This is a genomic window from Photobacterium proteolyticum (genome assembly GCF_001939735.1).
Lineage (GTDB): Bacteria > Pseudomonadota > Gammaproteobacteria > Enterobacterales > Vibrionaceae > Photobacterium > Photobacterium proteolyticum.
The window spans coordinates 115343-171589 of the sequence record NZ_MJIL01000069.1; the positions used below are offsets into that span (position 1 = coordinate 115343).

The following is a 56247-nucleotide window of genomic DNA, read 5'->3' on the forward strand; positions in this document are numbered from 1 at the left end:
GTTACCTGACTAGCGGATATTTAAAGTAAAAGCGGCTAGTTGTTTCGTGGCGGTTTAGTGGCTATCGCATGGCGATAAAGGTGAGAGTAATGATCCAGGAACGTATAGAAGAAAAACTGCAGCAAGTCTTTGAGCCTTTGCATCTCGAAGTGGTTAACGAGAGTAACATGCATAATGTTCCGCCAGGATCGGAAAGCCATTTTAAGGTGGTGGTCGTGAGCAAGCAGTTTGATGGTGTTCGCCTGATTGGCCGTCATCGTGCTGTCAATTCTGCGCTTGCCGAAGAGTTGGCCCACAGTATCCATGCCCTGGCGATTCACACCTATACCGAAAGTGAATGGCAGAGCCTGGTTGACGGCGCGCCTGCGTCACCGGCTTGCGGAGGCGGCTCAAAACTGGGAGACTGAGTGACCTGATTAGCTCCGAACTGATTGATAAACCGCACTTTGCTGCGGTTTTTTTAGTTATAAACTTTGAATCTGCAGGCATCATTATCTTGATTATTCGCGTATTATTGCATTTACCTTCATTGGAGATGCGGAGCCTGCCTTTTGGTGATTGCCGAGATAGGCAGCTGTCAGCGATGGTGAGCTGACTATACTGTTAAGAACTTGAACCTCTGTGACTTTTGCAGCGGCCGTTCAGATAGTAGAAGGGAATTCAATGATACAACGTAGTCGTAAAATCGTAATCGGATTAGTGCTTGCTATGGGGTTGGCCGGCTGTGGTGAGCAGGGCAGCGATAAGAAAGACCAACAGGTCAAGGCCGTGGAATGGAAACTGGTTACCTCGTGGCCAAAAGGGTTTCCGGGCCTGGGATTGGCTCCCGAGCGGTTTGCCGATAAAGTCAATGCGCTCAGTGGTGGCCGGCTGATCATAAAGGTATACGGCGCCGGTGAACTGGTTCCCAGTTTCGATGTGTTCAATGCGGTGTCGAAAGGAACGGCTCAGATGGGGCATTCGGCAGCCTTCTATTGGCAGGATAAAATTCCAGCAGCATCGTTTTTTTCTGCGACTCCTTTTGGTATGACGGCTCAGGAAATGAATGCCTGGCTGCACTATGGCGGTGGCCTTGAACTCTGGCAGGAGCTCTATGAGCCCTATGGCGTTATTCCTATGGCCGGAGGAAATACCGGGGCTCAAATGGGCGGCTGGTTTAATAAAGAAATTAATACCCTCGCTGATCTTAAAGGGCTGAAGATGCGACTGCCCGGGTTTGCGGCAGATGTGCTTAAGCGGGCGGGGGGTATTCCGGTCAGCTTGCCTGGCGGTGAGTTGTTTACGGCACTTGAGACCGGTGCGATAGATGCCACCGAGTGGGTTGGTCCCTATAATGATTTGGCATTTGGTTTACATAATGCTGCGAGGTACTACTATTATCCGGGGTGGCAAGAGCCGAGTACGACACTGGAGTTCTTGGTTAATAAAAATGCATACCAAGCCTTACCTGATGATTTAAAACAGATTATTGAAGTGGCTGCACGCGCCATTAACCAGGATATGCTTGATGAGTATATGGTAAAGAACGTGCAGGCGCTGGATGTGCTGGTCAATGAGCACGGTGTTGAGATCAGGCTTTTTCCCAAAGAGGTGCTGGCTGAGCTGAAATTATTGACACAGCAATTGATGAATGAAAATAGTGCCAGTGATCCGGACTTAGGTCGGATCTATGCGTCATATAGCCAGTTTCTAGCGGATATCCGTCAATATGGTCGGGTGTCAGATAATGCTGATGTGAATATTGATTAACAAAATATGACAAAAAATAAACAACTTAAATGGGGCTTTGTTGCCCCATTATTATGACTGTTTCATTGGCATTGATTTTTTGTTAACGCAGTATTTCAAGTGAGAATGTTTTGATAAATCAGCTTACTTCTCACATTTGTGCGTTGGCTCAAACTTATAACCGAATAACCCTATTGCGTTTGAAATGTTCACGGATTTTCACCTCGTTTAGCGTGGTTTGGCATAGTAAAAACACGTGGATTAATGCTAGAATCGCGGCCTCAAAATTACTCGGCACAAATTATGTGACAAGTAAGTTAATAGGATGTTGCGGTGTCGGTGTTGGTTTAAAACCGGCTTCGGACGAAGGAAAGTCGTGTCTTAATTGCGCAATAGAAAATTCTTTTTCCCGTTAATGTAGTGCAAGTGCGTATGATTACAATAAAAAAGGGCTTGGATATCCCAATTTCAGGGACTCCTGCCCAGGCGATAAATGATGGTAAGACCATCACACGAGTCGCCTTGCTTGGCGAAGAATATGTTGGTATGCGTCCTACAATGCATATCCGCGTAGGGGATGTAGTGAAAAAAGGCCAGGTTCTTTTTGAAGACAAGAAGAACCCTGGCGTTAAGTTCACTGCACCAGCCAGCGGCAAGGTTGCAGAAATTAACCGTGGTGCGAAGCGTGTTCTACAGTCTGTAGTGATCGATGTAGAAGGCGACGAGCAAGTAACATTCAACTGCTACGATGCAGCTCAGCTGGCTCAGCTAGAGCGCAGCAAAGTTGTCGAGCAGCTTGTTGAGTCAGGTATGTGGACGGCTCTGCGTACACGTCCTTTCAGCAAGGTGCCAGCGGTAGATGCAGAAACTCAGGCTATCTTTGTTACCGCTATTGATACCAATCCTCTGGCTGCCAGCCCGGAAGTTATCATCAATGAACAAAGCGATGCTTTTGTAGCCGGTCTGACGCTTCTGTCTCGTCTGACTAGCGACAAGGTGATGGTTTGTAAATCTGGTGCTAGCCTGCCTCGTTCGAATGAAGCCAATATCGAAGAGCATGTATTCAACGGTCCACACCCTGCTGGCCTTGTTGGTACCCATATCCACACGCTATTTGGTGCAAACCTGGAGAACGTGGCATGGCACATCAACTACCAGGATGTGATTGCATTCGGTAAGCTGTTCCTGACTGGTGAGCTATACACTGATCGCGTTGTTTCTCTTGCCGGTCCTGTTGTAAACAGCCCTCGTCTGGTCCGTACCCAAATTGGTGCGGCTATCGATCAGATCACCGACGCCGAGCTAATGCCAGGTGAGTTGCGTGTGCTTTCAGGCTCAGTACTGAATGGTCTGCATGCGATTGGTGCTCATGCCTACCTTGGCCGTTACCACCTGCAGGTCACTGCACTTCGTGAAGGTCGCGAGAAAGAGCTTCTTGGCTGGATTGCACCAGGTAAGAACAAGTTCTCTGTGACTCGCTCGTTCCTTAGCCAGTTCTTCCCTGGCCAGTTGTTCAATATGACAACGTCGACGAATGGTAGTGAGCGTTCAATGGTGCCAATCGGTAACTACGAGCGAGTAATGCCGCTTGATATTGAACCGACATTGCTACTTCGTGACCTGTGTGCAGGTGATGTTGACAGTGCACAGCAGCTAGGTGCACTAGAGCTTGACGAAGAAGATCTGGCTCTATGTACATTCGTATGCCCGGGTAAGTATGAGTTCGGCCCACTTCTACGTGAGTGCCTGGATACAATTGAGAAGGAAGGGTAATTCATGAGCCTCAAGAATTTCCTAGAGCAAATTGAACATCACTTCGAGCCGGGTGGTAAACATGAGAAGTGGTTTGCGCTTTATGAAGCGTTTGCCACTCTGATGTATACACCGGGTCAGGTGACGCGTTCTGGCTCACACGTTCGTGATAGCATCGATTTGAAGCGTATCATGATCATGGTGTGGTTTGCCGTTTTCCCAGCCATGTTCTGGGGTATGTACAACACCGGCCATCAGGCTGTTGTTGCACTTAACCACATGTACGCCGGTGAGCAGCTGGCTGCGATTATCGCAGGCGACTGGCACTACTGGCTGACAGAGATGCTAGGCGGCACCTTGTCGGCAGACGCTGGCTGGGGTAGCAAAATGCTACTGGGTGCGACTTTCTTCCTGCCTATCTACGCGGTTGTTTTTGCCGTAGGTGGTTTCTGGGAAGTGCTTTTCTGTATGGTGCGCAAGCACGAAGTTAACGAAGGCTTCTTTGTTACTTCTATCCTGTTCGCACTTATCGTTCCGCCAACACTACCACTTTGGCAGGCAGCACTGGGTATTACCTTCGGTGTTGTTGTGGCGAAAGAAATCTTCGGTGGTACAGGCCGTAACTTCCTGAACCCTGCACTTGCAGGTCGTGCCTTCCTATTCTTCGCCTACCCGGCTCAGATCTCTGGTGATCTGGTTTGGACTGCGGCAGATGGCTTCTCGGGTGCAACGGCACTGAGCCAGTGGGCGAACGGTGGCCAGGCTGGTGTGATCAACACGGTGACTGGCGAAGCAATCAGCTGGATGGATGCGTTTATCGGTAACATCCCGGGTTCAATCGGTGAAGTGTCGACGCTGGCTATCATCCTTGGTGGTGCAATGATCGTGTTCATGGGCATCGCTTCATGGCGCATCATCGCAGGTACCATGATTGGTATGATTGCGACGGCGACTCTGTTCAACATCATTGGTTCTGACACGAATGCAATGTTCAGCATGCCTTGGCACTGGCACCTGGTTCTGGGTGGTTTTGCATTCGGTATGATGTTCATGGCAACCGATCCTGTGTCTGCGGCATTTACCAACAAAGGTAAGTGGTGGTACGGCGCACTCATCGGTGTTATGGCGGTGCTGGTACGTGTAGTTAACCCGGCGTACCCAGAGGGTATGATGCTGGCGATTCTATTCGCTAACCTATTCGCACCTCTATTTGACAATCTAGTGGTTCAGGGCAACATCAAACGGAGACTAGCTCGTCATGTCAAGTAATAACGATAGCATTAAGAAAACGCTGATTGTTGTTATCGCATTGAGCTTAGTGTGCTCTATCGTGGTATCAACCGCAGCCGTTAGCCTGCGTCCGCTTCAGCAGAAAAATGCCGTACTGGATGTTCAGCGCAATATCCTTTCAGTTGCTGGCCTGCTTGAAGAAGGCACTAACGTAACCGAAGCTTACCATCAGTTCATCGAACCAAAGCTGGTTAACCTTGAAACCGGTGAGTTTGTCGAGCAATCTGAAGCTGGCGTCGCACCTGCTGAATACAAGCAGCGTGCCGCGGCTAAAGATCCTAGCCAGTCTATCAAGCTGTCTGGTGATCAGGACAAGGCAAAAATCATTCGCCGCGCGAATATTGCCACGATTTACCTGGTTAAAGATGCAAGCGACAACACTGAAAAACTGATCCTGCCTGTTCACGGTAACGGTCTGTGGTCAATGATGTACGCGTTTGTTGCAGTCGAGACAGACGGCAACACCGTATCGGGTATTACTTACTACGAGCAGGGAGAAACTCCTGGGCTGGGTGGTGAAGTAGAAAACCCGAACTGGCGTGCTCAGTTTGTTGGCAAGAAGCTGTTTGATGAGAACAACAAGCCAGCAATTCGTGTTGTCAAAGGTGGCGCTCCTGCCGGCGATCTATACGGTGTAGATGGTCTGTCTGGTGCAACCTTGACAGGTAATGGTGTACAGAACACCTTCGACTTCTGGCTGGGTGACATGGGCTTTGGTCCATTCCTGACTAAGGTTCGTGAGGGAGGCCTAAACAATGGCTGATGCTAAAGAAATGAAAAAGATTCTGTTAGCGCCGGTTGTTGACAACAACCCAATCGCGCTTCAGGTTCTTGGTGTTTGTTCTGCTCTGGCAGTAACAACCAAACTAGAAACAGCGTTTGTTATGACGCTGGCGGTAATTTTCGTTACGGCGTTTTCTAACTTTTTCGTATCACTGATCCGTAACCACATTCCTAACAGTGTGCGTATCATTGCCCAGATGGCAATCATCGCTTCACTGGTAATCGTGGTTGACCAGGTACTGAAAGCCTTTGTTTACGACATCTCCAAGCAGCTGTCTGTATTCGTTGGTCTGATCATTACCAACTGTATCGTAATGGGTCGTGCAGAAGCGTATGCGATGAAGTCTGCGCCGCTGCCATCTCTTATCGACGGTATTGGTAACGGCCTGGGTTACGGTTTCGTACTTATCACTGTTGGTTTCTTCCGTGAATTACTGGGTTCGGGCAAACTATTCGGTGTTCAGGTTCTACCGCTGATCTCTGAAGGTGGCTGGTACCAGCCAAACGGTATGATGCTGCTTGCACCATCAGCGTTCTTCCTGATCGGTTTCATGATCTGGGCTATTCGTATTTTCCGTCCAGAACAAGTAGAAGCGAAGGAGTAAGGGGACCATGGAACATTATCTAAGCCTTTTAGTTCGTTCGATCTTTATCGAGAACCTGGCACTTTCGTTCTTCCTGGGTATGTGTACATTCCTGGCCGTTTCCAAGAAGGTTAAAACGTCTTTCGGCCTGGGTGTTGCGGTTACCGTTGTACTGGCTATCGCCGTACCTGCGAACAACCTGATTTACAACCTGCTGTTGAAAGACGGTGCGATTGTTTCAGGCGTTGACCTGAGCTTCCTGAACTTTATTACCTTTATTGGTGTTATCGCGGCACTGGTACAGATCCTGGAAATGGTTCTGGACCGCTTCTTCCCGCCGCTATACAACGCACTGGGTATTTTCCTGCCGCTGATCACAGTTAACTGTGCCATCTTCGGTGGCGTATCTTTCATGGTACAGCGTGATTACAACTTTGCTGAATCTGTGGTTTACGGTGTTGGCTCCGGTATCGGCTGGTTGCTGGCAATCGTAGCTCTTGCGGGTATCCGCGAGAAGATGAAGTACTCTGACGTACCTCCTGGTCTGCGTGGCCTGGGTATTACATTCATCACCGTTGGTCTAATGGCGTTGGGCTTCATGTCCTTCTCCGGTGTTCAGCTGTAATCAGGAAAATAAGGAATAATCAATGGATATTATTCTTGGCGTAGTTATGTTCACCCTGATTATCCTGGCTCTAGTATTAGTGATCCTATTCGCTAAATCTAAGCTGGTACCATCAGGTGACATTACTATCTCAGTAAATGGTGATCCGGAAAAAGCAATTCAAACTGCTGCCGGTGACAAACTACTTAGCGCTCTTTCTGCAAATGGTATCTTTGTATCATCTGCCTGTGGTGGCGGTGGCTCATGTGGCCAGTGTCGTGTGAAAGTGAAATCGGGTGGCGGTGACATTCTGCCGACCGAACTTGACCACATCACTAAAGGTGAAGCACGTGAAGGCGAGCGTCTTGCTTGTCAGGTTAACGTGAAAACCGACATGGATATCGAGCTGCCAGAAGAGATCTTCGGTGTTAAGAAGTGGGAATGTACTGTTCTTTCTAACGACAACGAAGCGACCTTCATCAAAGAGCTTGTGCTGCAGATCCCAGAAGGCGAGGAAGTACCTTTCCGTGCTGGTGGTTATATTCAGATTGAAGCTGAACCGCATCACATTAAATACGCTGACTTCGATATTCCTGAGGAATACCGTGAAGATTGGGACAAGTTCAACCTGTTCCGCTACGAGTCAATCGTTAAAGAGCCATCAATCCGTGCTTACTCTATGGCGTCATACCCAGAAGAGAAAGGCCTGATTAAGCTTAACGTACGTATTGCAACGCCGCCGCCAAACAACCCTGACGTGCCACCGGGTGTGATGTCTTCATACATCTGGTCACTGAAAGCTGGCGACAAGTGTACTATTTCCGGTCCGTTCGGTGAGTTCTTCGCTAAAGAGACTGACAACGAGATGGTATTTATCGGTGGTGGTGCCGGTATGGCACCGATGCGTTCTCACATCTTTGACCAGCTGCTTCGTCTTAAGTCTAAGCGTAAGATGACATATTGGTACGGTGCCCGTTCTAAGCGTGAAATGTTCTACGTAGAAGATTTCGATACGCTGGCAGCGGACAACGAGAACTTCGAGTGGCATGTTGCCCTGTCTGATCCACTGCCAGAAGATAACTGGGATGGTTACACAGGCTTCATCCACAACGTGATCTACGAGAACTACCTGAAAGATCACGAAGCGCCTGAAGATTGTGAGTACTACATGTGTGGTCCACCAATGATGAATGCCGCCGTTATCGGCATGCTGAAAGATCTTGGTGTCGAAGACGAAAACATCCTGCTGGATGACTTCGGTGGCTAATAAGCTACACCGCTAGAAGAAATTGGCTGATCCGGTTTGGGTCAGCCTTTTTTCGTAAACAGTATAGAAAACGTTTTTTATTGTGGTCATAACAACGGCTGCGCCAGTCAGGTGAAGCGATGACCCTAATAAAAAGTGACCCGTTGAAATCGAGAGTTGTTGAATGAAGATGTTTCTACGCAAGGCAATAATGCTGTTTGTCTTTGCTGTCACCCTGTCGGCATGCAGTGATCAGCGTGAATTGATCCACTTAAATGGATCGACGATGGGAACCTATTACTCAATCAAATTGATCAAGCAAGAAGGGCTGCCAGATAGTAGCGTCATACAAGCAGAGATCGATCGCCGCCTCGAGCTGGTCAACGATCAAATGTCGACTTACCGCAAGCACTCTGAGCTTAGCCGGTTCAACCAGCATAAGAGCAATCAGCCGTTTGAAGTGTCTGCCGATACCGCCAAGGTTATTGCTGAGGCGATCCGTCTGGCCAACTTGACGGATGGTGCGCTTGATGTGACTGTCGGCCCGGTGGTTAATCTATGGAGCTTCGGGCCGGAAGCACGTCCGGAAAAAACGCCGACGGATGAAGAGTTGGCTGCACGCCGTGACATCGTTGGTATCGAGCATTTGTCGGTCGATGGCAATACGCTGACGAAAAAAATTCCTGAGCTGTATGTTGATCTGTCTTCGATTGCCAAAGGCTTTGGGGTGGACGTTGTTGCCGGTTACTTCGATGAGCTGAATGTTGTTGATTACATGGTTGAAATCGGCGGTGAGCTCACTATGCAGGGCAATAACGTTAAGGGCAAGCCTTGGCGTATTGCCATCGAGAAACCGACTGATGACGGTAGCCGAGCGGTACAGGAAATCATTGAACCGGGTGACATGGCTGTGGCAACATCGGGTGATTATCGCAATTACTTCGAGGAAGACGGCGTGCGTTATTCGCACCTGATCGATCCGAAGACTTGCAAGCCGATCACTAACCGGGTTGTATCGGTAACGGTTCTACACCCATCGAGCATGACTGCTGATGCGCTGGCAACAGCATTTTCTGTGATGGGAGAAGAAAAGTCACTGGAGCTGGCACAGCAAGAGAGTTTGCCGGTGTTGCTGGTTGTTAAAACCGAACAGGGCTACAAAGAGTATACCTCGGATGCCTTTGTTCCTTATTTGCAGAAGAAGTAGAGAGTTATCATGGTCGTATATTTAACCACGTTTGCCGTCTTCTTGCTGGTTATCGTAGCCATGGCTGTGGGCTACATTTTCCAGCGTAAAACGGTGAGCGGAAGCTGTGGTGGTCTTGATGGTATCGGGATTGCCAAAGAGTGTGATTGCCCGGAACCGTGTGACGCCCGTAAAAAGCGTGAAGCGCGTGAAGCAAGACATGCCGAATGGAAGAAAAATCAGATCATCTGATCAGCCTTCGTTCTGACGATTAGAAAAAGCCTGAGCATGCTCAGGTTTTTTTATGGCAGGCAAGACGGCAAACTAAATACTTTGGGCAACCTGTACTTGGTTCCGGCCACTTTGTTTTGCCCGGTAGAGATAGGCATCGGCAGCCTTGAGCAGATCGCTAAGGGACTGATTACCACTCACCGTGCCAATGCTGATTGTGACATTAAGTGATGAGCCCTGATAGATAATATTCAAGTCTTCGATGGTCTGCCGCAATGTCTCCAGCCGGCTGGTGAACAGCTCAAAGTTTCCGCAGCTCTGAATGCAGAATTCTTCGCCGCCAAAGCGCGCGACAATGTCATCGGGAAAATGTTGTTGCAGTTGCTGGCTGACCTGGACCAGCACTTCATCTCCGGCATCATGGCCGTATGTATCATTGACCTTTTTGAAAAAGTCGATATCCAGCATGGCGATATTGCGAAATTCGCAACGGTCTTGGCTGCAGCTTTGATTGAAGAAGTAACGCCGATTCCAAAGCCCGGTCAGTGCGTCCTGGTTCGCCATTCGGTATAGCTTGTCTGCGGTATCCTTCATACTCAGGATATGGTGAATGCGGCAGTAGAGTTCTTCCTGATTAAATGGTTTTTTAAGGAAATCATTGGCGCCTGCTTTGAGAAACAGGGCTGTCATCGCATCGTCGTTGCTGCCTGAAAGCCCGAGTATGGCAAGCTGGTTACGGCTATACTGCTGGCGGATTTCCCGGACCATAGTGATCCCGTCTTTTTCGGGCATGTCATGATCGGTGATGATCAGGCTGATATCAGGGTGTTGTTCCAGTTGCGCAATTGCCTCCTGGCCGTGACAGGCTTCTATGACCTCGAGGTTTTGTCGTCTTAGCAGGTTGACCAAATGGTGACGGACGGTGGCAGAATCTTCCACCACCATGGTTTTGTGCTGACTATTGGCCTCAAGTCGCTGCAATAGCGGAATGAGGTAAGCGACTGAAGCCGGACTGTCTTTCAGCAGGTAGTCGATAACCCCCTTGGACAGAACGGTATCGCGGATCTGCGTGCTGAATTGCGCTGTTAGCACAATGACCTTGAGGTTCTGGCTCAATACTAAATCAATGATTTCCCCGTCCTGACCATCCGGGAGGCAGTAGTCGAGTACAGTACAGAGAAAGTCCTTCTGCACTGAAAGGATCTCTCTGGCCTGAGCAATAGTTTCGGCAAATACGGGGTCAAAACCTGCCTGTGTTAGCTGGACGTTGAGGTAATTACGAAAGGCTCTGCTGTCTTCTACGACAAGGATTTTATATACCGACATTATTATTCCCTTACCCGATAGTGCAGGTCGTTACAGCTATCCTTGTGACTTTATTTATTGAGTAATAGCATTTTTACTCCCTCGGCGGCAACACAATATGCGCATAATTGTGCTGCGACGGGAGTAATCCGGACTGCTTGTCTCAGATTCTGGTAACTGTATAAAAAAACAGTGGTATAATGGATGTATCCAGCGTGAGAGATCTCAACACTGAAGCCGTTAATTTCAGAGAGCTATGCCGCAGCCAAGTGTCATACCCGCCCCCACTGCTACAGTGCAGCGTAAAATTATCCATGTCGACATGGATTGCTTTTTCGCAGCTGTTGAAATGCGTGATAACCCGGAGCTGAAGAACAAGCCGATAGCGATTGGCGGACGTTCAGAACAGCGTGGGGTGCTGAGTACCTGTAACTATCTTGCTCGCCAGTATGGGATCAGATCGGCTATGCCGACAGCTCAGGCGATGAAGCTGTGTCCGCACCTGACGCTTGTTGCCGGGCGGATGGGAGTATATCGCGAGGTATCAAAACAAATCCGGGCAATCTTTCAGCGCTACACTGATAAAATTGAGCCCCTTTCGTTGGATGAGGCTTACCTGGATGTTACCGACTGTGAGGTGATGCATGGTTCGGCGACACTGATTGCTCAGGACATCCGCCGGGCAATCCGGGAAGAGCTGGATCTGACGGCGTCGGCAGGCATCGCACCTGTTAAGTTCATTGCCAAGATAGCATCGGATCTGAACAAACCCGATGGCCAGTATGTAGTTACACCTGACGATATCCCCGGCTTTGTTGCCAACCTGAAGCTGGAGAAAATCCCGGGGGTCGGTAAGGTCACTATCCAGAAGCTACATGAAAAGGGGCTTTATATCGGCAGGGATGTCCAGGAGTATGATCGGCACTTGCTGCTTCAGCAGTTCGGCAAATTTGGCCAGTCTCTATGGTCCCGGGCGCACGGGGTCGATAATCGTGAAATTGTGGTTGAGCGCGAGCGCAAGTCGGTAGGTGTCGAACGGACCTTCTCGAAGAATATCATCAGCTATGAGCAGTGCTGGCAGGTTGTCGAGGCGTTGTATCCCGAGCTGGAAACACGTCTCAGGAAGGTGAGGCCGGAACTCAATATTGCCAAACAGGGGATTAAGGTCAAGTTTGCCGACTTTCAGCAAACGACGGTCGAGCACAGTCAGCCAAAGCTGGATAAGGCCCAGTTTGTCGGCCTGCTCAACGAAGCGTTGACCCGGCAGAAGGATAGGGAGATCAGGCTGATAGGGCTTAGTGTCGGGCTTGAACAAGGGCTCAGGGCACAGCAGCTCTCTTTTGAGGGGTTTTAGTGATAAAAAAGCGAGCCTCTATTGCTAGAGACTCGCCTTTTATTAAACGGGTTTTGTCATTACTTAACCGGAATTGCCTTCAGGATAGCAACCATCTGCTCCCAGAACAGACCAACCGTTTCAATGTTCACTTTCTCGTCTGGCGAGTGAGGGAACTTGATGGTTGGGCCGAAAGAGATCATATCCATGTTCGGGTACGGTTCTTTGAACAGACCGCACTCAAGGCCGGCGTGGATCACCATGATATTCGGTGTTCTGCCGTAGATGTTCTTGTACGTCTCGCGGAACAGGTGCATGACTTCAGAGTCTGCATCTGGTTTCCAGCCCGGGTAGGCGCCAGAGAATTCGCACTGGGCACCGGCCAGATCGGCAACGGCCTTAAGCATGCCTTCTACATTGCTACGGCCAGAGTCGATCAGTGAGCGGATCAGGCAAAGAATAGTGATTTTGTCAGCGTCGGTGGTAATAACACCAACGTTTAGCGAGGTCTCAACCACTCCTTCGATGTCATCACTCATGCGAAGTACACCGTTCGGGCAGGCATTCAGTACCGCATAGAAACGCTTCTGCGCTGTTTCGGTCAGTACGTCAGCAGGCAGTTCTGCTGGCTCGACAAACAGGTTGATGTCGGTTTCGACTTTGCCCAGTTCAGCACTCAGAATTGACTGGTAGTGGGTGAATAGCTCGTTTAGCTTGTCAACGTTGGCAGCCGGTAGTGTTGCCAGGGCAAAGGCTTCACGTGGGATTGCATTACGCAGGCTACCGCCGGTCAGGCTAGTCAGGCGTAGGCCTAGCTCTTCAGCGTGGGAAAACAGGAAGCGACCCAGCAGCTTGTTGGCATTGCCACGTCCGGTGTGAATGTCGCAGCCAGAGTGACCGCCTTTCAGGCCTTTGATCACCATTTTAACTGCTGCATGTTCAGCCGGTACTGCCTCACGCTCAATATCCAGAGTGATCGAACCGTCGACGCCGCCAGCACAGCCCATGTACACTTCACCCTCTTGCTCAGAGTCAGTGTTTAATAGGATGTCGCCTTCCAGCCAGCCTTCTTCCAGGCCAAACGCACCTGTCATACCAGCTTCTTCATCGATAGTCAGCAGGACTTCCAACGGACCGTGCTCAACATCTTTTGCTGCAAGCACAGCCAGACATGCGGCCATACCCATACCGTTGTCAGCACCTAGGGTCGTTCCCTTGGCTGTAACCCATTCGCCGTCGATATAAGGCAGAATCGGATCTTCTGTGAACTCGTGCTCAGTGTCTTCATTTTTCTGCGGTACCATATCAATGTGGGCTTGCAGAACAACACCTTTACGGTCTTCCATGCCCGGAGTAGCAGGCTTTTTGATAAAGACGTTACCGACCGCATCACGGCGTACATCTAGCCCTTCACCTTCGGCAAATTTGATGATGTGCTGAGCGAGTAGCTCTTCATGCTTTGAAGGGTGGGGAATGGAACAGATTTGATCGAAGAATTGCCACACAGGTTGCGGTGACAGTTGACTGATTTCAGACACAGCAGTCTCCCTTATAAACTATTGGGCTTGAGCGATTCACCAGCTGAATATTAGCCAATGAGCTAGTTTGACTAGCAGAATAAACTATCGCGATTGCTTCAAGGATACCACTGTGTCTGAAACGTGGACAGTTAAATCTTAAATTGCGAAATATGGGCGTTAAGATTGTGACCGCTCGCAAGAAGTTGCTCACTGGCGGCTGATATTTGCTCCCCTTGATGAACGGTCTTTTGGCTGTGCTCTGTCAGTTGGGCAAGGTTGCTATTAATCGCCTCGGCGGCATGGGTTTGTTGGGTACTTGCATCGGCAATATGCTGATTGAGTTCCCGAATTGTGGTGATCTGCTCGCCGATGGCGGTTAGCGTATGGGCAACATCATCGGCATGCCTGGCGGTACTGGCAGATTGTTCTCGGGTTTGCACGAGGGCTTCACTTACCTCTATGGCCCGGGCCTGGAGGCTATCAATAATTTCTTCGATTTCGTTGGTGCTGGCCTGGGTGCGGGTCGCCAGGGTACGTACCTCGTCGGCAACCACAGCAAAGCCCCGGCCCTGTTCACCGGCTCGGGCGGCTTCAATGGCCGCATTGAGTGCCAGCAGGTTGGTTTGGTCGGCAATGCCACGGATCACATCAAGCACCGAGCCAATAGTCTGTGAGTCTCTGGCCAGCGCCTGAGCGCTGGTATCGGTATTATCGAGCAGGTTGAGCAGAGCATGCATCTCAGCAGACGAGTTTGAGACAACAGAGATACTGGTTTCGCTCTGCTGGTGGGCATCCATGGCGGCTTCTGCTGCCTGACGTGCCGACTGCGATACCTGCTGGTTACTGGTATGAAGCTGAAGCATGGCGGCGGTCACGCTGTCGACGCCTTTATGCGACTCTGTTGCGCTGTTGACTGTGTGGGTCGCGACGGCATTGAGCTGGGTGGAAGTAGAGCTAATTTGTTCGCTGACGGGGGAGATCTCTTTCAGCATAATGCTGATCCTGCCGGCGAAGGTGTTGTAGGCTCGGGCAAGACGGCTTAGCTCGTCATTACCATGGCTGGGAAGGCGGAGTGTCAGATCGCCATCACCTTCGGCAATATCCTGCATGGCCGAGAGAGTCTCTTCACAGGGGGCGGTGATGGAGCGGCCAATCGACCATGCCATCACAAACATGATGGATAACGAGCCCAGCAGGATCAGCCCGAGCTGTTTCATTTCGGCATAGAACTGGGCCTGGACGTCGTCGACATAGATGCCCGAGCCGATAACCCATCCCCATGGCTGGAATCCTTTGACATAGGAAATTTTCTCTACCGGGACTTCTGATCCAGGTTTTTCCCAGTAGTAGTCAACAAAACCGGCATCCTGTTGCTTGACCACAGCGACCATGTTCAAAAACAGCGGGTTACCGTGCGGGTCTTTAAAACCTGAGAGGTTCTTGCCGTCCAATGCGGGCTTGAAGGGGTGCATGACCATGTTAGGTGTCATGTCGTTGATCCAGAAATAGTCTTTTTCTTCATACCGGAGAGAGGCGATTGCCTGCTTGGCTTGCTGTTGGGCATCGGCACGACTTAACACGCCTTGTTGTTCCTGTTGGTAATAATAGTGAAACAGACTGTGGGCAGACTCGACGAGGTGGCGGGTTTTAAGGCGTTTCTGCTCCAGCATGCTTGACTGGTAATTGGAAGCGAAAAGTAGCAGAGGGATGAGGGACAGTACCGTGATGGTGATCCCCAGTAGATAAAGTCGCCGGCTGATAGATAATGCTCTTAGCTTATGTATGATGCCCATAACCTGTCCCTGTTTTATTGTCGTTATTATTTCCCCAGAACCCTTAGGGTATTTTGCGGTGGCATAACAAATCAAGAACTCGGCCGTAACACTTTAGTCGCGAATTGCTAAAATTGTGCAGTTCGATTCTGTAATAAAATTACAGAAAAAAGAGGTGTCACGCACACAAAATAAAAAAGTGTGACGAAGTTAAAGAAAATGCTTGTAAGTTTATTACGTGAGGGGTATAGTTTACCCATCTTCTGGTGAAGACGAGATAACACAGTAAACCGCTCTAGGATGAGCCCGAGGTATCGCCTCCAAGGAACTGAGATTAAGTAAAGCCCTGATGGCTGAGCACTAAACGTTTTATGTGTTTTGATAACTTAATATTTAAGGTGATAAAGATGAAAGCATTCGATTCAATTGCAAACTTTTGGAATAACCGTTCTGTGTTCACTGGTAACTTCCAGTACCCGAGCTCTTTCGGCTATTAATTTATGATGTTGTGTCTGAGCCCTAATGGTTCAGGCATGGTGTCCCGAGCAAGTATTGTTCACCCCCCTTTATTGAGAATTTGGAATATCCGCTTTTCGGCTATTCAAGACATTCTTCCGCCACTCCTTATTGGAGTGGCGTTTTTTTATCTATCAAATCCCTTATCTTTTGCCGTCAAACCTTGCAGTTTTTAATGTTATAGCGGTGTATTCGATTACATGACGTCTGAGTTAATAAATTCATTGTTAACTTGATGCATATTATCGTTTGCGTGCCAGTGGAAAAATTTGAGCGATTAAAATATCAACATGATAATACAATGTTAAATCAATGAAATTTATTGATTTTTTACTTTTATGGTTTCGCCTGGGTTGGTTTTTTATTCGGTTAGACCCGTGTGCTACTGATAGTTGCGTTATTTTCTGGAAATTGCTTGCCAAGCAACATATAATCGCCCCCCAAAAATAGACCACGCAAACGTTTTCTATTTTAACTTTAACCTAGCGCATATTATCTCCAAGGAACCGAGAGCAATGCTTGAGAAACTATTCAAACTGACAGAGCACGGTACGGATGTTCGCACCGAACTGTTGGCGGGTCTGACGACCTTCCTGACAATGGCTTACATTATTTTTGTAAACCCGACAATGCTGGCCACCACGGGGATGGACCAGGGGGCTGTCTTTGTTGCTACTTGTCTGGCTGCAATGGTCGGCTGTTTCATTATGGGCTTTGTCGCCAACTATCCGGTTGCTCAGGCTCCGGGAATGGGCTTGAATGCATTCTTTACCTATGGCGTAGTTCTTGGCATGGGGCACACGTGGCAGGTTGCACTGGCGGCGGTATTCCTGTCGGGCTTGTGCTTTATTGCCCTGAGTGTGCTGCGTGTACGTGAGTGGATCATCAATGCGATCCCAATGTCTTTGCGGACCGGTATCTCGGCGGGTATAGGTTTGTTCCTGGCGTTCATTGCACTACAGAGCTCGGGCATTGTGGTCGACAACCCGGCGACGCTGGTTCATGTCGGCGATCTGACAAGCTTCCCGGCTGTAATGGCTTCTCTGGGCTTTTTCCTGACCATTGCGCTTGTACACCGTGGTTATAAAGCTGCCGTATTGATTGCCATTCTTTCGGTAACGGCCCTGGGCGTGCTGTTTGGTGATATTAGCTATGGCGGCGTTGTATCGGCTCCACCGAGCATTGCACCGACCTTTATGCAGATGGATTTTAGCGGTGCACTGGAAGTTGGCCTGATTTCTGTAGTGTTTGCATTCCTGTTTGTCGATCTGTTCGATACCGCCGGCACGCTGGTCGGTGTGGCGACCAAAGCAGAGCTGATGGACAAAGACGGCAAGCTGCCGCGCCTGAACCGCGCGTTGCTGGCCGACAGTACGGCGACATCAGTGGGCGCGGTATTGGGTACCTCAAATACGACATCGTTTGTCGAGAGCGTGTCAGGGGTGGCTGTTGGTGGCCGTACCGGGTTGACCGCAGTGACAGTCGGTGTATTGTTCTTCCTGGCGTTGTTCTTCTCGCCATTGGCAGGTATGGTTCCAGCCTATGCGACTGCCGGTGCGTTGTTCTATGTAGCCATTCTGATGATGTCAGGTTTGGTAAGCGTAGATTGGCGCGACTTAACAGAAGCGGCACCTGTGGTTGTCGTTTGCCTGTTAATGCCGTTAACATACTCCATCGCTGAAGGTATCGGCCTTGGCTTTATCACTTATGCTGCTGTTAAGGTTATGAGTGGCAAGGGAAGAGATGTAAATATTAGCGTATGGGTTATTGCTGCCCTGTTTCTTGCTAAAATTATCTTCTTATAACAGTTTATAAATATATCCAGCGACAATATCGCTGATTCAGAGGTTCATCGGATATGAGTAATAAGTTCATCATCACCTGGGACAACATGCAAATGTACACTCGTCAGCTGGCAGAAAAACTGCTTCCGGCTGATCAGTGGAAAGGTATCATTGCTGTTAGCCGCGGTGGTTTGGTTCCTTCAGCGATTTTGGCTCGTGAGCTTGGCATCCGTCACGTTGATACGGTATGTATCTCGAGCTACGACCACGATCACCAGCGTGAAATGAAAGTGTTGAAGCAGGCCGAAGGTGATGGTGAGGGTTTCATTGTCGTTGATGATCTGGTTGATACTGGCGGTACTGCCGAGATGATTCGTGCAATGTACCCGAAGGCCAAATTTGTCACTGTTTGTGCCAAGCCTGCCGGTAAGCACCTGGTTGATGACTACGTGGTGGACATTGCTCAGGACACATGGATTGAGCAGCCATGGGACATGGCCGTTACGTTTGTAGACCCTATTGCCAAACAATAATTGATGGTCGATGAATGACTAAAAGGAGCCGCAAAGGCTCCTTTTTTGTTTGCAAATCGTAACCGTGAGCATTCAAGCCCTTATGAAAAGACGGTTAACGCATGGCTCTTATGTCAGAAAGAGACTCGCCGTTGGGCTTGTTGCGATAGAAATTATTGTAGTTGATAAGGTCGATCATATCGTGACCGGTCAACTTACACTTTCTGTCTAGTTTGGTTTGGTAGGATCCTGGGATTTGCTCGCCTGAGCCATTGAGGCAGACGGCTATTTTGGCATTGACGGCACCGGATGCAGCACCTGGGTTACCGCCTAAAGACCCGCCGTTACCACCACCGTTTGAAGCAAGTACTGAGCTAGAAAGAAGTAACAGACTTATACCGAGTATTTTTTTCATACATCAACCACCGTATAAAATACTAACAGTATTATCAGCATAGCCCAGGATAGAAAATCAGCTGGAGATCTGGCACAAAGTGGCACTTCAACCTTATTTATTCTCAATATTGCGTCAAAGTGAGCGAATTAATTCAGTGTTGCATTCATGATTTTGTCATCCGAGCCAAATACTTGCAGATAAATGGTTGGAAGAGGTTTTGCCATCTTTTTGTTTTTGCGCGCACACTGCAATTGACTGTTGGATGGTATACTTTGGGTATCAATGTCATTGCGTATGCCGATGATTGCTTCCAGGTGACGGCGTTTTCTCCTGAGGAAAAGGAGCGCCAAATGAGTCGTTGCGCATAGAAAGAATTCGAACAATGGAGCTTACCGTGTCTGAACCCTCTAAAACTAACTTATCCGAAAAGCTGTTTGCACCGCGGCAAACCTCGAAAGAGACTTCCAGCCTGGTTAAGCTGGCTCATGTGGCTTCCAAGCCTATGCATAACGCGATTGATGGTGACAGTGAGGCAGGGTGGTACCGTGTATTGAGACGCCCGCAGTGGGCATGGCAGGGAATCGACCCGATTGAGATGGAGGCGATTCTTGCCCGGATGGCTAACTCCGAGGCTCAGCGAACCGATGACGAGTTGCTCGATACCGTGGTTGGCTACAAGCCTGGTAACTGGATTTATGAGTGGAGCCAGTCTGGCGCCATGTACCATAAAACAGCCCGGGAGCTGGTTAAGGCGGATAAGAAAGACAAGGCGGGACAGGTGCTGCTGACGGCCAGTATGTACTACAGTATCGCGGCTTACCCTCATCTAAAAGGGGATACACTGGCGGCACAGGCAGAGCTCCAGGCGAACCAGACCTATCGTGAAGCCATGGAGTATATGCCCCATAAAATGAAAACGATAGATGTCAAATACGAAGGTAAGACGTTCCAGGCATTCATTCATTTGCCTTGCACCGATAAATTGCTGCCAACCGTGATTGTCAGCGGCGGGCTCGACACCCTTCAGTCAGACTTGTGGCGCCTGTACCATGATTACCTCGGACCAGCCGGTTTTGCCATGGTTACTCTGGACATGCCGTCTGTCGGCCACAGTGCCCCCTGGGCTTTGACGGAGGATACCAGTCGGTTGCATCAGGCGTTGTTACAGCAAATTCGCGACGTGCCCTGGGTCGACCATCACCGTGTTGCCATGCTGGGGTTGCGCTTCGGGGGCAATGCCGCTATCCGCCTTGGGTTTCTTGAACCAACCCGACTGAAAACCTGTATCAGCCTTGGCGGGGCTATCCACAGTGTCCTGGCTGATTCCAAGCGGCTAGATGCGATGCCGCGGATGTACCTCGATATGATTGCCTCGCGAATGGGCAAAAAGGGAGTATCCCGGACCAGCCTGACTTCTCACCTTCCTGCCTGGTCGCTCAAGCAGCAGGGTTTGCTGGGGCGCCGTAAGACCGAAGTGCCGATGCTGGGGATCAGCTTGAAAAATGATCCTGTTTGTACCGACTTTGATAACCAGCTTATTGCGATGTCCAGCCGTGGTGGTAAGGCGATAACGCTTCCGGAAAAACCCCTTCACGACGGCTATCACCGAGCCTTGGAAACCGTGGTGGACTGGTTGAAAGAGAAACTCGCCTGAGGACTGCGTTCTCAGTCGTGCTATTGTAAATAAAATGTTGCTATCTCTTGGCTTTATGGCTTAAATGGAATAACGAGTGGCAGAAGCTGGGTCGTGATGAGCTTCTGGCTTCTGTCTGGCACCCGATGGATGCTGTTATTGTGTTATTGACTATGGATGGAGATACGCTATGACGACTACAACAACATTTCCGCCACATGGGCGCTTGATGACGAAGCTTACTGCACTGGGCCCCTATCTGCGCCAGAAACAGTCTTCTGAGGGCCATTTCTTTTTTGACTGCCTTGCTAGTTGTATCAGTGCCAAGAAAGAGCCGGAAGAGCGCGAGTTCTGGGGCTGGTGGTTGATCCTGACGGCCACTGAGACAGGTTTTGAATACCACTATTTCTTTGGCCGCTATGACAGTCGCGGTGAATGGCAGAAAGAAAACGTACCTGCCAAGCATGAGCAGGCCGTGCTCCAGACACTCGACGACTTTTATCCGAAATTAACAGGTTTGCTTCAAGATGAGTTCAAACTGACAGTAACTGCAGCTAGCGAGCTTGAAGAAGCAGAGCTGGGCACGGTTGCCTGATTGTGCATCAAACAGATTATCTGTAGCCAGAAGAAAGAATAATGCGCTTTTATAGCGCATTTTTCTTGTGATCTAGCAAGGGGATTGATAAAACATCTGAATATAAATTTATTCATCACAATTGTTTAATCCCAATGGCAGATACTAAACATTCGAACGCTACAGAGCAGGACCTTGCGGGTGCTCACTCTTCTACAGAGACCCCGGCGGTTAGACAATCTCAGACCATCGTCGTCAAGCTGGGCACCAGCGTACTGACCGGCGGCACGCTACAGTTGGATCGGGCCCATATGGTGGAACTGGTTCGACAGTGCGCATCGCTGCGTCGTCAGGGACACAAGGTCATCATGGTGACGTCTGGTGCAATTGCAGCAGGGCGTGAGCACCTGGGATATCCCGAGCTCCCCAAAACAATGGCGAGCAAGCAGTTGCTGGCAGCGGTCGGTCAGAGCCGCTTGATTCAGGAGTGGGAGAGTTTGTTTGGTATCTATGGCCTGCATGTCGGACAGATGCTGCTGACACGGGCCGATCTTGACGATCGGGAGCGCTATCTCAATGCCCGAGATATGATTGTTGCGCTGCTGGATAACGGTATTATTCCTGTCGTCAACGAAAATGATGCGGTTGCTACCACTGAAATCAAAGTCGGTGATAACGACAACCTGTCGGCATTGGTCGGCATTCTGGCCAGTGCAGACAAGTTGCTTCTGCTGACCGATCAGCCGGGGCTGTTTACCGCCGATCCGCGCAATAACCCGGATGCGGAGCTGATCCGTGAAGTCCATACTATCGATGAAACACTGCACAAGTTAGCTGGTGGTAGTGTGGGTGGCCTGGGTACCGGTGGAATGGCGACCAAGCTGCAGGCGGCCGACGTTGCCCGCCGGGCTGGTATCGAAGTGATTATTGCTGCAGGTAGCCGGCCTGATGTGATCGCTGATCTGGTCAGGGGGGAATCGGTAGGAACCCGTTTTCTGCCGCTGGAATCACCGTTGGAGAGCCGGAAGCGCTGGATCCTGGCTGGGCCTCCGCCGGCCGGGGACATTGTAATTGATGACGGTGCAGCCATTGCAGTACAACAGCGTGGCAGTAGCTTGCTGTCTAAGGGTATCACGGAAGTCAAAGGGCAGTTTGAGCGCGGGGAAGTCACTCGGATTTTTAATACCAAGGGTGTGTTGTTGGCACGTGGTATCTGTCGTTACTCAAGCAAAGATATGGCAAAAATTGCCGGAAAGCACAGTCAGGATATTTATCAGGTCCTGGGCTACGAATACGGTCCGGTTGCCGTACATCGCGATGATCTGGTGGTGATCTGACCGCGTATGGCGACGTACTGACAATATTTTGATGATAGGGGAAGAGTGTGGATCTTGAGATTATGGGTAAAGCTGCCCAACAGGCAGCTTTCGAACTTGCTACTGCAGCTACAAAGCAGAAAAATCAGGCGCTGGCGATCATTGCCGATGAGCTGGAAGCCAATAGTAATGCAATACTGGCAGCAAATGCCAAGGATATTGAAGCGGCACGCGAAGCGGGCATGTCTGATGCCTTGGTTGATCGCCTGCTGCTAAACACAGATCGCCTGGCCGGTATTGCCGGTGATGTGCGCAATGTGATCAGCCTAGATGATCCGGTGGGTGCAGAGCTTGATAGCAGGGTGCTGGAAAATGGCATGCGCCTGAGCCGTCGCCGTGTTCCGCTGGGCGTGGTGGGTGTCATTTACGAAGCGCGCCCGAACGTGACGATTGATATTGCGGCGCTGTGCCTGAAAACCGGTAATGCCAGTATTTTGCGTGGTGGCCGCGAAACCTTCCATTCCAATATGGAGCTGGTGAAGGTGATCCAGGTAGCTCTCGAGAAAGCAGGCCTGCCGGCGGCATCGGTACAGTATATCGAGAAGCCGGATCGTGAGCTGGTTTCCCAACTGCTTAAATTGGATCAGTTCGTTGATATGATTATTCCGCGCGGTGGCGCTGGCCTGCACAAGATGTGCAAGGAAAACAGCACTATCCCTGTGATTATCGGCGGCTTCGGGATCAGCCATGTCTTTGTCGACAAGACAGCAGACTTGGCCCGGGCACTGGATGTGGTGGAAAACTCAAAAGTACAGCGTCCTTCAGCCTGTAATGCGCTGGATACGCTGCTGGTCAGCGAAGACATTGCCGAGGCGTTTTTACCTCGTCTTGCCGAGCGTATGAACCACAAGAAGGTCGCTTTGGTGGCGGACGAAGCCAGCTTTGCATTACTGGAAGGCAAGGCATCAGAGCTGCGTAAAGTGGCGGACGGTGACTTTGATACCGAGTGGTTGAGCTTTACCCTCGGGGTGAAAGTGGTCAAAGACGTTGATGAGGCCATTGCTCATATGCGCAAGCATAATGCCAGCCACTCAGATGCGATCCTGACTAATGACATCAATGCGGCAGAACGATTCGTTAATGCGGCGGGCTCGGCGGCGGTATATGTTAATGCCTCGACGCGCTTTACCGACGGTGCCCAGTTTGGCCTGGGAGCCGAGGTGGCTGTGTCGACCCAGAAGCTGCACGCTCGTGGCCCGATGGGGCTGGAAGAGCTGACCAGCTATAAGTGGGTGGGTGTAGCCGACTACCTCGTTCGCTCTTAGCAATTCGTTCCCTCCCTTTTTTTAGGGGAGGGTTAGGGTGGGGTTACACACCCCTCCCGGCCTCCCTCTATAAAAGTGGGAGGAACTTTCTTTGCTCCGCTCAGGCTTTTTCATTCCGAACCTGCCTAGCTTTACGATTGTTCGTCCTTTTTCTCTTCGTCTTTCTGCGCCTCTTCGCGCTTTTGCTTCTCGTGCAGATATTTGATTTTGTCGCGGTAGCCAAACTTCATGTTCGCGGTGTATTTTAAGGCCGCAATGTTACTGACCACAACGCTGACGACTATGATGCTGATAACCCAGGGGTTGAGTAGCCATTCCACCATTTAGACCTCGCAGATATTCTCTATATACCTACTATAAAGACTATCAAGGTTTGACAAAATCTGCGACTTTCCAGCAATTTGGCTCGCGTTAAGTGTGTGGTAGAGCAGCTCTGGCGTAAGTTGCGTCAGCAGTGGCTGACTGACAGGGTAGTAGCTGATGTGCCAGGGCTCGATGGCTACCCCGTTACGGTCTTCGGCATAGGGCAGATAGAAGCCGAACTGGGCGATGTGTTCATTAAGCCAGGTACTGAATGCCGCCTGGTGTCCGCCCTGGCTGTATTCCCACGGCTCAAGCTGAAGCCGGGTTCCCTCTGGCAGGCAGTTCGCCGCATAGATATCGATGTCTGTGCCCCAATGATGACGGCTGGCACCGGGAAGGGCCGACCAGCGCATGATGGCATGGATTTTCTCCAGCTCCGAAAGCTGGCCGGCATCAAGGGGCTGGCTGTTGCTATCCAACAGAGGGCGGGAGCCTTTGAATTTGTTGTTCCAAATCAGCAGTTGACGCTCAAAGGAGCGAAAGGCACTGGCAATCTGCAAGTCAAAGCCCGCCTGATTAGCCGCCTGCTGGAGTCGGAGGAATGCTGGCAGCATATCCCGGTGCAGCAAGTGCTGCTGGTGGTCGACAAGGTGCGAGTCGGCCTGTCCGGTAAGTTGCCCGGCGCTGAGCGGCCGGGCTGGGGTTGGGTTAGTCATTAAAGTACTTTTTCCAACACTTTTTGGTACATATCGGTGAGCTTTTCGAGATCGGCCACTTTGACACACTCATTCACTTTATGGATGGTGGCATTGCACGGCCCAAGCTCGATAACCTGCGCGCCTGTCCGGGCGATAAATCGTCCGTCTGAGGTGCCGCCGGTGGTAAGCAGTTCTGGTTTCTTGTGATTAACTTCTTCGATGGCGTCGACAACAGCCTCCAGCAACGTACCGTGATCAGTCAGGAACGGGTGGCCGCTGAAAGTCCATTTCAGATCATAGTCCAATCCGTGGGCATCGAGCACTGAGTGCACTTTGCGCTTGATGTCGTCTGCCGTCAGCTCGGTACTGAAGCGGAAGTTGAACTGAACATGAAACTCACCAGGAATAACATTTGAGGCACCGGTACCCGCATGCAGGTTGGCAATCTGGAAGCTGGTCGGCGGGAAATAGGCATTGCCGTTGTCCCAGGTTGTGGCCGCCAGTTCCGCCAGCGCCGGCATCGCACGGTGAACGGGGTTGTCGGCAAGGTGCGGATAGGCCACATGGCCCTGGGTACCTTTCAGCGTCACATCGCCGGTGATCGAGCCTCGGCGGCCGTTTTTGACCACATCGCCCACGGCATGGGTACTGGACGGCTCGCCGACGATGCACATGTCGATTTTCTCGTTGCGGGCTTCCAGTGTATCGATCACCCGGGTGGTACCGTTGATAAATGGCCCTTCCTCATCGGAGGTGATCAGCAGGGCAATTGACCCTTTGTGGTCCGGGTTGTCGGCAAGAAAACGCTCGATCGCAACGACGATGCATGCCAGTGAGCCCTTCATATCGGCGGCACCGCGGCCGTGAAGGTAGCCATCAATAATTGTCGGCTCGAAAGGCGGGGTATGCCAGAGATCCGACGGCCCGGCAGGTACAACATCAGTATGACCGGCAAAGACGAACAGTGGCGCTTCCGTGCCTCGACGTGCCCACAGGTTGGTGGTGTCTTCGAAGACCATGGTTTCGATCTTGAAGCCGAGTTTTTCAAGACGTGCAATCATCACGTCCTGACAGCCTGCATCTTCCGGGGTGACCGAAATTCGGCTGATAAAGTCTTTCGCCAGGGCGATAACCGGGCTATCTGACATCCTTGTATCCTTAACTATTTTTCTGCAAGTGAAGATTGGAAAATTTCCTGATACTGCGCAGGCTTGAACCCCAGGTGGTAGGATTCATTGTGAACAAGCAGTGGGCGCTTGATCATCGCCGGGTACTCCAGCATCAGGGTAAGAGCGCTTTCACGGTTCAATCCGGACTTTTGCTCGTCAGTGAGCTGACGGTAAGTTGTACCGCGTTTGTTCACCATCGCTTCCCAGCCAAGCTGAGCTTCAAATGTTTCCAGCATCGCTTGATCCAGGCCGTCTGTGCGGTAGTCGTGAAAGCGGTATTCGATGTTTTCTGCCTCTAACCATTTTTTCATTTTTTTGATGGTATCGCAGTTCTTAATGCCGTATGTAACTGTACTCATAGTATTGCTGACTTACTTTTGTTTTGAATTAGCTTTCCTTTATAACCAGATTACCCAGCCTGCGCAACGGAATTAGCCATAGGCGACAGCCATTTTGATCAGCCAGATACAGGCTGCCAACCCGACAGCAAATACGATGGTTCGCCACGGGCTGAGCTTGCAGGCATAGCAAACCATGTAAAGGGCACGGGATAAGACAAACAGGTAGGCGGGGAGGGCGGCTTGCTCCTCGGGGACACCGGCAAAGTGGGCAATAAACACACAGCAGGCAAAGACCGGGGTGATCTCCCAGCCGTTGGCCTGCGCGGCCTTAACCCTGGCAGCAGCACCAGTCAATTCTCTTTCCTGGATACGAGGCTGGTTAATATCAAACTTTCCTGTCTGACGAAGCGTTAACCAGCCGCCGACGCCTGCGAGAAAGTAATTAAACAGGATTGAGATTATGATGCACCAAAATGCCGGGGTCATAACAAATACCTATAAGTTAAGGCGGCAATTACCAAATGCGCTGATGGTATTGAGTGTAGAACGGATGAGCCGGATAAGCCGAGAAGACTGAACTGGTCTGGTTATTTGTCATTGAAAAATAAGTGTTTTATTGGTGCTGTGAATTCTTGTGAACACATTAATTCATTGGTAGTTTTGCGAGGCATGATGCATATAACGTGTCACAAAAGTAACATTTTGCGGAGAAAAACGTGTTAGGAAAAACCCCTCTTTGGGGTTATTGATCTGTATCAAAAGTTAATTGTTGTTGTTAATTTTTGTAAATTGATTTCAGTCAATAACCCATTGTTTCAAAGTGGTTACATTTTGCTCCGTTCTTAACAGAAAGCCCAATATCCCTCAGCCGGGATTCAAAAGGAATGGAGTCAATAATAATGAAAAAGACTGTTTGTGCTTTAGCTGTACTCGCTACTATATCCGTTGCCCCTCAGGCGCTGGCCCACAAGAAAGGTGATTTTCTGGTGCGTGCAGGTGCTGCATCTGTGATGCCTAATGAAAGCAGTGATAACGTACTGGGCTCGCTGGGTGAGTTTGGTATTGATTCGAATATTCAGCTTGGCCTGACATTTGGTTACATGGTTACCGATAACGTCAGTGTCGAACTTCTCGCGGCGACACCGTTTAGCCACAAGGTATCATTGAATGGTCTTGGTGACATTGCCGAAGTTGAGCATCTGCCACCAACACTGATGCTTCAGTACTACTTTATGGAGAGCACCAGCAAGTGGCGTCCATATGTGGGGGCCGGGCTTAACTACACCACTTTCTTCAACGAAGAATTTAACTCGACAGGCAAGAATGCCAAGCTGAGTGATCTGTCGCTGGATGATTCTTGGGGCCTGGCGGCAAACGTCGGTATTGATTATCAGCTAAAAGATGATTGGTTCCTGGGTGCCTCTGTCTGGTATGCAGATATTGGTACCGATGTGAACTTTAAGGCGGACGGTGCGCAGCAGTCTGTGAAAACTGACATCGATCCTTGGATTGTTATGGTGTCGGCCGGATATTCCTTCTAGTGGGATAGGGATGCAGCCATGGTGCCTTTGCCGTTCCTGCTATGTTCGGGATGAATCGAACCAAGTCGGAACAAGTTTGTTACAACTTGTTGAAAATAAAAAGTTTGTTAGCAAATCAAAGGCGCCGTTTTCTGGCTGGAATTACGCAATATTTGAGAACTTGGTCACTGAATTGTACTTGTAGTGACCATAAATCTAATAGCTCCTTGATCAAACTCAACATCCAATTCGCCAAAGTCGGAATAATGAAGCCTCAAAATTATGGAGGTCTCAATGGAATTGAATCCGGTTTTTGCCCGTCGTCTTTACTTAGCGCTTCTTGTTGAACAGCTTGAACGCCCTAATGTTCCTAAACTCATTGAAATTACTGGCTGGCCGCGTCGTACTATTCAGGATGTATTAAAAGCCCTGCCGGGTTTTGGCATTGAGTTAGCATTTGTACAGGATGGTAAGCGCCATAATGATGGCTATTACCAATTAAGTGACTGGGGACCGTTTGACTTGCAGTGGGTTGAAGCGAGAGAGCAGGACATCATTACATCCGTTTCCAGCTAATAATAAACCGCTATTTTGCGGATTATTATCATGTCTTACTTTCAGTTAACAACCTGAAACCGCTGGCTATAGCTAGGGGCAATCGTAGGCATTGCCCAATAGTGTAACCGAGGTGCCGAAAGCTTGTGGGTGATATAGTTCCACGGTATTGGCACCACGCTGCACGGCTTGGTTTTTCAGGTCGTTCAGGGCACCCTTTGTTAGTGCCCGGTTGCTGATAAACCAATATGAATACCAATGCCCTTCTGAGCCGATTACAGTTCCCTTATCGGTGCATGTTTCGAGCTGTTCTGATGCATTCCAGCGTATACGTATACTCTCGCTATGGGCATGAGGGCGCGTAGTCTCGCAACCTGCTAGCAGTAACAGGATAAGTCCGACACCACGCCGAAATAGCATTACTGGCCCTGATACTCAAGGTACAGCACTGTGGCAGCCGTACGTGATTTTACTTGCAGCTTTTTCAGCAGGCTCTTCATATGCACTTTTACTGTCGCTTCTGAAATATACAACGAGTCGGCGATCTGCTTGTTGCGATACCCTTTTGCCACTTCTTTCAATATTTGCATTTCCCGATCTGTCAGTGAGTTTAACAACGAGTCTTGCTCCGAGTTGTCTTCCAGGTATTCGCGTACCAGATCACTATAGGCCTTGCCGCCGCACAGCGCTTGTTTTAGCAGTTTAATCAGCTGCTCTGGCTCGGTATCTTTGAGCAGGTAGCCGTCGGCACCTGCCTGGATCAGCGCCTTGACATCCGAGCGGCTGTCGGAAACGGTGAGAACGACAATGCTGGCGTGGATCCCTTCGGCCCGCATGGCGTTAAGTGTATCGAGCCCGGACATGCCCTTCATGTTCAGGTCGAGCAGAATAAGATCGGGCTCTTTTTCGCTGGCTAGCAAAACAGCATCGGCACCGTTGCTGGCTTCACCTACAATTTCAAAATCTGGTTCAAAACTAAGTAACTGGCTGATCCCCCGTCGCATTAGCGGGTGATCGTCCACAATCATTATCTTCCAACATGTCATAGTTATAATCCTTAAGACTCAAGCGAAAAGCTCAAGGCGACCTCACAGCCGGAGCCTTGGGTTGTATTAATTGTCAGTTCACCATTCAGGCGTGATGCCCGCTCTGTCATTATCGCCAGACCATAGTGATTGAGTTTTTCGTTGGCAGGGTCAAAGCCCTCTCCGTCGTCGTTGATCTTGATGTTAACGTGTTCGCCGTCCTGATTACAGGAAACGATGATCTCGTCTGCTTGTGCATGCTTGATTGCGTTGAGTACGGCTTCCCTGATCAACTGCAGCAAGTGAACCTGATGGTGTGCATCCAAATTCAACGACGATAAGTTGTTGTCTACAATGAGCATAGCATCTGTTTGCTCATCAAGCGGCTTGAGCATCTCAACTAATGCTTCTCCAAAATTCGCTTCCTTGATTGTTAGCCTGAACGTGCTGAGTAACTCCCGTAACTGGGTATAGGCGCCAGACAGTCCGCTATCGATATCCGATATGATCTGCATGGCACTCTCGGTCTCGTTCTTGCCGAGCTGCCTTTTAAGCAGTGTGATCTGAATTTTAAGATAAGACAATGACTGGGCCAGCGAATCGTGAAGCTCGCGGGCAATGGTTGCCCGCTCTTCCATTAGCAATAATTGTTCAGCCTGTTTCTGGGCCCGGTTGTAGTAAATCCCCCGGGCCAGGGTGCGGGCGATGTTGTCGATCAGGTTTTTATCCGGGCAGGGCAGGGTGTATTGCCACCACAGCTGGCCGAGTATCTGGCCATCCAGTTCCAGATCCTGATAATGCCATTGCTGTTGCTCTGACGGTTTGCCTGTTGTTATCTCGGTATTGATGCCGTTGTTTTCGTCAATCACCAGCTTGGTTGCCGTCAGTCCTTCGATTTCAATCAGGGTATCGAGCATCGCCGAGAAATTCTGTGATGACAGGCGGCTGACAGAGAGTTCCTGGGAACAGTTATAGAGCACCTGTAACGATTCGTTGGCATGGCGCAGGCGACGGGTTTTCTCATCCACCGACTTTTCCAGCCCCCGATACAGCTTGCCGAGATCGGCGGCCATTTTGGAAAAGGTACCTGCCAGAATGCCGAGTTCGTTATCACTTTTTACGTCGAGGCTGATATCAAAGTGGCCGTTTTGTATTTGTTTGCTGGCGCCGACCAGCTGGTTGAGCGGCGAGACGACTTTTCGCTGGGTGAAATGAATAGTAAACAGCGCGACAATCAGGATCAGGCTGAGCCCTATCCCGCCAGCGATGGACAGTACCTGAAGTTTGATAACGGAAAATTCTTGCAGCTCGAAGACAAATCGATCGATCCTGTCGACAAAATTGGCAACTTCGTCGAGAAAAAGATGCTTTTCGCCATCATTGAGCAAGGGGTGCAGGTTCTCCCAGCGACCGATGAGATTGTAGTAGTGGACTTTGATATCGGTCGGGACGGTCCAGTGCTCCAGGGCGGCCATCGAGGGCGAGAACAGCGACTGCTCGAACTGGTCGAGATGTTCAGAAAACTGCGAGGAGCCGGTCTGGATATCATAGGCCAGGCGGTAGCTCTGCATCCGGAGCGAGCCAGACACATTGACGGCCTCGGCATCGTTGAGGCTGGATGCCAGCGTCAGGAGGGCAAAGCTGGTGGTCATCACAGACAGCAGCAGGATTGCCAGCATGGCGCGGGCGATGGTGGTGGTGACAGGCTTGAGCGGCCGATTTCGCACTGAAATTCCTTTCTAATTTATTACCAATGACAGCTGACTGTAAATCAATTGGTTAGGTTGTTTGTTGAACTATAGTTGTTATGGTCGTAGTAAATATTGTGAGGGTTGTCATTTCTGTTTCTTGATCCAAGACAATTTTACCCCCTATTTAGCCCTAACTAGGTATTTAAGCATTTATTACGGGATTTACACTTGCCGTGTAAAAAGATGACGACTTGTGAACAGCTTTTGAGGGTTTAAGACTGTTTGTCGGCGTCGAAGAACAACCCGTAATGTGTATTTTATTCATATTACTTCACGAAAGGTAAAGCGAATGTTTGATCGTTCTCGCCGAAATCTACTTTCTCGGCGTCGCACACCGACATTACAGCGACTGCCCTGGGTTGTTGACGAAGATACATTTGTAGATAGCTGTACCCGCTGCAACAAGTGTATCAGCGCATGTGAAACGCAGATTATTGTCAAAGGCGATGGCGGGTTTCCGACTGTCGACTTTACACGCGGTGAATGTACGTTTTGTACCCGGTGTGCCGACGTTTGTCCCGAGCCATTGTTCCACCCTACAACGGAACAACCCTGGGGCATCAGGGCGCAAATCAATCCCAGCTGTCTGGCCCAACACAAGATTGAATGCAGAAGCTGCGGTGATGTGTGTGAGGTACAGGCCATTCGATTCAAGCTCCAGGCCGGTGGCGTGGCTACACCGGAACTTGATGCGGATGTGTGTAATGGGTGCGGTGCCTGTCTGTCGGTCTGTCCGGCATCAGCCATCAGTATGTTCACAACAGAACGAGAAGAGAAATAGCTTATGGCGCAAGAAGAAGTACATATTTCGAGCTTGGTGGTTCACGTCAAGCCTGAATACCTGGAAGTCGTAAAAGCTCAAATACTTGAATTGCCAAACACCGAGATTCACGGCGAAAGCGAAGAGGGAAAAGTCATTGTCGTTCTGGAAACAGCCAACCAGGGATACGTGACGGACACCATCGATAAGATCAATAACTTAGAACATGTATTAACAACTTTTTTAGTGTATCACCAAATTGAACACTTTGATTCGCAATCTGAGGATGATTCATGAAAATGACAAGACGTGCGTTTGTTAAGGCAAACGCCGCTGCTTCGGCAGCAGCTGTAGCTGGTATTACGTTGCCAGCATCAGCAACTAACTTAATCGTTAGTTCTGATGAAACCAAAATCAAATGGGACAAAGCGCCTTGTCGTTTTTGTGGTACAGGTTGTTCGGTACTGGTTGGTACGCAGAACGGTCGTGTCGTCGCTACCCAGGGTGATCCTGAAGCGCCGGTCAACAAGGGTCTGAACTGTATCAAGGGCTACTTCCTGTCGAAAATCATGTACGGTAAAGACCGTCTGCAGACGCCGATGCTGCGAATGAAGAACGGCAAGTTCGATAAAGACGGTGATTTCCAGCCAGTTTCATGGGATCAGGCATTCGATGTGATGGCTGACAAATGGAAAGCTGCACTGAAAAAGCATGGCCCGTCGGGTGTAGGTATGTTCGGTTCAGGCCAGTGGACGGTAATGGAAGGTTACGCCGCTGCCAAAATGATGAAAGCCGGCTTCCGTTCCAACAACATTGATCCGAATGCCCGTCACTGTATGGCTTCTGCTGTAGGTGCCTTTATGCGTACCTTCGGTATTGATGAGCCGATGGGTTGCTACGATGACTTCGAGCATGCCGATGCGTTCGTGCTTTGGGGCTCGAATATGGCCGAAATGCACCCGGTACTGTGGACACGTTTGACTGACCGCCGTTTAAGCCATCCTCATGTTAAAGTAAACGTGCTGTCCACTTACTACCACCGTTCGTTCGAACTGGCAGACAACGGCATGATTTTCGAGCCGCAGAGTGACCTTGCGATTGCCAACTTCATTGCCAATTACATCATTCAGAACGATGCCGTGAACTGGGATTTTGTCAACAAGCACACTCACTTCAAGCGTGCGACGACTGATATCGGTTATGGCCTGCGTGACGAGCACCCGCTGCAGCAGAAAGCCAAGAACGCCAACTCAGGCAAGCTGCATCCAATGACGTTCGATGAGTACAAAGCATCTGTTGCCGAGTATACCGTTGAAAAAGCCTCTGAAATGTCAGGTGTGTCTAAAGAGAAGCTGCTGGAGATGGCCAAGCAGTATGCCGATCCTAACGTTAAGGTGATGTCGCTCTGGACCATGGGCATGAACCAGCACACCCGCGGTGTCTGGATGAACAGCCTGGTTTATAACATTCACCTGCTGACCGGCAAAATCTCCAAGCCGGGTTGTGGTCCGTTCTCGCTGACAGGCCAGCCATCAGCATGTGGTACGGCGCGTGAAGTGGGTACGTTTGCTCACCGTCTGCCAGCTGACATGGTAGTAAAAAATCCTAAGCACCGTGCTTACGCCGAGAAAATCTGGAAGCTGCCTGAAGGCACTATTCCGCCAAAACCGGGTTACCACGCGGTTCTGCAGGACCGTATGCTGAAAGACGGCAAACTGAACGCGTACTGGGTGATGTGTAACAACAACATGCAGGCTGGTCCGAATATTAATGAAGAGCGTCTGCCGGGCTACCGTAATCCGGAAAACTTCATTGTGTGTTCTGACCCGTACCCAACGGCAACGGCCCAGGCGGCTGATCTGATCCTGCCGACAGCAATGTGGGTAGAGAAAGAAGGTGCCTACGGTAACGCCGAGCGTCGTACTCAGGCTTGGTACCAGCAGGTTGAAGCACAGGGTGATTCGAAATCTGACCTGTGGCAGCTGATGGAGTTCTCCAAGCGCTTCACGATTGAAGAAGTGTGGGGTGAAGAGTTGCTGGCCAAAGCACCGCAGTACCGTGGCAAAACCATGTATGAAGTGCTGTTCCGCAATGGTCAGGTCGATAAGTTCCCGCTGTCTGAAGCGCAGGAGCTTAACGATGATGCCAAGGCACAAGGCTTCTATTTGCAGAAAGGTCTGTTCGAAGAGTATGCAGCCTTCGGTCGCGATCATGGTCACGACCTGGCACCGTATGATGTATACCACGAGGTACGTGGTCTGCGCTGGCCGGTTGTCGATGGCAAGGAAACCAAGTGGCGTTTTGTTGAAGGTTCTGACCCGTATGTACCTGCAGGTGAAGGCTACCGCTTCTACGGTAAGCCAGACGGTAAGGCAAATATTATCTTTGCCCCGTTTGAGCCAGCACCGGAAGTGCCGGACAAAGAATACGACATGTGGCTATGTACGGGCCGAGTGCTGGAGCACTGGCACACCGGTACGATGACCCGCCGTGTTCCTGAGTTGTATAAAGCGGCGCCTGATGCCGTGTGTTATATCCACCCGGATGATGCCCAGGCTCGTGGCCTGCGTCGTGGTGACGAGGTTCTGCTGCAAAACCGTCGTGGTGAAGTTCGTTGTCGAGTAGAGACCCGAGGTCGAAACCGTCCGCCTGTTGGTCTGGTATTCGTACCTTTCTTCGATGCTCGTATTTTGATTAACAAGCTGATTTTGGATGCCACGGATCCGCTGTCTAAGCAGACCGACTTCAAGAAGTGTCCAATCAAGATCACCAAAATATAAATAATCGAATGAAATCAGCGTGATTGCCCATGACAGGTTCATGGGTAGTCACTCTCTTGACTCGAATTTAGCCATTAGGCGGAGAATACAATGAAACGACTAGTTTTAGCGGTCATGGCTGTAGGTATGTTGGTAGCCGGTGCCGTTCAGAGTGCAGAAGAACTTCATAACCCGGGCGGTATTGGCGGAGTGGAATCTCTGCGTGGCGCCAGTGAGCTCGAAGCGACCCGTGCTGCAGATGCGATGAAACGCTTCCCGCGCGATCAGGGTACGATTGATAGCGACTATGTTTATCAGCCACCGTTGGTACCGCACACCATTCGTAACTACGAAGTATCACTGAATGCGAATAAGTGTCTGGCTTGTCACAGCTGGAAAAATGCCAATGAAATGGGCGCGACCAAGATCAGTGTAACCCACTATCAGACTCGTGAAGGGCAGGTGTTATCAGATGTGTCGCCGCGTCGTTACTTCTGTCTTCAGTGCCATGTGCCTCAGGCTGATGCCAAGCCACTTGTTGAAAATGAATTCCAACGTGTTGATGCGTTGCGCTAGTTATAGCCATTAATTAAAGAGAGGCTATAGATGAATATATTAAAAGCATTTTGGCGTAGGTTAACATCACCGAGCAAGGTGGCGGTTGGTCTGGTCTTGTTCATGGGCTTTATGGGCGGTTTACTGTTCTGGGGTGCCTTCAACACCGGGATGGAAGCAACCAATACCGAAGAGTTTTGTTCGGGCTGTCACGCGCCGATTGTCAAAGAAATTCGTGAGACGGTGCACTTTGCCAACCGCTCTGGCGTTCGTGCAATCTGCTCTGACTGTCACGTACCGCACAACTGGACCGATAAGATTGTTCGCAAGGTACAGGCTTCGAAAGAGCTGGTGGCATTTGCGATGGGGACTATTAGTACCGAAGAGAAGTTCAAGGAGCGCCGGGGCTATCTGGCAAACCGAGAATGGCACCGGATGAAAGAAAATGATTCTCAGGAATGCCGTAACTGTCATAACTTTGAATACATGGACTTTTCGGAGCAGGGCCCTCGTAGTGTGAAACAACACTCAACGGCACTGGCTTCAGGTGAAAAGACTTGTGTAGACTGTCATAAAGGGATTGCGCATAAGCTTCCTGACATGAAAGATGTCGAAGGCTGGCAGTAAGGCCTGATTATCCGGCAATAATAGAAAGGTAGGTATACGATGAGTGCATTAGAATCGCTTATCTGGCACACGCTGGGTTATGCCGCAATGCCAGTGATCATCCTGGCGGGATTTGCAGCAGTTGCTGCAGTGTCTGTAGGGATTCTGGCTTTAGGTAAAGATAAGAACGCCTAAGTCAGTGTTAACTAACTGAAAAGCCATGTCGAAGGACATGGCTTTTTATTACCCGCACGTTGGGGGCGATGCCCGTTTGACCAAGCCAATAAGCATCATGCTCATCCAAACCAGATATAGCGGTAGCCATTCAACCAGAAAGTGCCTGAGAAGAGAGTCGCTATACTCCAGCAGCCAGATATCAATCAGGTGCAAGATGACCATGCTAATTGAGCCTAGAAAGCTAAATACCAGAAACGATGGCCTATCCATGAGATCTCCTTCAGAGTAATACTCTTCAATATAGATCTAAATGATAACCATTATCAAGTTGTGCTTGTGATTAATTGTCTGTTATATAACTTGGATCTAGTTTTTCAGGTACTCTGCGTCTGCCAGTCGGGTCCGAAAAAGTTCAGCCCGCTCGCGGTTGACGCCGAAGTCGGAATAGCCAGTACGGGACTCTGAGCGAACAATAAGCTCTTCGCCGTCTAGCCTGAGTTCGAAATCATCTACAAAACCAAAGACTTTGCTGCGGCATTCTACCCGGATGTAGTGTTCGCTTTGCTGCCCCAGGCTGGCGCCGGGAAGCGAAAGGGCTATCTTTTGGATAGCTTCCCAGTTATTTATGCCTTGCTGGTTAAGCCGGAACCTGGACAGGCTAAAGTCTGGCCGGGTTTCGATAGTCGACACGCAGTTCGGCTTTTCCTCGCAGGGCTCAAGACTACGGTCCGAGAATACCAGCGTCTCATTGTCAGCATTCGAGCATCCGGCGAGCACCAAGCTTGGCAATAATAAGAGTAGTGGCTTAGTCATATTGCAGTCCTTTGTCTGAGGCGTGTGCCGCCGATTAGTGGAAGTTATTAGTATTCCTTGGGTTATCGCATCAAGTAAGCGGCGAAGCCTCCCCAGGAGAGAACAAGCAGTAACCAGGGCAGCCAGTGATGTTTATAGGTAACTTGGGATTCGATAGTTGTCGTCACTTCTTGCTCTGGTTGCTCTGGCTGGGCCTGTTTGCTTTTCACTTGTTTTTTGCGCAGTTTGTCTCTTTCCCGGGCTTTGGCCTTCTGTTGCTTTTTATACAGCTCAATACCCTTTTGGATCCCCTGGGCGATAAGTTTGGTTTGCTCTTTAGTCTGACCGGGTTTTTGTGTGGCGCGGGCAATTTTCAGTGCCTCGGCCTGAGTTTCCGGCGACGGTGCGGCTTGCTGTGTGGTTTTGCTCATAGTCATTCCGTAGAAGGTCTGATAATCAGTCGGTTATAAGTAATTATACCTTGCTACTGTGGGGTTGAAAGAGCTGGATATACATAAAAAAACATTAACAATGTAGGAATATTTCAACATGTGAATAACGTGGTGTGTTTTCTTTAATAATGTATTTACACCTGTAAGAGGTTGATAATTATATATTTGATAAGGGTTTTTATAGATTGCACCCTCGCCTTAATACCTTAGGGGTAGTGTAATAAAGTGTAGGAAAATACGATTTTTATTACCAAAATCGTGATCTTGGCTACAAGATGAACAATTGATAAGTGCGTTAAAGCACAGAATTAAACACTGTAGGGTTGTGATTGGGGCGAGATGAATTATCGTGTCTGCATAATATTCTGACGTGCTACTTTGTTGACGGTTGAAATCAATCGGCTGAGCCTCCATTGCATATAGATAACAGGCGAATGGGGAAACAGTTTGCTCTATCCGATTGATGCATATGACAAGCACGGTTTGTTAAAACCTTCAGCTATGCTCTGGCTGACACTGGCATTTAGCGCCAAGGCGTGGGTCGTGTTTATTATGGCGGGCGCAAGCCGGGAGCAAGGGGCGCAAATCCTCGAGGTTTTATATCCGTTGCGGGATAACTTGTATTTCGCAATGGCAACAGGGTTACCTGCATTACTGATAATGTGGTTAACCGGACAACGATACAAAAATAAAAAACTAATAAATACACTGTGGCAGTACGGTAAGACCATCTTGCTCGCTGCCTACATGACAGATTGTGCTTTGCAAGTGTATCAACTTTCTCTTAGTGATGGTGCTTTCAGCTGGACCCAGGCAGTTAACTTGTTACTGACATTGTGGTTAGGCGCTTATATAGCTCGGAGCACCCGGGTCAGGAATACATTTGCGGATAAGCCCTTGGAGAGGTAAAGCAAATGAATGATTGGAGTAAAGGCCTGGTTCTTTTCAGCGCCTTCTTGAGCCCTCTGGCGATGGCAGACTGGCTATTGGATGTTAACTTTGAATTCTCAACCGCCGGCAATACGCAAACAGTGAATACCTCGCTGTCTCTGTTGCCTGGCGAAGAAACGGTCTTTTTTGGCACGACGAATGAAAGCAGCACCCCGCGAGAGTTGGTGGGCAGTGCCGAGTTGCTCGAAGTTTCGGCTGACGAAGTAAAGATAGCCTTTAAGGTGCAGGAGAGACTTGATGACGGTGCTTGGCGGACACTGATCTCGCCGACATTGTCGACCGGGCTGAATTCGCCGGCATCGTTTGAAACAGTTGACGGTGATGCCGACGAACAAGTTAAGCTTCAGGTAGAAGTCACATCGGTTTGATAGCTGTTGGCTGTTTGAACTACACAGTTTCAAAGCGCTCCTTCTGGGAGCGTCTTTTATTTTGGTACATGATATTGTCTGCGCGGGACAGGAAGTAGTCGGGGGTATCACCCTGGCGGTAGAAGGTGATCCCCACGCTGGCACCGATTTGGATTTTGTGGGGGCCAACGGTAAATTTTTTGCGGGCAACCGATGAAATCTCTTCCACCAGCTCTCTGGCATCGCTTTCGGAAGTAGTATTTAGCAAAATCACAAACTCATCACCCGCGAGCCGGGCAAAAAAGCTTTGTCCGTCAGTGAGCAAAGCGTCAACACGAAAACAAAACTGCTGTAGCACCCGGTCGCCGGCATGGTGCCCGTAGGTATCATTGACCCGCTTGAAATCATCAAGATCGATAAATAGCAAAGCCGGGTTGGCTTGTTGCGGCTTGATCCCGTTGACGACGCGATGTAGCTCTTCGATCAGGGCATAACGGTTGGCAATACCGGTCAGGGTATCTTTTCTGGCCATCTCCTCGGCTTTCTTTTCTGCCTCTATCCGTCGAGAAATTTCAAGTTTGAGCTGGCGGTTGACATAAGAGAAGTACCCGGCAGCCAACGATGTGACGAACAGCAGCAGTGCTCCCAGCTGTATCCACAGTTTAATGTCTTGCCAGGTGAGTTCGGTACGGAGTGGATAGAGGAAGTGGCTGTCTATGGCTGTGTTGGGGATGATATTGAGTTTGGCCAGCTCGTCCGCGATAGTTTGCCAGCGGTTGGGGTTCATATGACCAATTTCGATTAGCTCGGGCATGATCAGCTGTGCTGCCGTTTCCAGCTCGTAAGCCAGGTTTGCCCGGGATTTCTGAGGGTGGTAATGCTGCTCTATAATATCGAGGGTCTCCTCAATATGGGTGAGCGCATAATACCAGCCTTGCAGGCTGGCGCTGAGAAAGCGTTCAACGGTTTCTGGGTTGCTTTCGGCAAAGCCCTGGTGGGTAAAGATCACATCGCTATAAAAATTAATCCCGTACTCAGCAGGACTGAATATCAGAGCTTGTTCACCGTGCTCTTGCAAATAGAACGGCTCGTTGGTGAGGTAGCCGTTAAAGACATCAACTTGATCGCTGAGTAAATCATCGATATTGGCGGAAGTTGTTACCTGTTCAAGATCAGACAGCGCGATGTTATTGCGAGATAGTAGTACAATTAGCTCTGCATCCTCGGTTCCCGAGAACATCATCACTCGTTTACCGACTAAATCATGAATAGTTTGAATGTCACGGTTGGCTTTGGCGACGAGAACTGACGGGGAGTTCTGGAAAATGGCTGCGAGGGCCGTGAGAGGAAAGCCGTGTCCGTAGGCGACGAGTACTTCGGTATTGCCGACACCAAACTCTGCTTTTCTATCTAGCACCTCCTTGATAGGGACTTTATTGTTGCCGCCAGCTTTAATGGATACATCCAGCCCGGCGTCGTGATAGAAGCCTTTTTCCTTTGCCATATAAAACCCGGCAAACTGTGCCTGATGCAACCAGCGCAATTGCAGTGAGACACTTTCGAGTGCCGCTGCAGGCATCGCCAGTATCATCAGATATACGGAGATAAGCAGAGATAGAATCTTTTTCACAATATGCAACTGCTGGTTTATTTGTCCGGAGCCAATTTTGGTGAACTAACGTGGTGAAGTAAAGAGGGGATGTGATTTATTGAGAGCAATGACCATGATCAATTTCGGGCTATAGAAGCGCGATAAAATCAAACGTTTTTTGAATATTGGCTAATTAGGAGAATAATATGGCTATCGCACAACCTGCAATCTTGCCGGAAGCCGGCCCTTTTGCCCTGTATGTCGTTATGAAGATTGTAGGAGATAAGCGAGCGGTTATTCAGCAGTGTCAGGGCCTTCACCAGAGCCTGGCGTCGTTGAATGAACAGCAGGCTGACGCAAACTTGCGTGCAAGTATCGCTTTTGGCAAGTCCTTCTGGCAATCCCTCGATAAGGGAACTCCTGCTGAGTTCGACGATTTTCGTCCCTTGGGTGGGGGCGAGGTAACGGCTCCGGCTACCGGTGGCGATCTTCTTCTGCATGTGAATTCCAGCCGCCATGACTTGAATTTCTATGTACTGCGTCAGTTCTTGCAGCCGGTTGCTGACGCTGTAGAAGTACTTGATGAGACCTATGGTTACAAGTACCTGGATTCCCGTGATATGACTGACTTTATTGATGGCACGGAAAACCCGAAAACCCTGGAGTCGCGCGGTGATGTTGCACTGATCAAAGAGGGCGATTTTGCCGGCGGTAGCTTTGTGATGGTCCAGCGCTTTGTTCACAACCTACCGGCGTGGCACCGTCTTGGTGTCGAGGCTCAGGAAAAGGTGATTGGCCGTACCAAGCCAGATTCCATTGAGCTGGACGATGTACCGGCAAACTCTCACGTCGGCCGTGTCGACATAAAGGAAGAGGGCAAGGGCCTTAAGATCGTACGCCACAGCCTGCCGTATGGCACGGTGACCGGTGATCACGGATTGTTGTTTATCGCCTATTGCCACACCCAGCATAACTTTAATGCGATGTTGGAGAGTATGTACGGCGAAACGGACGGTAAGACAGATACGATGTTACGGTTTACGAAAGCCGTGTCGGGTGCCTACTTCTTCGCCCCGTCGGTCGAGATGCTGGAAAGTTTATAGAAGGGACGAGACCCTAGTTTCTTGGAACCAGGAGCTAGGAACGATTACCTTGAATTAAAACATAAAAAAACGCAGCCCTTAGGCTGCGTTTTTTACAAAGACCAAATAGCCTTACTTTTTGATGCGTAGTACTGGAGTTTCACCCACAGTAGTTGCACCAGAAAGCTTGTTTAGCTCTTTGATTTCGTCCATGTTAGAGATAACAACAGGAGTCAGAGTTGATTTCGCTTTCTCTTCTAGAAGAGCTAGGTCGAATTCGATGACTGTGTCGCCAGCTTTAACAGTTTGGCCTTCCTCGGCGATACGAGTGAATCCTTCACCTTTCAGTTCAACTGTGTCGATACCGAAGTGAACGAATAGTTCGATACCATCGTCGGACTCAATAGAGAAAGCGTGGTTAGTTTCAAAGATCTTGCCGATAGTACCGTTTACTGGTGCAACCATTTTGTTGCCAGCAGGTTTGATAGCGATACCATCACCAACGATTTTCTCTGCGAAAACAACATCTGGCACATCTTCGATGTTTACGATTTCACCAGAAAGTGGCGCAATAATCTCGATTGCACCAGCTTCGTTGTTGTCATCAGAAACCAGCTTCTTCAATTTGTCAAACAGACCCATATCGTTGCTCCTAAGCGTTGTTATTCTATCTGCAGCTATATTAGCAGATGGTCTTTTCTGCGATGAATTTTTCTACGTGTGCTTCGATTTCAGCTGCTGTTGGCATCGCAAGCGCTTGTTCTGCCATAGCTTTAACATCAGCAAAGTTAGCGTTTCGGATAACTTTCTTAATGCGTGGAATTGAAATCCCGCTCATGCTGAATTCGTCCAGCCCCATACCTAGTAGCAATAGGGTAGCACGTTCGTCACCAGCAAGCTCGCCACACATACCTGTCCACTTACCTTCTTTGTGAGAAGCATCAATTACTTGCTTAATCACATTCAGTACAGCGGGTGATAGCGGGTTATACAAGTGAGAAATCAGCTCATTACCACGGTCAACTGCAAGAGTATACTGGGTTAAGTCGTTAGTACCAATACTAAAGAAGGCAACTTCTTTAGCCAGGTGGTGAGCAATTGCTGCAGCAGCCGGTGTTTCAACCATTACACCGATTTCAATATTTTCATCGAATGCCAGGCCTTCAGCACGAAGCTCTGCTTTGTATTCTTCGATAGCCGCTTTCAGTTCACGGATTTCCTCAACAGAGATAATCATCGGGAACATGATGCGGATCTTGCCGTGAGCAGATGCACGCAGGATTCCGCGTAGCTGGTCACGTAGGATTTCACGGCGATCCAGGCTGATGCGAACGGCACGCCAGCCCAGGAATGGGTTCATTTCTTTTGGTAGATCCAGGTACGGCAGATCTTTGTCACCACCGATATCCATGGTACGGATGATCACTGGCTCGCCATGCATGGCTTCGGCAACTTCTTTATATGCCTGGTACTGCTCTTCTTCAGTCGGAAGGGCATCGCGATCCATGAACAGGAATTCGGTACGGTACAGACCAACGCCTTCACCGCCGTTGCGGTTTATGCCGTCACAGTCTTTGACTGTGCCGATGTTGCCGCATACTTCAACCTGCTTGCCGTCAAGCGTGATTGCCGGAAGATCTTTCAGCTTCGCCAGCTCTTCTTTCTCTGCAATGTGCGCGTCACGGATTGCTTTGAATTTGGTTAGCTCTTCTTCGCTAGGATTGATAACAACCTGATTGTTGATTGCATCAAGAATCAGCATGTCGCCGTTCTTAACCTGAGCGGTAATATCGTTGGTACCTACGATAGCAGGTAGCTCTAGAGAACGTGCCATGATAGAGGTGTGCGAAGTACGGCCACCGATATCAGTAATGAAGCCCAGTACGTAATCCAGGTTGATTTGCGCAGTTTCTGAAGGTGTCAGATCGTTGGCAACCAGAATGACTTCTTCGTTGATAGCGCTTAGGTTAACGATGTTGATACCCAGTGCGTTCTTGACGAAACGGCTACCGATATCACGGATATCCGTCGCACGCTCTTTCAGGTACTCATCATCGAGAGATTCGAGTGTCGCAGCCTGCTCTTCGATCACAGAGTGAATAGCAAGAGCGGCACAAGCATTGTTTTCTTTAATGAAGGCTATGATTTCTTCTTCAAGCTCTTCATCTTCCAGCAACATAATGTGGCCTTCAAAGATTGCTTCCTTCTCTTCACCGAAGGTTGCAAGTGCTTTTTCTTTGATTACTTCTAGTTGCTCAGAAGATTTTTTTCGAGCATCGAAGAAACGCTGAACTTCGTTTTCGATTTGGTCTGCAGCAATGGGAGCCTTGTTGAGAACAATCTCTTCTTCCTGCAGCAGTAGTGCTTTACCAAATGCAATACCAGGAGATGCCAGGATACCTGAAATCATAGCCTTACCTTAAATTGACTAAAAACTAGGGGAAGTAGTAATAAACAACTGCAGATTAGTGCAGTGTGTCCATTAGTGCTACAAGGTGATCTACAGCTGCTTGTGCCTGAGCACCTTCTGCTGAGATAGTCACAACTGTGCCTTTAACCAGACCTAGAGTTTGTAGTTTGAACAGGCTCTTAGCGCTTGCGCTCTTACCGTTAGAAGTCACTGTGATGTCAGCATCGAAAGTTTTTGCTTCTTTTACGAACTGAGCTGCCGGACGAGTGTGTAGACCGTTTTCTGCAGTGATTTCAACTTGCTTCTGATACATTTTTTCACCCCGATGTAGATATAGTATTTATTTAATATTAACGTAACTGAAAGAAAGCTTAACGTGGATAACGTATGCTTGCTAACTGGGAGTATAAACTACCCAACAGTTCGGCGTTTTAGCTTAATCCAAGTCAACTTTTAGTGACATTATTGGTTTACAAGCCCCAAAAAGGTCGATTTTTTGACCTTTTATTTCGACGCTAAAAATAAAACGCAACGGATTTATATTAAAGCTAAGTTCAAAATGCAACAAAAAAGCCCCCTCAAGGGGGGCTTTTAGGCAGCAATTATCAATCTATCATTATAAAATGTGATCACTGTTGGGTTTCTTTTTCCGTAAAGATACCCGCAAAGAGTGCCGTTGACAGGTAACGCTCACCTGAGCTAGGTAGCACTGCAACAATGTTTTTTCCTGCAAATTCCGGACGCTCGGCGATGCGGTTGGCAGCCACAATGGCAGCACCTGAAGAAATACCGGCAAGAATGCCTTCTTCTTCCATCAGACGGCGAGCCATTTCAATCGCATCCTCGGAACTTACACGCTCGACTTCGTCAATCAGAGCGAGATCCAGGTTGCCAGGAATGAAGCCGGCACCGATACCCTGAATCTTGTGCGGAGCCGGTTGTACCTCATCGCCGCTCAGCGTCTGGGTAATAACCGGAGACTCGGAAGGCTCGACAGCAACAGTCGTGATGGCCTTGCCCTTCTGTTGCTTGATGTAGCGGCTGACACCAGTAAGCGTACCACCGGTACCCACACCCGAAACAAAGACGTCAATTTCACCGTCAGTGGCATCCCATACTTCCGGGCCAGTGGTCTTTTCATGGACTTCCGGGTTAGCCGGGTTATTGAACTGCTGAAGCAGCAGGTACTTTGACGGATCAGAAGCGACAATCTCTTCTGCTTTTTCGATCGCCCCTTTCATTCCTTTCGGCGCTTCGGTCAGTACCAGGTTGGCGCCCAGTGCCTTAAGCAGTTTGCGACGCTCCAGGCTCATGCTCTCTGGCATGGTCAGAGTCAGCTTGTAGCCACGAGCTGATGCAACAAAAGCAAGGGCAATACCTGTGTTACCACTGGTTGGCTCAACTAGCTCTACCCCTTCTTTTAAGAGGCCTTTTTTCTCGGCATCCCAAATCATGTTTGCGCCGATACGGCATTTTACGCTGAAGCTAGGGTTGCGAGCCTCAATTTTGGCCAGAACGTTACCTTTACTTACACGGTTAAGACGAACTAGCGGGGTGTTTCCGATCGTTAGTGAATTATCTTCGTAAATCTTGCTCATGCTTGTCGTTCCTTCGTGACACGTTTCAACAAATGACAGATAAAGCATAAACCGTGATTGGCATTTGGAAAGTAATTAATTGTTATATCTTATTGTTATATAAGATGGGGTGTTCAAGAAGTCAGCATTCTATGCTTTGAAGGCAAGGTTGGCGGCCACTCGGCGCTATGAGGTGCGACAGGGGGATGAATAAACAGCGGGAGCTTATGCTCCCGCTGCCTGCTGGTAACTATAACTTGCTGGTTACGTTATACAGCTAGTAAAGCTTGTATTGTGTGCGGTAGTTATCAACCCACATGGCGGTGGCACCACAAACAGCAATAGGCATTACCACAAGGTTGAGCAGCGGTGTCATGGTGAAGAGCATGACCAGGCTACCAAAGCTGATGGATTTTCCGCGCTTTTCTTTCAGCGCGTCGCGCATCGTGGTGAACGGCACCTTGTGATTGTCAAACGGATAGTCGGCATACTGGATGCTCATCATCCAGGCACTGAACAGGAACCATAGTACCGGGCCGACAGTCTGGCCGATGGCGGGGATCCATAGCAGGATAAATAGGCCGATAGCCTTTGGTAGGTAGTATTTCAACTTGATCCATTCTCGGTTCATGATCCGCGGCAGATCTTTGAGAATATCTTTTAAACCGGCATCCGGGGTTGGCTCGCCGGTCAGCTTGGCCTCAAGGTGTTCGGCCAGAAGTCCGTTGAACGGGGCGGCTATCCAGTTGGCAATGGTACTGAAAAAATAGGAGAAGGTGACTAAAGCGGCAACGGCCAGGAGTGGCCATAGCAAATAAGACAGCCAGTCGAGCCATTGCGGCAGATAGGCCATCCAACCGTTGATCCAGTCACTCAGCTGACTCAACACAAAACTAAATGCGCTGCCGAATAGAATAATATTCACCAGCAGCGGCAAAATGACGAAGCGGCGGGTACCTGGTTGCATCGCTAGCGACATTCCCTTAAAGAAATACCCGGCCCCACTGGCAGGGTTTTGAATGGCTGGTGGTTGTTGCATCTGACTCTCCTTCATGAGCTTCTTTATTCGGGGGATCGACCGACCGGGAAAAGAATAGTTGGTGCATGTTAACGGTGTGTGGTGCAAGGAATCAAATTTCCTTGCGGCCTACCTAGGCGGTAAAGTGGAAAAATGCCACGGAACTGGCTGTATTTTGCTCGATTTTGTGCTCAGCAGCACTATCTTGCACGAATCACGATAATCATCTTCTCTTTCTGATTTGAGATTTGGTACATTACTAGTAATTCCTTTAATTATCTGCCTTGTCGAAGCAAGATAATTAAAGGAATTGGTTTAGCGTGATCAGGTTAGTTAGGGTGACTTGTGTGTCCAGATTGGCTTGATGAAACATTGGTTGTCATTTGCCCCGTTATGGGTAACGAGTAAATTCAGAGTATTCATATGCAGGAATTGCGTCTGGTTCTTATTATTGTCGGCGCGCTAGCTATTGCAGCGTTACTGTTGCATGGCTTGTGGAGTAGTCGTAAGGAAAAACCCGCGAAGTTTGGTGAGAAGCCGTTGGGCAAGCTAGATGATGCTAGCAATGTTGATTCCGACGGGTTTGATCAAGATGGTGTCGGTAGCGTACGGGTTGTGAATAGTGAAGCACCAGAAAAGGCTAGCCGGAGAGAGCCGGAACTGCATTTTGGCGCTAAAATCGAAGCCGATCCGCTGATGGAGTCGGCGACCAGTGACTTCTCGTCTGAACCCGCTCTAGACTTGCCCAAAATGTCGGCCAAGCCTGAGGTACAGCCTGCAGCGACAAGGCCGGAGGTAGATTCCCGTCCGTTGACCGGAGAGCCTGAGTTACAGCCCGTGGAACCTGTTGTTGCTCCTCAGCCGGCAGTTAGCCCTGAGCCGGAGATTCTGCAGCCGCAGCCCGCTTCGCCGGTGCACGTTCAGGCGACGGCTGAACCAGAGCTACCTAAGCAGGCTTTGATCGACCCGGAAGAAATGACGGTTGTGCAGCCGAGTGAGCAACCTCTTCACGAGCAAACCGTTGATGAGATCGTCCCTCAAGAGCCAGAAGTGGCAGAGCCGACAGTTAAGGTTGAGCCGGTTGTTGAAGAGCAAATCATTATTGAGCCAGAGCCAGAGCCAGAGCCAGAGCCAGAGCTTAAGCCTGACTATCTGGTACTGAATATCCATGCCCGTAATGGTGAGGCCCTGCGCGGAACCAAGCTGTTTAACAGCCTGGAGCAAAATGATTTGTATTATGGCGAAAACTCGGTGTATCACCGCCATGCCGATGTTGCCGGCACCGGGCCGATCATTTTTTCGGTAACCAACATGGTTCACCCGGCACACTTCCCTGAAGGTGGTAGCGATAGCTTTGAAACACCAGGAATAGCTTTTTACCTGATGCTGCCTTGCCCTGGCCGTCCGGATTATAACTTTAACCAGATGCTACAGACCGTTCAGCGTGTTGCTGACGAGTTAGGGGCTGATGTGCTTGATCATGAACGAGCGATGATCACCCCGCACCGCATTAATGAATATCGAGAGAAAGCCAAGCTTTATACTCGGGCTTAACGCGGGTAATGAATAGAGATAATCAGGCCCCTTTCGAGGGGCCTGATTTTTATACGATAGGAAGAACAATGAGTCACGACATTCAGCAGCAACTGACAGAGTTGCGCGAACAACTTGCATACCATGGCTATCGCTATTACGTCGAAGATAATCCTGAAATCCCTGATGCCGAATATGATCGCATGATGCAGCAACTGCTGGCTCTGGAGACTGAGCATCCTGAGTTGATGACGGTTGATTCTCCGAGCCAGCGTGTTGGCGGTGCGCCGCTGGATGGTTTTACCCAGGTGACGCATGAGCTGCCGATGCTGTCGCTGGATAATGCGTTTAATGACGAAGATCTTCAGGCATTTGAAAAGCGTATGCTGGATCGTCTGCTTTCGGCTTCGACGCTGAGCTATTGTTGCGAGCCGAAACTCGATGGCCTTGCCGTGAGCCTGATGTATGAAAACGGCATGTTGGTACAGGCCGCTACGCGCGGTGACGGCACCACCGGCGAGAACATTACAGCCAATGTCCGAACCATTCGTTCTATCCCCCTAAAGCTTCAAGGGGATAACTGGCCAGCACGTCTCGAAGTACGTGGCGAAGTGTTTATGCCGAAGAAAGGCTTTGACGAGCTGAATGAAAGGGCACTAAAGAAAGGCGAGAAGACATTTGCCAACCCGCGAAATGCCGCAGCCGGAAGTTTGCGCCAGCTTGACTCGAAAATTACGGCAACTCGCCCGTTAAGCTTCTATGCCTACTCTGTCGGAGTTGTAGAAGGTACTGAACTGGCTCCGAGCCAGTATGATCGTCTGGTGCAACTGAAAGGCTGGGGCCTGCCAATGTGTCCGGAGATCCAGCGGCTGGAAAGCCTGAGCAAGGTCATTGCCTATTACCAGGAGATCGGCGAAAAGCGTCAGGCGCTACCTTATGAGATTGATGGCGTGGTGATCAAGATTGACGATGTCGCGCTTCAGGAGCAATTAGGTTTTGTTGCCAGGGCTCCTCGCTGGGCCATTGCCTATAAATTTCCTGCTCAGGAAGAAATGACCCTGTTGAACAATGTCGAGTTTCAGGTTGGCCGTACTGGCGCTATTACCCCGGTTGCCAAGCTGGAGCCAGTATTTGTCGGCGGTGTAACCGTGAGTAATGCGACGCTTCATAATGCCGATGAAGTTGAGCGCCTGGGTGTGATGGTTGGTGATACCGTGATTATTTGCCGTGCTGGTGACGTGATCCCTCAGATTGTCTCTGTGGTCGAGTCACGCCGTCCGGCAGATGCCGTCCCGATTGTGTTTCCTACAGAGTGCCCGGTGTGCGAATCCAAGGTCGAGCGAGTGGAAGGCGAAGCGGTTGCCCGTTGCTCTGGTGGCCTGTTCTGCCAGGCACAGCGTAAAGAGGCTCTGAAGCACTTTGTATCTCGCAAGGCACTGGATGTGGATGGCTGCGGCGAAAAAGTGATCGAACAGCTGGTGGACCGTGAAATGGTCGCCACCCCGGCCGAGTTGTTTAAACTTTCGGCTGGGGTCGTTACGGTACTTGACAGGATGGGGCCGAAATCAGCTCAAAATCTGGTTAACTCTTTGGACAAATCTAAGCTAACAACACTGCCGAGGTTCTTGTATTCGTTGGGCATTCGTGAAGTCGGCGAGGCAACGGCGGCAAACCTAGCCAATCATTTTGGGACCTTAGAGGCTATTACTCAGGCGACCAAGGAGCAGCTGATAGAAGTCCCTGATGTGGGTGACATCGTTGCCGCGCACCTGTTTAACTTCTTCCGTGAAGAGCACAACCTGGCTGTTATTAATGATTTGCTTGCCGTAGGTGTACATTGGCCTGCGATAGAGAAAGTCGCCGAGGGAGTAGAGCTTCCGTTAGATGGCAAAACGGTGGTTCTTACAGGCTCTCTTTCTCAATTGACTCGTACTGATGCCAAAGCTGCACTTCAGAATCTAGGAGCAAAAGTGACAGGGAGTGTCTCTAAGAAGACAGATCTGCTAGTAGCAGGGGAAGCGGCTGGTTCAAAATTAGCCAAAGCTCAAGATCTAGGGATAGAAATATGGGATGAGCAGGCACTTGTCGATTTTATGAATCGCTAATTAATATCGTCATCAGGAATAATCTATTTGTTTTATATTCCTAGAAAAAGCAACGAACTCGAATAAATACAAAGGCTCGCAATCTAAATTGCGAGCCTTTTTCATCGCTCCATTTCTCTCTTTTTCTGCTATCAAAATATCAGCCATTTTTTTAGAAAATATTCCTGAAGGTTGAATGTTTACTCTGTGTTTTTTCGTAATGTAACAGGTGCAAAGTGCATTGAAATACTGGGGAGAGTTCGCATTTATGCTTATTTAGTTTTTTAAGTGTATGTTTTAGATTGGTTTTTAGTTTTATTTATATTTGAGCTAGAAAAGGTTTGATATAGATCACTATTAACGGGAAAGTTTGCACTGAGTCATATTTTTTAAACAGTAAATTAAGTTCTTATTGATGTTTTGCGCTGCAAAAGTAGTCTTGTAGCTGAAGTTAAACACGGGTTCGTGAAAACTAAAAAAATATGATTTAGTCGGATTTAGATTTTTGACTGACATATGGGAGAGTTATTCGGTGTCTTCGGCGGCCAACCATAAAGACACGAATAAACAGCTAGTATTTTTTAGGAGTTATTCCATGGAAAAAAGTTCAAAGCTTTTTAAAGTTTCCGCTTTAACCGCAGCACTAATTGGTATTACCGCAACCCCAGCACATGCCAGTGATAATGAGTTTCTGGATGGTGCGTCACTAAACGGTGCGATCAATGCCGAGCATCGTTATCGTCAGAAAGATACGTCGACAGTCAATGATGATTACACAGCGACTGCCGATTATACCGTTTATAACCTTATTCTTGGTTTCGAGTCTGGCTACCATGATGACTGGCTAGGTTTGGACCTGTCTGGTTATTTCTCAGGTGCTATCGCTGGTGACGGCGAGGAGTGCGCAAGTGAAGCGATTCTTTGTGATACAGACGGTCCGTCTGGCCAAGATTTCAAAATGACCACAGCTGCCATGAAGTTTAAGTTTGGCGAGTCCGTTACTAAGCTTGGTTATATTCAGTCGCACGGCATTGGTACAGTAGGTAACGTTTGGGCCTTTGTTCCAGGTACTTACCGTGGTGCGAGTGTTGTCGCTCCTTTTGGCGATTGGAAACTTGGCTATTTGATTGCGGATGAGTTCACTGCACCTTGGCATCGTACTGAAAAAGATCAGTTTGGTGAAGACGGCCGTATACCGTTTAACTTCATCCACTCGCTAGGTATTTCAGGCTCAATTAATGATAACTGGGTACTTGATGCTGGTATTGGTCATGCTGAACTGGTTGAAGGTGATGATACAACGGATATCTCTTACCGCTTCTATACGCGCTACCAGATCGCTGATGACATGTCTATTGCGTATGATGTATATGCGACAGACTCTGAAACTTCTTATGGCGGCTTCGGTATTACCCAAGGTGTTTCTTTTGCCAAGAGCTTTGACAAGTTAACTTGGAACTCTGAAGCACGTTATGTGACTTCTGAAAATGATGCTGGTGTTGCACCTCGTACGGTTAAAAACTACGCAACTAACGGTTCTGTATTTAGCCAGTGGTGGGATGCTACAACTGACTGGGATGCTTCTGGTCAGCTATCATGGTTCAACCGTCTAGCTTATAACTTTGACAGTGGTCTGACACTAGGTGGTGCATTTATTTTCTCTACTTTAGATGACAATGACGTTAACCAGTTCGACAGTGAGTACGCGGTTACTGCTGACATTACCTACAGCATTCAGACTGGTGCATTAAAAGGAACGGCTTTCAACTTACACCTTGTACATAACGAGCGTGACACTAATGAAAACTTTGTTGATGGCCAATGGCCATGGGAAAGTTCTCAAGACGCCCGTCTACGTGTAATGATTCCATATAACTTCTTTTAATTGTAAAAGAGAATGAAGGAAAAGCAGGCCAACTGGCCTGCTTTTTATTTTTAAAGATAAATAACTCTGTACTTTATTGATAGATTTGTAAAGTTAGCGCTGAGAATTATACCCTTGACCAGTGATTTTATATTTACAAGGGGGGAATTTAGAGAGTTATCTTTATTTCCCTTAAAAATTAAATAGTAATCATTTGCAGTCCATAAGTCACCCTCTATACTCATTGTGAGGTACATCACACTTATAGGGGGTATTATGAGTAAAAAAGTAATTGCAATAATCACCTGTGCTTTATTGGCATTACCTGTTTCTTTATCGGTAAGTGCTTCTGGAGGCAGTGAGGGCCAACGTGGTTTTGGTCAACAATACTGTAAACTTCCATCGGGAGAAAGAATATTTGTTCCTTGGCATATTTGCCATGCTAAAGGTGGTAAAACAACAAACTAGTATTACTACCAATTTAATCTATTAATAGAGAGGAAAGGAGTCCTCCTATTATTAACCTGCGTTATGAGAGCTTGGCGATAATTCAATATTACACACGGACAAACTTATTTTATTCCTTTCTAAAACATTAATAACAACACCTTCTAACCTCCACGAAATCTGCGCCTGCTCACACCTTTCGCCTAAATCGTTCTAAATGGGCTAAATCTCACCTTCGAATTTTGTTTCGGTTGTGACTCATAAATACAAATGAGTAATAATTTTGCGGTATTTCGCACAAAACAAAATGTCGAGTTATCTTTATGTTTTCTGATATTTTTTGGTTAACCTGTTGTTTTTTATTTGATTATGTTTTTTGATATTTTGCTGATTTGAAGGCTGTCATGAAAATTTTGCTCCTATCTTCACGCTGAAAAAAAAGCAGGTAGCCTTAGCGGTGATTAGATTAATCACTATAAAAACTTGTTCGCATGCCTACGGCGGCCAACTGGGGCATGCATACAAATACAGCTATTATTTTAGGAGTATCTCCATGGAAAACATGTTCAAACGTTCGTTATTAAGCGCAGTGGTAGTCGGCATTATAGCGGGATCGGCGGTTACCGCAGCTCCATCTGCTCAGGCCAGTGCTTTTTTTGAAGACTCATCAATTAACGGAGCAATCAATTTTTGGATGCGTGATCGTACCCGTGGTGGCTACGATGCCTATACTGGCCAGGATACACGCAAGACACCAAACCTGGACCACGGCTCAATTTATACCAGCCTTGGTTTCAATTCGGGATACGCCAGTGATGTTGTAGGCCTGGACTTAAATGTTTATGCAACCTTTGATATGTGGTCAAACGCTTCTCCCGATCATGAAATGAACTTCTGGAACGTTGATAATCCGTATGACCAGAACCCGGCTATCGATGAGTGTCAAAACGTGACGGCCAATGACGAGACTGGTGAGCTGGAAGAAACGAATAGCCAGTGGAACAGCAGCTGTACCGACAATGGAATCAGCTACCAGACGGTGGCAGCCAAATTCAAGCTAGGCGAAGACGGCAGTGCCAAACTGGGTTACTTCCAGCCATCTGTTCCTTCTGCAATCGGCGTTAACTGGAGTTATGCGGCCGGTACATGGCTCGGTGGTGAGGTAGGTTATAAATTTGATAATCTGGAGCTGGGTGTGGTTTACGGTACCAAGTACAAGGCACCGTGGTTCAAAGATACTTACAACTTGCGAACAACTAATGGTAAAGATGCCGGTGACGCCTACTCTGTCGGCGCGCGTTATACCTTCAACAATGGTTTGTTGCTTGATGTTGCCTATGCCGGTTTGACGGATGGTGACCGTAAGAATGCCCATGTAAAAGTGAATAACACCTTGGACAATGGCTGGTACCTTGCCGGTCAGCTGTATGTTGTCGATGATGATGAACAATATGATAGCACAGCTTATCAGCTGGTCTTCATGTCCGCGAAATCCTATGGTGCTTATTCTGTTCGTGCCGAAGCGACCTATACTGAGGCCGAGTCGCTTGATTCAAGCGTCGTTGGAAACATGTCTTACCGCCTGACATCGGCATATGGTGGTTCAAACGGCACTTATGATGTGTGGTGGAACAACCGCTCAGACTTCAACCATGATGGTGAGTTTGCCGGATTTGCTTCTGTTGCACGTGACTTTAGTGACCTGGGGGCCCAGGGCTTCAGTGCCGGTGTCTCGGGGGCCTTTGGTATGGCCTCTTCAGATATTAGTGGTGTTGATGATCTGTTTGAATATGCCGGCAGTGTTTTCGCCAACTATGCTATTCAGGGGGGGGCGTTAGAAGGGGCAAACCTTGGCTTCTATTACACGGAATACATTAATGATACCGATGTCGGTAACTGGGCACCATACACGAACTTGTTCCAGGACGAGTCTGATATCAAGGTGACACTGACTATTCCGTTTACGGTTAAGTAACCCGAGTTATTACCAGTTTCTCTCTATGTGGCCGGGCTTTATGCCCGGCTTTCTTATAATAAATGCGGGCAAGACGTTTCAGATGTGAGATGAATTATTTCTTTGTTTCAAAAAATAATTTGGGTGGATTTTGTAAATTTGCCGCTGTTCTATACTCAACGGTGATTTAGTTCACACTGATGAGAGGGTGTATGAAAACGTTATTTACAGCCAGTTTTGCTCTGATGATGTCACTTTCCTCACACTTTGCGATTGCAAGCAATAATGCCGGCGGGGCGCCTGCGATGCCAATTTACCGTTGTGTTATTGATAATGACAACGGTGTTAAAGAAGAGCGGGTACCACACCATATTTGTCTGCAAAAAGGTGGCAAAACAGTTTTCTAGTGTGTCGGGTCGCTTGAAAGCATTCGCGCTGACAAGCGACTTCCCCGTCTTCCTTGCCCGCCACTGATGCTTCCCGCTTTGATATATTTGTACAATTGGTTCACAGTGCTAAAATAGCAGCCAATTTTCGTCAGGCAGCCCTAAGCGGCTGCCTGGCTCTTCTATCTCATTTAGGTATTTACAGATGACGGTTAAAACTCGCTTTGCACCTAGCCCGACAGGCTTTTTGCACGTAGGTGGTGCTCGTACAGCTCTATATTCTTGGTTATTCGCAAAACATATGGGTGGCGAATTTGTTCTTCGTATTGAAGATACTGACCTTGAGCGCTCTACACAGGAAGCGATTGATGCCATTCTTGAAGGTATGGAGTGGCTAGGTTTGAACTGGGATGAAGGTCCTCATTACCAGACTAAACGTTTTGATCGTTACAACCAGCTTATCGATCAGCTGATTGCCGAAGACAAGGCCTACAAGTGCTACTGCCCGAAAGAGTTGCTTGATGAACTGCGTGAAGAGCAGATGGCTGCGGGCCTGAAGCCTCGCTATGATGCTGATCACCCTAAGGTGGTTGCAGCAAACGGCGCAGCGACCGAAGAGTCTCCGTATGTGATCCGTTTCCGCAACCCGAAAGAAGGCACGGTTGTTTTTGATGATCATGTTCGTGGTCGTATTGAGATCGCGAACAGTGAGCTTGACGATCTGATCATTCGCCGTACCGACGGTAGCCCGACGTACAACTTCTGTGTTGTAGTTGATGACTGGGATATGGGGATCACTCAGGTTGTTCGTGGTGAAGACCATATCAACAATACACCGCGCCAGATCAACATCTACAAAGCACTTGGTGCACCGGTCCCTGAGTTCGCGCACTGCGCAATGATCCTGGGTGATGACGGCGCTAAGCTGTCTAAACGTCACGGTGCTGTTAGCGTGATGCAATACCGCGATGAAGGCTACTTGCCTCAGGCGCTGCTAAACTATCTAGTACGTTTGGGCTGGTCTCATGGCGATCAGGAGATTTTCTCTCTGGAAGAGATGGTTAAGCTGTTCAGCCTGGACTCAATCAGTAAGTCAGCCTCTGCGTTCAATACTGATAAGCTATTGTGGCTAAACAACCACTATATTAAGACTGCTGAGCCGGAATATGTGGCTAAGTACCTGCAATGGCACCTGGATCAGAAAGAAATCGATACTGCCAATGGCCCGGCGATTACTGATGTAATTGCATTGGTGGGCGAGCGTTGTAATACCCTGATTGAACTTGCTGAACAGTCTCGTTACTTCTACCAGGATTTCAATGAGTTTGAAGCGGGCGCGGCGAAGAAACACCTACGCCCGGTAGCCAAGGAAGCACTGGCTCTGGCGCTGTCGAAAGTAGAAGCGCTGGCGGAGTGGACAACTGAAAACCTACACAGCGTGATCAAAGAAACCTGCGAGGAGCTTGAAGTTGGTATGGGTAAGGTCGGTATGCCGCTGCGTGTTGCAGTAACCGGTCAGGGCCAGTCGCCGTCTGTTGACGCGGTGATGCAACTTGTTGGCAAAGAGCGTGTCGCTGCACGTATAAATATGGCACTGGCATTCATTGCAGAGCGTGAAGCGAGCGCATAAGCTGCTTTGTTTTGTTGCGATGATTGCTAAAAGCGGAAGCCTCAGTGCTTCCGCTTTTTTATACGCCAATGGCTCAATGTATCATCTTTCTTGCACAGGTTTATTTAAAGTCGGTCGACCAGTTAATGCTAAGTGTGATCTGTCTAACGTTTTTGCTTTGCTGATTACACATTCGCTTTTATCTTATTGACATGAATTCATTAAGTTTTTATTATCAGTCCCACAATTTGGGGCTATAGCTCAGCTGGGAGAGCGCTTCGCTGGCAGCGAAGAGGTCTGCGGTTCGATCCCGCATAGCTCCACCAAATTTTCCTGTCGGATACCTACTAAGGTAATGCGGCAATTAAAGAAACCTCGCTCTATAGCGGGGTTTTTTGCTATTTGGCGTTTAGAATCTGGCATTCAGAAATGCCGTGAGTGATTATCAGCGAAAGCAGTAGGCTGCCACTATATTAGCGAGCAGATAAACATTTTTGGGGGTATTAAATGATTGTTAGCTTTGAAAGCCAGAGGTTATGA

General features: G+C 49.0%; 57 protein-coding genes and 1 tRNA gene. 37 read left to right on the top strand and 21 right to left on the bottom strand.

The window, feature by feature from the left end; translation table 11 throughout:
- The first annotated feature begins 89 nt into the window (after positions 1 to 89).
- From bolA to nqrM, 10 genes are all read left to right on the top strand, one after another.
- A complete protein-coding gene (bolA, locus tag BIT28_RS11555) occupies positions 90 to 407 on the top strand; it encodes a transcriptional regulator BolA (RefSeq protein ID WP_075763746.1) in 318 nt (105 codons plus the stop codon).
- Between the two features lie 256 nt (positions 408 to 663).
- Complete coding sequence (locus BIT28_RS11560) at positions 664 to 1749, top strand: TRAP transporter substrate-binding protein (protein WP_075763748.1); 1086 nt, start codon at positions 664 to 666, stop codon at positions 1747 to 1749.
- 411 nt (positions 1750 to 2160) lie between these two features.
- The gene (locus tag BIT28_RS11565; protein ID WP_075763750.1) at positions 2161 to 3501 is read left to right on the top strand and encodes a Na(+)-translocating NADH-quinone reductase subunit A; all 1341 of its coding nucleotides are present in this window, start codon (positions 2161 to 2163) and stop codon (positions 3499 to 3501) included.
- 3 nt (positions 3502 to 3504) lie between these two features.
- Positions 3505 to 4749, top strand: a complete 1245-nt coding sequence (locus tag BIT28_RS11570) for an NADH:ubiquinone reductase (Na(+)-transporting) subunit B (protein WP_075763752.1) — start codon at positions 3505 to 3507, stop codon at positions 4747 to 4749.
- Positions 4739 to 5533, top strand: coding sequence for a Na(+)-translocating NADH-quinone reductase subunit C (locus BIT28_RS11575; RefSeq protein ID WP_075763754.1), 795 nt, complete (start codon positions 4739 to 4741; stop codon positions 5531 to 5533). The genes BIT28_RS11570 and BIT28_RS11575 overlap by 11 nt, the downstream gene beginning before the upstream one ends.
- The gene (locus BIT28_RS11580; protein ID WP_075763756.1) at positions 5526 to 6158 is read left to right on the top strand and encodes an NADH:ubiquinone reductase (Na(+)-transporting) subunit D; all 633 of its coding nucleotides are present in this window, start codon (positions 5526 to 5528) and stop codon (positions 6156 to 6158) included. The genes BIT28_RS11575 and BIT28_RS11580 overlap by 8 nt, the downstream gene beginning before the upstream one ends.
- Positions 6159 to 6165: 7 nt before the next feature.
- A complete protein-coding gene (gene nqrE / locus BIT28_RS11585; RefSeq protein ID WP_075763758.1) occupies positions 6166 to 6762 on the top strand; it encodes an NADH:ubiquinone reductase (Na(+)-transporting) subunit E in 597 nt (198 codons plus the stop codon).
- 22 nt (positions 6763 to 6784) lie between these two features.
- Positions 6785 to 8008, top strand: a complete 1224-nt coding sequence (gene nqrF, locus BIT28_RS11590; RefSeq protein ID WP_075763760.1) for an NADH:ubiquinone reductase (Na(+)-transporting) subunit F — start codon at positions 6785 to 6787, stop codon at positions 8006 to 8008.
- 190 nt (positions 8009 to 8198) lie between these two features.
- Positions 8199 to 9194, top strand: coding sequence for an FAD:protein FMN transferase (locus BIT28_RS11595; protein ID WP_245823684.1), 996 nt, complete (start codon positions 8199 to 8201; stop codon positions 9192 to 9194).
- Between the two features lie 9 nt (positions 9195 to 9203).
- Positions 9204 to 9425, top strand: coding sequence for a (Na+)-NQR maturation NqrM (gene nqrM, locus BIT28_RS11600; RefSeq protein ID WP_075763764.1), 222 nt, complete (start codon positions 9204 to 9206; stop codon positions 9423 to 9425).
- 72 nt (positions 9426 to 9497) lie between these two features.
- On the opposite strand, the gene BIT28_RS11605 is transcribed toward nqrM, so the two are convergent.
- Positions 9498 to 10730 (bottom strand): response regulator, encoded by a 1233-nt coding sequence (locus BIT28_RS11605; RefSeq protein ID WP_075763766.1) that lies wholly within the window; start codon positions 10728 to 10730, stop codon positions 9498 to 9500.
- Between the two features lie 235 nt (positions 10731 to 10965).
- Here BIT28_RS11605 and dinB point away from each other — a divergent pair, with 235 nt between their 5' ends.
- Positions 10966 to 12063, top strand: a complete 1098-nt coding sequence (dinB, locus tag BIT28_RS11610) for a DNA polymerase IV (RefSeq protein WP_075763778.1) — start codon at positions 10966 to 10968, stop codon at positions 12061 to 12063.
- A gap of 59 nt (positions 12064 to 12122) precedes the next feature.
- On the opposite strand, the gene BIT28_RS11615 is transcribed toward dinB, so the two are convergent.
- Both BIT28_RS11615 and BIT28_RS11620 read right to left on the bottom strand, forming a co-directional pair.
- Positions 12123 to 13580: an aminoacyl-histidine dipeptidase gene (locus BIT28_RS11615; protein WP_075763780.1), complete on the bottom strand. Its 1458-nt coding sequence runs from the start codon at positions 13578 to 13580 to the stop codon at positions 12123 to 12125.
- 131 nt (positions 13581 to 13711) lie between these two features.
- Entirely contained in the window at positions 13712 to 15355 is a 1644-nt protein-coding gene (locus tag BIT28_RS11620) for a methyl-accepting chemotaxis protein (protein WP_075763782.1), read from the bottom strand.
- 386 nt (positions 15356 to 15741) lie between these two features.
- Here BIT28_RS11620 and vcdP point away from each other — a divergent pair, with 386 nt between their 5' ends.
- The 3 genes from vcdP (at position 15742) to gpt (ending at position 18167) form a co-directional block, all read left to right on the top strand.
- A complete protein-coding gene (vcdP, locus tag BIT28_RS30460; protein WP_483875137.1) occupies positions 15742 to 15831 on the top strand; it encodes a small protein VcdP in 90 nt (29 codons plus the stop codon).
- A 534-nt stretch (positions 15832 to 16365) separates the two neighbouring features.
- Positions 16366 to 17655: an NCS2 family permease gene (locus BIT28_RS11625; RefSeq protein ID WP_075763784.1), complete on the top strand. Its 1290-nt coding sequence runs from the start codon at positions 16366 to 16368 to the stop codon at positions 17653 to 17655.
- 53 nt (positions 17656 to 17708) lie between these two features.
- Entirely contained in the window at positions 17709 to 18167 is a 459-nt protein-coding gene (gpt, locus tag BIT28_RS11630; RefSeq protein WP_075763786.1) for a xanthine phosphoribosyltransferase, read from the top strand.
- Positions 18168 to 18261: 94 nt separating this feature from the next.
- Here the strand turns inward: gpt and BIT28_RS11635 are convergent, their stop codons facing one another.
- Positions 18262 to 18561, bottom strand: coding sequence for a hypothetical protein (locus BIT28_RS11635; RefSeq protein WP_075763788.1), 300 nt, complete (start codon positions 18559 to 18561; stop codon positions 18262 to 18264).
- Between the two features lie 376 nt (positions 18562 to 18937).
- Here BIT28_RS11635 and frsA point away from each other — a divergent pair, with 376 nt between their 5' ends.
- The 4 genes from frsA (at position 18938) to BIT28_RS11660 (ending at position 23391) form a co-directional block, all read left to right on the top strand.
- Entirely contained in the window at positions 18938 to 20197 is a 1260-nt protein-coding gene (gene frsA, locus BIT28_RS11645; RefSeq protein WP_083651803.1) for an esterase FrsA, read from the top strand.
- A 169-nt stretch (positions 20198 to 20366) separates the two neighbouring features.
- Positions 20367 to 20771 carry a sigma factor-binding protein Crl gene (gene crl / locus BIT28_RS11650; protein ID WP_075763794.1) on the top strand — a complete coding sequence of 135 codons (405 nt, stop codon included), beginning with the start codon at positions 20367 to 20369 and terminating at the stop codon, positions 20769 to 20771.
- Between the two features lie 134 nt (positions 20772 to 20905).
- Positions 20906 to 22087: a glutamate 5-kinase gene (gene proB, locus BIT28_RS11655; RefSeq protein WP_075763796.1), complete on the top strand. Its 1182-nt coding sequence runs from the start codon at positions 20906 to 20908 to the stop codon at positions 22085 to 22087.
- A gap of 62 nt (positions 22088 to 22149) precedes the next feature.
- Positions 22150 to 23391 carry a glutamate-5-semialdehyde dehydrogenase gene (locus BIT28_RS11660; RefSeq protein ID WP_175577523.1) on the top strand — a complete coding sequence of 414 codons (1242 nt, stop codon included), beginning with the start codon at positions 22150 to 22152 and terminating at the stop codon, positions 23389 to 23391.
- Positions 23392 to 23522: 131 nt separating this feature from the next.
- Here the strand turns inward: BIT28_RS11660 and BIT28_RS11665 are convergent, their stop codons facing one another.
- The 5 genes from BIT28_RS11665 to BIT28_RS11685 all read right to left on the bottom strand — a co-directional run bounded on the left by BIT28_RS11665 (position 23523) and on the right by BIT28_RS11685 (position 26388).
- Complete coding sequence (locus tag BIT28_RS11665) at positions 23523 to 23714, bottom strand: DUF2897 family protein (protein WP_075763800.1); 192 nt, start codon at positions 23712 to 23714, stop codon at positions 23523 to 23525.
- On the bottom strand, positions 23715 to 24410 hold the full coding sequence (locus BIT28_RS11670; RefSeq protein WP_075763815.1) for a M15 family metallopeptidase: 696 nt from the start codon (positions 24408 to 24410) through the stop codon (positions 23715 to 23717).
- A complete protein-coding gene (gene dapE / locus BIT28_RS11675; protein WP_075763817.1) occupies positions 24410 to 25540 on the bottom strand; it encodes a succinyl-diaminopimelate desuccinylase in 1131 nt (376 codons plus the stop codon). Before dapE ends, BIT28_RS11670 begins: the two co-directional genes overlap by 1 nt.
- Before the next feature lie 14 nt (positions 25541 to 25554).
- On the bottom strand, positions 25555 to 25920 hold the full coding sequence (locus tag BIT28_RS11680; RefSeq protein ID WP_075763827.1) for an ArsC family reductase: 366 nt from the start codon (positions 25918 to 25920) through the stop codon (positions 25555 to 25557).
- A 72-nt stretch (positions 25921 to 25992) separates the two neighbouring features.
- On the bottom strand, positions 25993 to 26388 hold the full coding sequence (locus tag BIT28_RS11685) for an MAPEG family protein (RefSeq protein WP_075763828.1): 396 nt from the start codon (positions 26386 to 26388) through the stop codon (positions 25993 to 25995).
- Positions 26389 to 26801: 413 nt separating this feature from the next.
- Here BIT28_RS11685 and ompW point away from each other — a divergent pair, with 413 nt between their 5' ends.
- Together ompW and BIT28_RS11695 are read left to right on the top strand one after the other, a co-directional pair.
- The gene (ompW, locus tag BIT28_RS11690) at positions 26802 to 27443 is read left to right on the top strand and encodes an outer membrane protein OmpW (RefSeq protein WP_075763829.1); all 642 of its coding nucleotides are present in this window, start codon (positions 26802 to 26804) and stop codon (positions 27441 to 27443) included.
- Positions 27444 to 27716: 273 nt separating this feature from the next.
- On the top strand, positions 27717 to 27998 hold the full coding sequence (locus tag BIT28_RS11695; RefSeq protein WP_075763830.1) for a winged helix-turn-helix domain-containing protein: 282 nt from the start codon (positions 27717 to 27719) through the stop codon (positions 27996 to 27998).
- Between the two features lie 72 nt (positions 27999 to 28070).
- Here BIT28_RS11695 and BIT28_RS11700 read toward each other — a convergent pair whose 3' ends face one another.
- From BIT28_RS11700 to narQ, 3 genes are read right to left on the bottom strand one after another with little or no spacing between them, the layout of a single operon-like run.
- Positions 28071 to 28397, bottom strand: a complete 327-nt coding sequence (locus BIT28_RS11700; protein ID WP_075763831.1) for a DUF4156 domain-containing protein — start codon at positions 28395 to 28397, stop codon at positions 28071 to 28073.
- On the bottom strand, positions 28397 to 29023 hold the full coding sequence (locus BIT28_RS11705) for a response regulator (protein WP_075763834.1): 627 nt from the start codon (positions 29021 to 29023) through the stop codon (positions 28397 to 28399). The genes BIT28_RS11700 and BIT28_RS11705 overlap by 1 nt, the downstream gene beginning before the upstream one ends.
- Before the next feature lie 11 nt (positions 29024 to 29034).
- A complete protein-coding gene (narQ, locus tag BIT28_RS11710) occupies positions 29035 to 30729 on the bottom strand; it encodes a nitrate/nitrite two-component system sensor histidine kinase NarQ (protein WP_075763836.1) in 1695 nt (564 codons plus the stop codon).
- 313 nt (positions 30730 to 31042) lie between these two features.
- Between narQ and napF the strand changes: the two genes are divergently transcribed.
- The 6 genes from napF (at position 31043) to BIT28_RS11740 (ending at position 35628) form a co-directional block, all read left to right on the top strand.
- Positions 31043 to 31534 (top strand): ferredoxin-type protein NapF, encoded by a 492-nt coding sequence (gene napF, locus BIT28_RS11715; RefSeq protein ID WP_075763838.1) that lies wholly within the window; start codon positions 31043 to 31045, stop codon positions 31532 to 31534.
- Between the two features lie 3 nt (positions 31535 to 31537).
- Entirely contained in the window at positions 31538 to 31810 is a 273-nt protein-coding gene (locus BIT28_RS11720; RefSeq protein WP_075763840.1) for a chaperone NapD, read from the top strand.
- On the top strand, positions 31807 to 34293 hold the full coding sequence (gene napA, locus BIT28_RS11725) for a periplasmic nitrate reductase subunit alpha (RefSeq protein WP_075763842.1): 2487 nt from the start codon (positions 31807 to 31809) through the stop codon (positions 34291 to 34293). Before BIT28_RS11720 ends, napA begins: the two co-directional genes overlap by 4 nt.
- Before the next feature lie 90 nt (positions 34294 to 34383).
- Positions 34384 to 34848: a nitrate reductase cytochrome c-type subunit gene (locus BIT28_RS11730; RefSeq protein ID WP_075763845.1), complete on the top strand. Its 465-nt coding sequence runs from the start codon at positions 34384 to 34386 to the stop codon at positions 34846 to 34848.
- Between the two features lie 30 nt (positions 34849 to 34878).
- Complete coding sequence (locus BIT28_RS11735) at positions 34879 to 35454, top strand: NapC/NirT family cytochrome c (RefSeq protein WP_075763847.1); 576 nt, start codon at positions 34879 to 34881, stop codon at positions 35452 to 35454.
- 39 nt (positions 35455 to 35493) lie between these two features.
- Positions 35494 to 35628 carry a TIGR02808 family protein gene (locus BIT28_RS11740; protein ID WP_075763849.1) on the top strand — a complete coding sequence of 45 codons (135 nt, stop codon included), beginning with the start codon at positions 35494 to 35496 and terminating at the stop codon, positions 35626 to 35628.
- Between the two features lie 48 nt (positions 35629 to 35676).
- Here BIT28_RS11740 and BIT28_RS11745 read toward each other — a convergent pair whose 3' ends face one another.
- The 3 genes from BIT28_RS11745 to BIT28_RS11755 form a co-directional block, all read right to left on the bottom strand.
- Entirely contained in the window at positions 35677 to 35880 is a 204-nt protein-coding gene (locus BIT28_RS11745; RefSeq protein WP_075763851.1) for a hypothetical protein, read from the bottom strand.
- A 96-nt stretch (positions 35881 to 35976) separates the two neighbouring features.
- On the bottom strand, positions 35977 to 36423 hold the full coding sequence (locus tag BIT28_RS11750; RefSeq protein WP_075763853.1) for a DUF1499 domain-containing protein: 447 nt from the start codon (positions 36421 to 36423) through the stop codon (positions 35977 to 35979).
- Positions 36424 to 36485: 62 nt separating this feature from the next.
- Positions 36486 to 36833: a DUF2956 domain-containing protein gene (locus BIT28_RS11755; RefSeq protein WP_075763855.1), complete on the bottom strand. Its 348-nt coding sequence runs from the start codon at positions 36831 to 36833 to the stop codon at positions 36486 to 36488.
- Between the two features lie 468 nt (positions 36834 to 37301).
- Between BIT28_RS11755 and BIT28_RS11760 the strand changes: the two genes are divergently transcribed.
- Together BIT28_RS11760 and BIT28_RS11765 are read left to right on the top strand one after the other, a co-directional pair.
- The gene (locus BIT28_RS11760; RefSeq protein ID WP_075763857.1) at positions 37302 to 37763 is read left to right on the top strand and encodes a DUF2919 domain-containing protein; all 462 of its coding nucleotides are present in this window, start codon (positions 37302 to 37304) and stop codon (positions 37761 to 37763) included.
- Between the two features lie 5 nt (positions 37764 to 37768).
- Positions 37769 to 38173 (top strand): hypothetical protein, encoded by a 405-nt coding sequence (locus BIT28_RS11765; protein WP_075763859.1) that lies wholly within the window; start codon positions 37769 to 37771, stop codon positions 38171 to 38173.
- Between the two features lie 19 nt (positions 38174 to 38192).
- Here the strand turns inward: BIT28_RS11765 and BIT28_RS11770 are convergent, their stop codons facing one another.
- A complete protein-coding gene (locus tag BIT28_RS11770; RefSeq protein ID WP_075763861.1) occupies positions 38193 to 39782 on the bottom strand; it encodes a GGDEF domain-containing protein in 1590 nt (529 codons plus the stop codon).
- A gap of 167 nt (positions 39783 to 39949) precedes the next feature.
- On the opposite strand from BIT28_RS11770, the gene BIT28_RS11775 reads away from it, so the two are divergent.
- A complete protein-coding gene (locus tag BIT28_RS11775) occupies positions 39950 to 40846 on the top strand; it encodes a Dyp-type peroxidase (protein WP_075763863.1) in 897 nt (298 codons plus the stop codon).
- 111 nt (positions 40847 to 40957) lie between these two features.
- On the opposite strand, the gene crr is transcribed toward BIT28_RS11775, so the two are convergent.
- The 5 genes from crr to cysZ all read right to left on the bottom strand — a co-directional run bounded on the left by crr (position 40958) and on the right by cysZ (position 45851).
- Positions 40958 to 41467, bottom strand: coding sequence for a PTS glucose transporter subunit IIA (gene crr / locus BIT28_RS11780; RefSeq protein ID WP_075763865.1), 510 nt, complete (start codon positions 41465 to 41467; stop codon positions 40958 to 40960).
- A 40-nt stretch (positions 41468 to 41507) separates the two neighbouring features.
- Positions 41508 to 43235 carry a phosphoenolpyruvate-protein phosphotransferase PtsI gene (gene ptsI, locus BIT28_RS11785; protein ID WP_075763867.1) on the bottom strand — a complete coding sequence of 576 codons (1728 nt, stop codon included), beginning with the start codon at positions 43233 to 43235 and terminating at the stop codon, positions 41508 to 41510.
- Between the two features lie 55 nt (positions 43236 to 43290).
- The gene (locus BIT28_RS11790) at positions 43291 to 43548 is read right to left on the bottom strand and encodes an HPr family phosphocarrier protein (RefSeq protein WP_075763869.1); all 258 of its coding nucleotides are present in this window, start codon (positions 43546 to 43548) and stop codon (positions 43291 to 43293) included.
- A gap of 316 nt (positions 43549 to 43864) precedes the next feature.
- Positions 43865 to 44833, bottom strand: coding sequence for a cysteine synthase A (cysK, locus tag BIT28_RS11795; RefSeq protein WP_075763871.1), 969 nt, complete (start codon positions 44831 to 44833; stop codon positions 43865 to 43867).
- A gap of 256 nt (positions 44834 to 45089) precedes the next feature.
- On the bottom strand, positions 45090 to 45851 hold the full coding sequence (gene cysZ, locus BIT28_RS11800; RefSeq protein WP_083651790.1) for a sulfate transporter CysZ: 762 nt from the start codon (positions 45849 to 45851) through the stop codon (positions 45090 to 45092).
- A 402-nt stretch (positions 45852 to 46253) separates the two neighbouring features.
- On the opposite strand from cysZ, the gene zipA reads away from it, so the two are divergent.
- From zipA to BIT28_RS11835, 8 genes are all read left to right on the top strand, one after another.
- Entirely contained in the window at positions 46254 to 47384 is a 1131-nt protein-coding gene (gene zipA, locus BIT28_RS11805) for a cell division protein ZipA (protein ID WP_075763875.1), read from the top strand.
- Positions 47385 to 47452: 68 nt separating this feature from the next.
- A complete protein-coding gene (gene ligA, locus BIT28_RS11810; protein WP_075763877.1) occupies positions 47453 to 49468 on the top strand; it encodes an NAD-dependent DNA ligase LigA in 2016 nt (671 codons plus the stop codon).
- 574 nt (positions 49469 to 50042) lie between these two features.
- Positions 50043 to 51332 carry a hypothetical protein gene (locus BIT28_RS11815; RefSeq protein WP_075763879.1) on the top strand — a complete coding sequence of 430 codons (1290 nt, stop codon included), beginning with the start codon at positions 50043 to 50045 and terminating at the stop codon, positions 51330 to 51332.
- Positions 51333 to 51587: 255 nt separating this feature from the next.
- The gene (locus BIT28_RS29305) at positions 51588 to 51779 is read left to right on the top strand and encodes a hypothetical protein (protein ID WP_139310461.1); all 192 of its coding nucleotides are present in this window, start codon (positions 51588 to 51590) and stop codon (positions 51777 to 51779) included.
- A gap of 532 nt (positions 51780 to 52311) precedes the next feature.
- Entirely contained in the window at positions 52312 to 53733 is a 1422-nt protein-coding gene (locus tag BIT28_RS11820; RefSeq protein ID WP_075763881.1) for a multidrug transporter, read from the top strand.
- 191 nt (positions 53734 to 53924) lie between these two features.
- The gene (locus BIT28_RS11825; RefSeq protein WP_075763883.1) at positions 53925 to 54119 is read left to right on the top strand and encodes a hypothetical protein; all 195 of its coding nucleotides are present in this window, start codon (positions 53925 to 53927) and stop codon (positions 54117 to 54119) included.
- A 184-nt stretch (positions 54120 to 54303) separates the two neighbouring features.
- Positions 54304 to 55728, top strand: a complete 1425-nt coding sequence (gene gltX, locus BIT28_RS11830; RefSeq protein ID WP_075763885.1) for a glutamate--tRNA ligase — start codon at positions 54304 to 54306, stop codon at positions 55726 to 55728.
- Between the two features lie 229 nt (positions 55729 to 55957).
- Positions 55958 to 56033: transfer RNA gene (locus BIT28_RS11835), tRNA-Ala, on the top strand.
- Positions 56034 to 56247 lie beyond the last annotated feature (214 nt).

Excerpts from the sequence above, each read along its gene's own strand:
- bolA (WP_075763746.1), top strand. The coding sequence starts at position 90 with ATGATCCAGGAACGTATAGAAGAAAAACTGCAGCAAGTCTTTGAGCCT.
- BIT28_RS11560 (WP_075763748.1), top strand. The coding sequence starts at position 664 with ATGATACAACGTAGTCGTAAAATCGTAATCGGATTAGTGCTTGCTATG.
- BIT28_RS11565 (WP_075763750.1), top strand. The coding sequence starts at position 2,161 with ATGATTACAATAAAAAAGGGCTTGGATATCCCAATTTCAGGGACTCCT.
- BIT28_RS11570 (WP_075763752.1), top strand. The coding sequence starts at position 3,505 with ATGAGCCTCAAGAATTTCCTAGAGCAAATTGAACATCACTTCGAGCCG.
- BIT28_RS11575 (WP_075763754.1), top strand. The coding sequence starts at position 4,739 with ATGTCAAGTAATAACGATAGCATTAAGAAAACGCTGATTGTTGTTATC.
- BIT28_RS11580 (WP_075763756.1), top strand. The coding sequence starts at position 5,526 with ATGGCTGATGCTAAAGAAATGAAAAAGATTCTGTTAGCGCCGGTTGTT.
- nqrE (WP_075763758.1), top strand. The coding sequence starts at position 6,166 with ATGGAACATTATCTAAGCCTTTTAGTTCGTTCGATCTTTATCGAGAAC.
- nqrF (WP_075763760.1), top strand. The coding sequence starts at position 6,785 with ATGGATATTATTCTTGGCGTAGTTATGTTCACCCTGATTATCCTGGCT.
- BIT28_RS11595 (WP_245823684.1), top strand. The coding sequence starts at position 8,199 with ATGCTGTTTGTCTTTGCTGTCACCCTGTCGGCATGCAGTGATCAGCGT.
- nqrM (WP_075763764.1), top strand. The coding sequence starts at position 9,204 with ATGGTCGTATATTTAACCACGTTTGCCGTCTTCTTGCTGGTTATCGTA.
- BIT28_RS11605 (WP_075763766.1), bottom strand. The coding sequence starts at position 10,730 with ATGTCGGTATATAAAATCCTTGTCGTAGAAGACAGCAGAGCCTTTCGT.
- dinB (WP_075763778.1), top strand. The coding sequence starts at position 10,966 with ATGCCGCAGCCAAGTGTCATACCCGCCCCCACTGCTACAGTGCAGCGT.
- BIT28_RS11620 (WP_075763782.1), bottom strand. The coding sequence starts at position 15,355 with ATGGGCATCATACATAAGCTAAGAGCATTATCTATCAGCCGGCGACTT.
- vcdP (WP_483875137.1), top strand. The coding sequence starts at position 15,742 with ATGAAAGCATTCGATTCAATTGCAAACTTTTGGAATAACCGTTCTGTG.
- BIT28_RS11625 (WP_075763784.1), top strand. The coding sequence starts at position 16,366 with ATGCTTGAGAAACTATTCAAACTGACAGAGCACGGTACGGATGTTCGC.
- gpt (WP_075763786.1), top strand. The coding sequence starts at position 17,709 with ATGAGTAATAAGTTCATCATCACCTGGGACAACATGCAAATGTACACT.
- BIT28_RS11635 (WP_075763788.1), bottom strand. The coding sequence starts at position 18,561 with ATGAAAAAAATACTCGGTATAAGTCTGTTACTTCTTTCTAGCTCAGTA.
- crl (WP_075763794.1), top strand. The coding sequence starts at position 20,367 with ATGACGACTACAACAACATTTCCGCCACATGGGCGCTTGATGACGAAG.
- proB (WP_075763796.1), top strand. The coding sequence starts at position 20,906 with ATGGCAGATACTAAACATTCGAACGCTACAGAGCAGGACCTTGCGGGT.
- BIT28_RS11660 (WP_175577523.1), top strand. The coding sequence starts at position 22,150 with ATGGGTAAAGCTGCCCAACAGGCAGCTTTCGAACTTGCTACTGCAGCT.
- BIT28_RS11665 (WP_075763800.1), bottom strand. The coding sequence starts at position 23,714 with ATGGTGGAATGGCTACTCAACCCCTGGGTTATCAGCATCATAGTCGTC.
- BIT28_RS11670 (WP_075763815.1), bottom strand. The coding sequence starts at position 24,410 with ATGACTAACCCAACCCCAGCCCGGCCGCTCAGCGCCGGGCAACTTACC.
- dapE (WP_075763817.1), bottom strand. The coding sequence starts at position 25,540 with ATGTCAGATAGCCCGGTTATCGCCCTGGCGAAAGACTTTATCAGCCGA.
- BIT28_RS11680 (WP_075763827.1), bottom strand. The coding sequence starts at position 25,920 with ATGAGTACAGTTACATACGGCATTAAGAACTGCGATACCATCAAAAAA.
- BIT28_RS11685 (WP_075763828.1), bottom strand. The coding sequence starts at position 26,388 with ATGACCCCGGCATTTTGGTGCATCATAATCTCAATCCTGTTTAATTAC.
- ompW (WP_075763829.1), top strand. The coding sequence starts at position 26,802 with ATGAAAAAGACTGTTTGTGCTTTAGCTGTACTCGCTACTATATCCGTT.
- BIT28_RS11695 (WP_075763830.1), top strand. The coding sequence starts at position 27,717 with ATGGAATTGAATCCGGTTTTTGCCCGTCGTCTTTACTTAGCGCTTCTT.
- BIT28_RS11700 (WP_075763831.1), bottom strand. The coding sequence starts at position 28,397 with ATGCTATTTCGGCGTGGTGTCGGACTTATCCTGTTACTGCTAGCAGGT.
- BIT28_RS11705 (WP_075763834.1), bottom strand. The coding sequence starts at position 29,023 with ATGACATGTTGGAAGATAATGATTGTGGACGATCACCCGCTAATGCGA.
- napF (WP_075763838.1), top strand. The coding sequence starts at position 31,043 with ATGTTTGATCGTTCTCGCCGAAATCTACTTTCTCGGCGTCGCACACCG.
- BIT28_RS11720 (WP_075763840.1), top strand. The coding sequence starts at position 31,538 with ATGGCGCAAGAAGAAGTACATATTTCGAGCTTGGTGGTTCACGTCAAG.
- napA (WP_075763842.1), top strand. The coding sequence starts at position 31,807 with ATGAAAATGACAAGACGTGCGTTTGTTAAGGCAAACGCCGCTGCTTCG.
- BIT28_RS11730 (WP_075763845.1), top strand. The coding sequence starts at position 34,384 with ATGAAACGACTAGTTTTAGCGGTCATGGCTGTAGGTATGTTGGTAGCC.
- BIT28_RS11735 (WP_075763847.1), top strand. The coding sequence starts at position 34,879 with ATGAATATATTAAAAGCATTTTGGCGTAGGTTAACATCACCGAGCAAG.
- BIT28_RS11740 (WP_075763849.1), top strand. The coding sequence starts at position 35,494 with ATGAGTGCATTAGAATCGCTTATCTGGCACACGCTGGGTTATGCCGCA.
- BIT28_RS11745 (WP_075763851.1), bottom strand. The coding sequence starts at position 35,880 with ATGGATAGGCCATCGTTTCTGGTATTTAGCTTTCTAGGCTCAATTAGC.
- BIT28_RS11750 (WP_075763853.1), bottom strand. The coding sequence starts at position 36,423 with ATGACTAAGCCACTACTCTTATTATTGCCAAGCTTGGTGCTCGCCGGA.
- BIT28_RS11755 (WP_075763855.1), bottom strand. The coding sequence starts at position 36,833 with ATGAGCAAAACCACACAGCAAGCCGCACCGTCGCCGGAAACTCAGGCC.
- BIT28_RS11765 (WP_075763859.1), top strand. The coding sequence starts at position 37,769 with ATGAATGATTGGAGTAAAGGCCTGGTTCTTTTCAGCGCCTTCTTGAGC.
- BIT28_RS11775 (WP_075763863.1), top strand. The coding sequence starts at position 39,950 with ATGGCTATCGCACAACCTGCAATCTTGCCGGAAGCCGGCCCTTTTGCC.
- crr (WP_075763865.1), bottom strand. The coding sequence starts at position 41,467 with ATGGGTCTGTTTGACAAATTGAAGAAGCTGGTTTCTGATGACAACAAC.
- ptsI (WP_075763867.1), bottom strand. The coding sequence starts at position 43,235 with ATGATTTCAGGTATCCTGGCATCTCCTGGTATTGCATTTGGTAAAGCA.
- BIT28_RS11790 (WP_075763869.1), bottom strand. The coding sequence starts at position 43,548 with ATGTATCAGAAGCAAGTTGAAATCACTGCAGAAAACGGTCTACACACT.
- cysK (WP_075763871.1), bottom strand. The coding sequence starts at position 44,833 with ATGAGCAAGATTTACGAAGATAATTCACTAACGATCGGAAACACCCCG.
- cysZ (WP_083651790.1), bottom strand. The coding sequence starts at position 45,851 with ATGCAACAACCACCAGCCATTCAAAACCCTGCCAGTGGGGCCGGGTAT.
- zipA (WP_075763875.1), top strand. The coding sequence starts at position 46,254 with ATGCAGGAATTGCGTCTGGTTCTTATTATTGTCGGCGCGCTAGCTATT.
- ligA (WP_075763877.1), top strand. The coding sequence starts at position 47,453 with ATGAGTCACGACATTCAGCAGCAACTGACAGAGTTGCGCGAACAACTT.
- BIT28_RS11815 (WP_075763879.1), top strand. The coding sequence starts at position 50,043 with ATGGAAAAAAGTTCAAAGCTTTTTAAAGTTTCCGCTTTAACCGCAGCA.
- BIT28_RS29305 (WP_139310461.1), top strand. The coding sequence starts at position 51,588 with ATGAGTAAAAAAGTAATTGCAATAATCACCTGTGCTTTATTGGCATTA.
- BIT28_RS11820 (WP_075763881.1), top strand. The coding sequence starts at position 52,312 with ATGGAAAACATGTTCAAACGTTCGTTATTAAGCGCAGTGGTAGTCGGC.
- BIT28_RS11825 (WP_075763883.1), top strand. The coding sequence starts at position 53,925 with ATGAAAACGTTATTTACAGCCAGTTTTGCTCTGATGATGTCACTTTCC.
- gltX (WP_075763885.1), top strand. The coding sequence starts at position 54,304 with ATGACGGTTAAAACTCGCTTTGCACCTAGCCCGACAGGCTTTTTGCAC.